Genomic DNA, 56,877 nt, shown 5'->3' on the forward strand with positions numbered 1-56,877 from the left:
GGGTGACGTCGGTGGGAGGGGTGACATCGACGGGAGCCGTCTTTCGGGCTGCGGCGTCGTCCGCAAGCGTCTTAAGTTTCACGACGTTGAGCTGGTACTGCTTGGTGGTGCCGGGCGCACCACCATTGGCATTCCCGACTACCTTGAGGTATCCCGTTTTTTCAAAGGTGTGGATGATCCGACGAGCCTGCTTTTCCGAAACACGGATCTTCTCCGCAACAGCTTTCATCGACGGGTGGAGACTTCCGCCCTCGTCGTTGCACCAGTCGGCGAGAGCGAGCATTGCCAGCATCTCGCTTCCAGACGCAGGGAATCCTTCCCACACGAGCGACATGACCTTGATGCTCATGACGCCGCTACCTCACGGGTAGGTCGAGGCGCACGGCGGCACCTCTTTGTTCATGTGGCAGGGGAATTTTTTCGTCATGCGAGTCCTGACCGACGCCGATCAAGCCGTCGATTCGGCGCCGGGGACATGCTGCCCGAGATTCATTCATGTGCTTCCTCGCTGGCGTTCGTGGTCCGGATGGTTGATGCATGCCATGCCGCGGCTGATGGCAGTTGCATCAGCCGCGGGGCGGGGAATCAGGACGAGTCGACGTCAGAACGGCGAGAAGCGCCGGTTGACGAGCAAGGGATTGAGCGAGTGTCGCGCGAAGCGAGAGAGCGAGGGCGTCCCCGCCGGGTCTCGAGAGACGGCAGGGTGCCGTCGAGACAAGACAAAAATAGCGGCCAAATCGCGGTTTGGCAAGAACGCAGGACTACAGGAGCCCTCGCTGGGCAAAGGACACGTCCGCAGCGCCGGCGATGACGAAGTGGTCGAGCACCTTCACGTCGACCATGGCGAGAGTTTCCTTCAGTTGTCGGGTCAGGCACTCGTCGGCGATCGAAGGCTCACAAGCGCCCGACGGGTGCTGGTGCGAGAAGATCACTGCGGCCGCACGAAGCTCGAGTGCTCGGCGCACGATTTCGCGCGGGTAGACGCTGGTCTGCGTCAAGGTGCCACGGAAGGCTTCCTCCGCGTGGAGGAGGCGGTTGCGGGCGTCCAGGTACAACACGACGAAGATCTCATAGGGGCGACCCATGAAAAAGGTACGGAGAAACGCGCGCACGGTCTCGGGGGCATCGAGCGCATCGCGCTCCGCCAAGTCTTCGGTTAAGCCTCGCTGCAGAATCTCCAGTGCATTCGCGAGGGCGTGCCAGGGCTCCGTGCGCGGATCCCGCGCGATCTCGAGAACCTTGGCCCAGGAGCCGCAACGCTCCCACACGTCTTCGGCCTCCTGGCCGAAGAAGCGCTCCAGCAGTGCTGCGTCAGACAATGTCGTCGAATGGAAGTGGAACATTGGCATCTCCTTTGAAAGACATGGAGAGCCGTCTCCGCGTGGGGGAACGACTCCCCACGGGAAAAATGAAACTGAACAGAACCCCGGGCTCGAAAGCCGTTCCGGTGTCAGGGGCTAACCGGATTCAATAGAGCCGCGAACGGCCCTGCAGCGTCACCTATCCTATGCGCAGCTGGTCGTGTCCGCAATGGCTCGATTCGATGCTCACACCCTGATCGATTAAGGATGCGAGTGGAGTCGAGGCGAGGGCTGGCTTCGAACGTGTCTCAAACGTATCCCCGCCCGTTACATCCCGTGCAAAGCTGGAACTCGGATACGGATTCCATCCCGCGGCCGCCGCAGGCGCGGCAAGGCTCGTCGTCGTACGAGCGGCGTTCACGACCGCTGCCGCCGCAGCTGCGGCAAGGGCGTTCGACCTGGGCGCGGACTTCGCGCGCGCCGCGGCAGTGCGGGCAGGGGCGTTCGTCGTCGAGCATTGGTGATCCCGGGGGCTAGAAGGTGTTGTTGAGGCTTTTGAGTACCTGGTCCGGCAAATCGCGCCAGCCGGCGGGGTCGTCGGTGGTCACGCAGTACTGGCCGGTGACGCGGGTGCCGGGGCCGTCGCGGGCGAGGTCGAGCTGCAGCTTGTACTGGCGCCGGCCGTTGGCCACGTCGGGCGAATGGACCACTTGTTCGAGGCGGTAGAGGGCGCCGGGTGAGGTCTCATGAAGATAGCCCGCGATGTAAAGTCCCGCCTCGCCGGTTCCTGATTGAAGCTTGGCTTGGTTCGGGGTAACGAAGCTGTACCGGTTCATTACCCGCGCATAAGTTGAATCGACGTCGCGTACGGAGCGTGTAGAGAATGGATGGCATTCCACGTTCTTGCGCCAGTTCCGATAGATCTTCTTGCCGAGCGTATCGTCGGGCGAGTCGAGATTCGTCGGGGTCGGTGCGTTCTGGGGCGGCTGCTGGCGCATCCGCTCCCGCGTCTCGTCGGCATCGCGTTTGGCTTGCTCCTCGCAGGCCTTGCGATCAGCCGCGCCCATGCACTTGGCGCCGAAGATCAGGCCGTCGAGCACGTCAGCGCGGGCGGACTGCAGGGATGCCGCCAGAAGGAGGGCGGCCAGGTATGGCGTCCGTTTCATCATCGCCTCCATGGAAGTCGCCAGATCTACATCATGATGAGCAGCACGATCCATGTCAGAACGATAGCCCGAGCAACGTTGACCGCAAGCTCCCGCTTTGTATCAAATCCCTCCGACAAGCCCCGCCACTTGGCGACGATGACCCATGCGATCCAGGTAACGAGGGTCATCGCGGCAATTCCGACCAGGAACTGCCGGACCTGCCCCATGTGATAGCCGGTGGCACCGAAGAAACCCTGTGCAGCAGACGTGTAGCCGAAGCCGCTGCCATTGAGCAAGGCGGCGGAGCCCGTCCCGGCTGACGGCCTTAAGGGGGAAGGGGTAGGGACATGGCCGCCAGGCGAACCGCCCGACGGGGTGCCCGCGAGGACCTCGGCGTAGCTCGGAGGCGCGAAGGCCAGCGTATAGCCGGCAAACTGCCCCAGGTAGGAGACGAGCCTGGTGCCGTTGCCGTCGGCCGGATCCGTCGCTCCTCCGGATTTGAGCCACTCCCCAACGGTGCCGGCGCCCACAAGGTGTGCTGCGGCGACGAGACCCGAAGCAGTGATCGGGACGCTGTTGATCGTCGTCCCCAGGTAGCTTTCGGCACCATAGACCTTCGTGAGGGTGTTCCACATCTGCCGGTGGTAAGCGGATACCGCCTGGACCTGGGCATCGGGATTTGCAAGCAGATCGGCCAGCGAACTGACGCCGTACTTGCCGGTGAAGGTGCCGGTCCAGTCGTTGGTTTTCGGTGTGCCGTCGCCCGAGTAGAGGCCTACGTCCTGGAGGGCGGCCTCGCTGAACTGGAAGAGGCCGACGTGACCGAACTGGTTGGTGACCCGTGGGTTCATCGTGCTCTCCCGCTGCCCCAGGGCTTTGAGGAAATCGGTGTACGTCACGCCTGCCCAGACGAGGCTGGCCAGCAGAAACAGGACGAAAGCGAGACGGGCTTTCATGCCAGACCTCCTATTGGCTTGGGCACTGAGTTCCGTCGGGCCTGATGGAGCGCGCGTACTGGTACACACCGTCCGCGGCGAGGTGCCACACCCCGTGGCACATCCCACGGCGGCCCACGACCAGGTCGCGCCACCCTTGGGTCGTTGTTGGCAGCACGCGGTAGGCGGCCGCCGCGACGTCGAGGCGCCGGCTCCAGCGCCCGTCGGGGAGCCTGGCGAACAGCCAGATGCTGCTGCCCGTCATCCCCGACGTGCAGGTGTTGCCGGCGACAACGAATACCTCCGGGAGCCCGTCGCCGTTCAGGTCTTCGAGGGACACCTCGGGGTGCATCGCCGTTTCGCAGGCCGGAAGGCTGCTCACGACGACGCCGTCGCGCAGGGCAAGAGGCGTGACGGCAGCGATCTCGCGCCGTTCCGTCTGAGATAACGCGGCAGGCGGCACGGTGGCGAAGAGCGCGGCTGCGAGGGCTCCGAGTTCGGCATGCGACGGATCCGTGGCGGGCGATGCCCCCGAGTAGGCGAGGGCAAGTGCGATCACAAGCCGATGCGGGCGGATGCTTCTCTGGCTCATCACGTGCCTCCTACTGCGAAATCGCCCCATCGGCGCCGATGAGGACGGGCCAAACGTGGATCCCGGCCGCTTCGAGGAGCGCATCGGGCGACATGGGCGTCATGTGCAGGTCGACCAAGCCCCGCAGACGCAGAAAATCCTCGGGGGTGCGCACCGATGCGACGATTCCCCGGGCGCCCATCCGATGCAATGCGTCCGCGTTGCGTTGCATCCAGTCGACGGAGGCCGCATCGTCGCCGACGATGAAGATGGGTTGTCCCGGCCCGCCCGGCAACTTGCTTGGCATGGGGTTCTGCAGCAGCCGGCCGGGCCCCCCGCGGGCTGAGACGACCGGGAAGAGCTGCGGAGAGGGTGGTTGCCACGGCGGCTGGGATACCGGCTCGCGGGCCTCCTCGCTGGCGTCGTCGGCGAACGGCTCGAAGTAAGGCGCGAGCGGTACGCCACCAGCGTCGTGGATGACGGTCGGCGGCCGGCTGGCAAGGGGGGGCGCCGACCAGGATGGCGCAGCGATGAAGACGGCCAGTAGAGGCACGAAACGGACAGGACTCATCGCAATCACCACAAGCCGAACTGGATGCTGCCGAGGAAGATCTGGCCACGCACCCTGCAGCAGGCGTAGGGACGCCAGAGGGTGTAGGCATAGCTGCCGGAATGGGTGGCCATGGCGTCGCCGTAGGAGACCGGGCTCGCGGTGTCATTGAGTCCGAAGACGTGGCAGGGAGTGGGGACCGCGACATTCATCTGCCACAGGCCGCCCATGGGATCGTTTTCGCGCGCTGGCGGCGGATCCCACACGAGCTGACCTCGCCGTCGTCGCGTGCCGCCCGAGGTGACGTAGGCGTAGACGTGCGGCTGCGCGGGCCGGGTGATGAAATCGGCGATGCGCTGCGACAGGACCGCGGCGGCCTTGACCTCGTGTTGCTGGACGACCTCACCGGTACGCGGATAGACGTTGCCCCAGGTATTGAGCGGCGGGGTGCCGACCTCGCGCATTCCCGGCACCCAGGAGGCTGGAAGGAGAAGCTCCGCCGGTAGATAGGAACGCCACACGGCCGCGTCGAGTTTCGACTGGTAGTAGGGGGCGAAGGGAATGATGGCCGAGGGGCAGGTGACGAGGTCGGGCAGCCCGGCCGCGGGATGGCCGACGGCATCGGCGTCGCGGAAGCGCCGCTGCTTGTCTGTGCGATCGGCCTGCGAGTGTGTGCCGGCGCTGTCGGCCAGGTCGACGCCGAGCAGTGTCCCGAGGAGCCCGCGGCTCGCTGCTGAGATTGGGATGCCAATTTCCGGCCACGGGTGGGTCGCGACGTCGTGGTAGGTGCTCACCACCAGATCGGGGGCGAAATGGCTGATGCGGGTCGATGTGCGGATGGAGCATCCGACCGGTGTGCAGCGCAGCCAGAAGCAGATCCCCGAAACATGCCACGCGCTGCAGGCCGGGTAGGTCGCGACCGCCTGGGCGAGGAGGGCAGCGGTAGTGGTGGACTCCGCCGCGCCGGTTAGAGGCGCGCAGGTTATGGCACAGGCGGCCACGATCGCGCGCAGACGCGGCGCCTTGGCTGACCGGGTGACGGAACACGCGCGCATGCCGCTTTCCCCTACCGACCGCCTTGGGCACGCCACGTCCGGTAGATGGCGCGGGCCTGATCCACGTTCTCCACGCCATAAACGACGGCCGCCCCATCGAATACGATTGCCGGGACTTTGGTGAGCCGGTAATTCATGGCGGCGGTCAGGCCCCGTGCGCTGGCCCCGATCGCCTGGCGGTCTGTGTCGGTGAGTGCCTCGAAGCGGCGCCTGGCGACCGCTTCGGCCTGGACGGGGTCGGAGGGCAGCCCGGCGGACAGGGTGGCGTTGATCCGCTCCATGCCATCCACGTGATACACCGTTGCCGTCCCCGTTCCGCGCAGCAGTTGCGTGCTGAGCTGGAAGATCTCGACCCGTTCCTGGGCCTGGACGGACGGAAGGGCGGTGGCGCAGGTCACAGAGGCGACCAATCGGCGCATTGTCGCGTTCACCTGCCTGCTCCCTGGGCAGCACGCGTCAGGGCTTCTTCGAGCTCGGGGCCGGAGATCGCTCCGACTACCCGGCGCCCGTCGTCCAGTACGAGGGTAGGTGTGTTGCGGATTCCATGGCTACGTCCGAATTCGACGATCCGCCGGACATGGTCCATGGCCGGTTCGCAGTGAGGCTCGATCTGCCGTGGCGCGGGCGCACCTTCCATGTAGGCCCGCCATTGATCGGCCGGGCGATCGCTACCGCACCAGGTGCCCACGGCTGCGGGAATCGAGTCGGAGGAGACGACCGGGTAGGTGAATGTATAGATCGTGACGTCGTCGAGCGCGGTGAGCGTCGGCTGGAGTGACCGGCACGCGGGGCACGCCGGGTCCTCGAACACGGCGAGCCGCCTCGAGCCGTTCCCGCGCACAGTCTTGATCGCCACGTCGAGCGGCAGATCTGCGAAGGGGATTGCCGTGAGCGCCTCGAGCCTCGCCTGAGTGAGATCGCGACGCTCAACCATGTCCACCAGGCGACCTTCCACGAAGGCATAGCGACCGGTCGCGTCCACATAGAACACGTCCATCCCGTTGACGACCTCGTAGACGCCGGAAACGGGCGTGGGGGCCACCGAGACGGGCCGGACCTGCCCGGAGGTGTTGCGCATGATGGAGGCCTTGATGTCGTCAGCTGCCTTTGACGAATCGGCCGTGGCGATGCCGACGGAGAACGGCAGGAGGAATATGCCTGCCACCACGTGGCTTACAGCGCGGTACATCTTCGAGGTGTACGTACCGGGTCGGGCGGCGTATTTTTCAATATGGGTTATTGTCATTGGTAGATTCCTCACGGGCGTAGGAGGCACGTATGAAGCCGATTGCGAACCTGATCCGCGCGACGTTCGTTGGCGCGTTTGCCCTCATGGCGGGGACGGCGAAACTGTTGGCTTTCTTCCTGACGACTGGGCGTGACGACGAAGTGGAGAACCCTGAGCGTGGCGCCGACGCGTTCGGGCGTAACGCCATCGCACCGTTCGACTACGGACCTCTTGGTGGCCTGGACGTCGCCGAGGGGGGGTACACGGGTTATACGGTGCATGGTCGCGAACCGATTTCTGTCGGTCGGAACGGGGAAAGAGTCGGCGCATTCTCCGGCGACCCGATCGTCCATTTCTGAGCCAGGCGCGCTCATCCTCGACCCCGCCGGAGTGTGTGCCCGACGCCCCCGACGAAACGGGCGGCGATGTTCGCCCCGGATTGCCCAGCGGCCATGCCTGCGGTGATTGCACTGTGTTTCATGGCGTCGATGCCGTGGACCACGTGCAGGCCCGCCCACCCCATCATTCCGCTCCAGATCAGGGGTAACCCGAGGTAAAGGCCGATCAGGAGCGTATTCAAGGTGCTGCGCTTGAGCGCCGTGTCGAACTCCAGGTGCAGGACGTTGAACAGCAGATGTCCGCTGTCGGGGTACATCGCGACCCACAGGTGTTCGTCGACCCACATCGCGATGTACCAGAGGACCGCCCACAGCTTGACGGTGAAGATGGCGAGCGCGCCCAGGAACATGATCTGAAGGCTGTAGCGCCCGAAGACCAGGATCAGGGGCATGAACATATAGATGCCCATGAGGATCAGGGGCTGGGCGAGGGTTGCAAATTGAATGATGGGGAAGCGGGACGCCTGGGCGTGAAGTGCCTTGTTCACCATTCCGGCCATCCCGGCGACGTCGGGGCCAGCCCCGAGGAGGGCTTGGTACCAGCTGCGGTTGTCGTCGGGGAGCATCGTTTCGGGTGCGATCGCAGGGTTCGACCGCCCCATCGCCAGCCGCGCAAGACCATCTTCGCGCTTCTCGGCGGCCACCGAGCTGAAGACCAGTGCCACCTTCTCGGTCAGCGACGTGGATGCCGCCGCGAGATTGCCGATGCCTTTGACCAGCTTGGCGCGTACCCCGAGCGCGGGGTCTGCCCACCATTCGTGACAGGTGGGGCGTCCAAAGTCCGGGACGGCGGCGTTGGTGTCCATGTCCGCATCCTGGTGGGCCACGTCCAGGGCGAAGCCCGGCACGCCGGCCCGTGCATGGAGGGCCGGGTAGAGGTTCGGGTCGGCCTGAAAGGCGTGGCTTCCCATCCAGTCGGGATCGCCGTCGCCGTAGGTCTCCAGTGAGGCTGCTGCGGACGGGGACGGGGGAGCTTCGAGGTAGCGCGACCGCGCCGGCAAGTAGCATTCGTTGAAGAAGCGCTGCACCTCCGCGCGCAGGGTGGGATCTTCCACTGCGGCGGAACGGGCGAACTCCTCTACCTCCCGGAGGCCGCCAAGACCGCCGGAAATACCGCCGCGCACCGCATCGTTGAACCCGCCTGACAGGCTCATGACGGCAAACCACCAGGGCGGCAGTTCGAGGTGTTGCGGCACCAAGCTGAAGGCATCGTCGTAGGTGCTGTCCGAGTTCGTTCCGGTTGCAGTGGCGGGGGCCGGATTGAGCGCGGTTGTTGCCGGGGTGTGGTGGAGGTTGACGTTCTCGAGACTGGTGCCGACCGGCGTGAAGCAGAAGGCCATGACGAAGATGGCGGTCCAGAACTCGACCTCCATCTTCCGGACCATCCAGGCCGCATCGGCGCCCTCGACTGCGTTGATTTCATGAGCGCGCAACCAGGTGCCGATGATGATGAAGAGGAAGGGAAGGAAGATGATGCCGGTGTCCACGAGGATGTCGCGAAAGACGCCCGCGAACGCCCAGCCGTACATGGTGGTGAAGAGCTCCAGGTAACTGTCGACGCTCACGGCGGGCTCCTTCTACATGCTGCCGAACGGAATGCCGAGCACCACGAGGAGTTCGATGGCGAGCAGGGCGATGCAAAACCGATGGCGCGCGCCCAGAAATGCCGCACGAGCCTCTTCTGGCCATCGTGCCGGCAGGCGGTGAGCGAGCCGCGGCCAGGCGAGCCACAGCGCGGCGATCGCGAGGAGGTGCACGCCGACCAGATACGGCTTGATCCGCCCCACGACGTGGTGCAGGACGTCCAGATTGTCGCGGAATCCGAGCGCGGCCAGCGCTACCACGACGAAGGCGGCGAGACCGATCACCGCCAGAAGGGCGACAACGGCGGAGCGCGCGAGCGGACGGGTGATGGGGCGCCGGCGTCCCGACGGCAATGGGTGAACCGTCATTTCTTGACCCGCCCGCCGATCATGGGTTGCTGGTCGACTGGTTGTTGGACGGCGTTTGCGCCCGAAGCAGCACGCGCCGCGTGATAACTGTCCAGCAGGACCGTCGCTGTCTCGGAGATGACGCGCTTACGGACGTTGGCCTCGTAGAGCACGTCGTCGATGTGGCGGTTCAGCTCCGCGAGCTTGGATTCGATCTGTGTATTGGCGGTCTTGTACACCTCCGGGATCATTCGTCCCGTCAGGAGCAGGTTCCGGATGATCAGTGCCTTGTCGACAGTCCTCGCCAGTGCTAAGTCCTGGACGAGGCGCTGGCGCGCAATGCCTTGCTCGATGGCAGGGAGCTCGCGAATGGCGTCGACGAGCTCGCGGGTCACGACGACCCCAGGGGCGGAGGCCGCCGCCAGATCCGTCCCGCGTGGCACGGCGTTGGCGAATACGGCGTCGATTTGCCCTTGCACAACCGGGATTTCAAGCTCGAATTTCTGTATCAGGCCAAGGCCGGTTTTCGACTGCGGGACGGGACAGCCATTCTCCTTGCAGGTAGTGACCTCGACATCGCCAAGTACGTCCGTTCCGTACGTGGCGGCGCTTCCCGGAGAGGGGAAGGTGCCGGTCAATTTGACCGCGGGATAGGTGGCAGACGACGTCTTGGGCGCCTGGCCCATTGTGACGTTGAAACCTCCGAATACCGTGTCATATACGATCCGGACCGGTTCCTGGTCGACTCCCCCAGCCTTTCCTCCTCCCACCCAAGTGATGCCGTCATTCCCTGCACTGACGCCCACACTGTCCTTCGCCGCTACCACATCCCTGGTGACGGTCGCCTGCTGCTTCCAGGCCTCGCCCCGGGCCATGCGAATGAAATCCTCGTAGGGATCCTCGCCGGCCTTGATCTGGGCCTCCATCTCCTCGCAGCTCTTGGTGGCGATCTGGATCGCCACCTCGGCCTTCTTGGCGTAGGTCTGAAACAGTTCATACAGCCCGGGCGATGCGCGCTGGAACAAATACAGCGGAAGCGCCGTGATGCCCGCCTTGACGCCATTGGTGACCTGGGTCCCAAGCGCTGCGAACTGGTTCATCAAGGTCTGAAAGGACAGCCCGAAGTCGTAGGCCCCGCATGAGTAGTGAAGGCGTGCCACCCCCGACAGGGCGAGCTTGTAGGGCACGCCGCGGGGGTTGGCTGCACGCGAGGCGGGATCGCCGCCTCCGAGCCGGTAATAGAGGCTGGAGCGGGTGCTCGGGATATCTGCGGCCACGAGGGCCGTCGCGCTGAGGCCAAGGAGGACGGCGGCGGCCATGTTGCGCATCGTCTTCATGGATTTTCCCGCGAGTACTTGATGGCGCGGCCCACGAGCTCGGCAGCCGTGCCCGAGAATTGGCCGTTGAGGATCTGGTCGACGGCGACGGGGTGGCGTCCCAGATGACGCACGAACGGCATCGCGTCCGCGGTGCTGGCGACCGTGAGCGGTAGCGTGGTGGCGGCCCAGTCCAGCCACTGGAACAGGCGCCCGCCCAGATGCTGACGGGCCTTGTCGAGGCCGGCCACGAGGACCAGAGCCCGCCCGAAGAGCACGGTGCTGAGGTCGTCGTCAAGGTCGTCGCCGTCCACCTCGAGGCCGACGATGACCCCGGAAACGATCCCTCGGCCGTTCGCCAGGAGCTGGATGTAGGCCACGTCGTCCGGCTCCGTGATCGCCTTGGCGCGGGCCCACAGGGCGAACGCGTCGTCGGGCAGGTACTCCAGGAAGAGCAGGCGGTGATGCCCGCGGGCTTCGGCGGCGACGCGGTCGAGCTGTGCGCTCAGGGCGAGGTCGCCGGCAAGGGGTACGCGAGGGTCCGGGGCGTCCATCACGCCGCCCTCTTCGCCGCGATCTCGCGGGAAATCGCGTAGGCCGCCTCGAGCTCCGTGCAGCCGGTGGCCTTCATGATGTCGAGGCGCCAGGCCTTCTCGTGCTTCTCCGTCATCGCGAGCGCGATGGCGAGCGGCGGGGGCACGTTCCTGAAGAGGGCCTGCATCTGCGGATTGAGGATCACCCCCTCGGTGTACTTCGGCGGCTCCTTGCGGGCGGACTCCATCAGCGCGCGCTGCTCGGGAGTCAAGGAGCGGAAGCGGGCGACCTGTTCGATCTCGTCGCGATCCATGGTAAGCAGCACCCAGTGCTCGCACATGTTCAGGATGCGGGAGGCCGAGGCCGGGAAGTCCTGCATGTTCTGGGTGCCAAGCCAGTACCACGCCCCGAGCTTCCGCCACATCTTGGTGATCTTGACCGAGTAGACGTTCAGCAGATCGTTGGCGGTGATGATGTGCCCTTCATCGGTGAGGTTGATGATGGGGCGGTGGTCATACTGGGTCGCCTCGGCCAGTGCCTGGACGTGGGTGATCAGGGACGTATACGCGACCGCGAGGGCATCCTCGTAGCCCTCCTGTGCCAGCGTGCCCATCTCGACGATCGTGACGTCCGCATCCGGCCAGGTCGCGCCGTACCGGTTGAAGAGCCGTCCGCGCAGGCCTTCGCAGAAGACCATCATGGCCTGGCCCATCTCCTCCGCCCGGTCGCGTCGCGCGGGGCCCAGCTCCTCGTCGCTACGCATGGCCATCAGGGCGTGGGCGACGTCCTGTACCCGCGGATGCGGCTGGCCGCGGTCGCGGCCCTGGCGCGCCGCGGCCAGGATTCCCCGAGCGATCAGGTAGCGGTCCGCACGACTCATCTTGCGCATCTCGCGGTCCTCGCCGCCGGTAATCATCAGCGTGGCCGCAATCACCATCTCGCCCAGGATGTCGCGCTTGCCGGGGTCGGCAGCTTCGTCATCATCCTCAAGAGCCGCGGGGACTTCGGCAGCGTCGGAATCCGGGAGCTCGTCTTCATCCGGCGTCCCGAACGTCTTGTCGAAGGCCTTAATGCCGTCCTGATCGAAGAGACGCGGTGCCATGGCGAAGGGCGGAAGGCTGACCTCCGTGTCGGGGGTGAGCTCGACCTGATTGACGGTGAGCCCATGGCGACGCATGTGCTCGCCGAGGAGGCCGAAAGATTTCCCTGCGTCGATGATGAAAAAGCGCGGACGGTAGATCGCCATCATCTGCATCGCGAGATAGCACAGCGTCGCGGACTTGCCGGCACCGGTCGGACCCAAGGTCAGGAGGTGGGCGTTCTTGTTGCGATCGCGGGGATTCAAAGGATCGAACAGGAGGGGCTCGCCGCCGCGGTTCCACAACCAGAAGCCGGGATTGCCCGTGCCGCGGGCGCGCCCATAGAGGGGAAGCAGGGCGGCGATCTGGGAGGCGAAGGCGAGGCGCGAGCGGCGCAGGTGGCGGGCGTCGAACCGGGGATCGAAGCACATCGGGAGCGCACGCAGGAAGACGTCGCAGCCCTGCAGTTCGTCCATCGGCCGAATGAACCTGAGCCCCGATGTATGCAGGGCGGCGGTGAGGTCCGCCACCGTGCGCCCCAGTTGGGTGGCGTCCTCGCCCCGCACGAAGAGCGTGAGATACATCGGGTAGAGCTTGTCGGTACGCATGTTGTCGAGGACCGCCACCGCCTCGTCATAGGTGTGGGCGGCTTCGAGGGTGTTTGCGCGCGAGGCGCTCTTGATCGCTTCGACGCGACCGACCATCGTGTCCTGTGGGCAGATCACGATGGTGGCCGACAGCATCGTGCCTTCGGGAAAGCGGTCGAAGCGTGCGAAGAGCTTGCCGGCATGATCGCGCTCGGCGGTGAAGTGGCCGATCTCGGGGAGCTTGCGCATCGACTGCAACGCCAGCGCCCGCACTGGATGGCCGTCGAAAAACCACAGACCCGCCTCGGGATCCGACTTCGGTGCAGCGAGGAAGAGCTGTTCGCCAAGATCCAGATCGTCGGGCGCCTCGTCGGGTCCGGGGTACGGACACAGCCGGAGGAGCTCGCCGACGGTTTCGGCGAAGTCGGGCTTTGGGTTGAAGAACGGCAAGAGCCACGCATAGAAGTCCGCGGCGTTCATCGGCCGGGCATGGATGCCGGTCTGCGCCAGGCCGGTGACGAGCCCGCGCGCCGCCTGCTGCAGCGTCTCCGCAGGGTCGAGGAGTTCTCGGGAGAAGTCGAAGTCCGGCGGGAAACGACGGTAGATCGCGCAACGCACACGACGGATCTGGCCGCGCCACCGGTTGCCCGATACCCCCTCATCGAGGAAGAGGCCCTCGGACCGAGCCACGAGCGACAGATGCTCAGCCATCTCGGCGAGGAAGTGGCGCGTGAACTCGCTCGCGAGAATCTGCCGCGCCCGCTCGGGGGCCTTGGCATGCACCGAGACGATGTAGTCGCGTATGCGCTCGATCTGCCACGACAGGTCCGTGTCGTCGTTGCAGAAGAACTGGACGACCCACGGCGCCTCGTCGTACTCGGGCAGGGCTTGGAGCGCCGCCTGAATCTCGGCACAGCGTTCCTTGAGGTACTGATCGGCGCAGGCCTCGCTTGGCATCGGATCGAGCTCATAGAGTAGGGCACGCGAGATGCCGTCCTCGAGGAGGAAGGTGCCGGTGTTCTCGTCGAAGTCCCGCCAGGGCAGCAGGTCGGTGATGCTGGGCGGGCGGGCGGCGAGCCGCCGGCGCTCGCGGACGGTGAGGGGTTTCCTCGACATGGCGGGCTCGCGGCGCGAGGCCTCGGCGTGATCGGAGGCGGAGCCGGCGTTTGGTGCGAGTCCCAGCATGCGAATCAGTCCGAGCATGGCAGTCGCTCCGTCAGGGATGGGCCACCCGGGTGGCGGCAGGATCGCGCGCCGGCGTGATGCTCAGGGCGGGAGTGGACGCAGACGTGGGCGCGCGCGACGGCCGCATCGCGTCGGCCTCGCCGGGGAGCAAGTACTCGACGCGCTCGTACATCGGAAAGGCCGTCACGTAGCCCGGCGCCGGATACTTCCCGCGGGACAGGTGGGGAAACACGACCATGATGAGATCCGGGTTCGGTAGCCGGGCGAAGCGGCGCTCGAGCTGGAGCATCGCCGGCTCCAAAACCGAGCCGGGCAAGACTTCGGTGGCGGGCCGCAGCGGGAGGGCTTCGCGAGCGCGCATGCGTTGGTACTCGGAGGTGCGTTCGCGGTAGATCTCCTCGACGCTGGGCCCGTCGTCCGGCAAGGGCGACTTGCGGGGCCCGGCGACGCTGCAGGCGCCGAGGGCGAGGACTGCCACCGTAGTGGCTGTGAAGAGGCGCACAAGTCTCGGAAGATCAGTCGAGTCCATAGTAGCTACCTCGCAGATGGGAAGTCCCGGTCGCCGACGTGTCGAGACGCCCGTAGTCGATGCGCCGTGCGTCGGGCGCCTTGTCGATCTGGATCTCGGCGTCGATATGCACGTCAACCTCGCCGCCGGCGCGTACGACGACCGCATCGAAACTGTCGGTGAGCCGGCGCATCAGCCAGTTCGTCACCTCGTCGGTGCCGGCGCTCGCCATCTGCCCGAGGATGTAGGTGCCCTTGCTCCCCGTGACCCGGCTGCTGGTGGTCCCGAAGACGTTCTCTGTGGTGGTCGTCTGGGCCGCGGCCGCTGCCTGGCCCGCGATCGACAGGCTCCGCAGGCCGATGGTGTCGGTGAGGACGGCCGGGGCGTTGGTGACGAACTGCCCGGGGATGCAAGGGTTGCCGTGGCGGTCGGAGATCCAGCCGAGCTTCGGCGCTGCGGCGAGCGAAGGCTTGCCACCGGCCGCAGTACCGCTCGCACCGTACAACGGGGTCGTCCCGTCGCGGCGACGGCTGACCGTCTGGATGCTTCCGTCGTTGAAGACGAAGGTCATGGACTGGATGAGACCCTCGGCGCAGGAGAGCGTCATGTCCCCGATGGCGATTCCCGACACCACGACGCCCGCGAGGTTACGGGGAAGGTAATGACCGTTGGCGGCCAGGTTCTCGGGCCCCAGCAGGAGCTTGAACTGCATCGGATCGGTCACCTTGCCGTCCACCGGTACTCGGCCGACGATCGTGGTCATGTTGGCGACGCCTGTCAGGGTCGCGTTCTCCGGGATCGTGTAGAACGGCGTGGGGGCAGGGGGCGCCGTTCGAGCCTGGGCACCCTTCGTCCGGCTGGCGGGCGGCGCGGCTTCGGCGAGGGTGACTTTGCGCACGATGCCTTGCCGTCCATCGGCGCCCTTGCCCATCTCGTAACCCAGCGGCAGGACGCGGGTCGGCGCGCCGGTTCCGGCGAGCGTCGCCGCATCCGGTTTCCCCTTGTCGAAGCCGAAGCCGGCAGGAAGGTTTGCCGCGCCGACCGCTGATCCGAGCAGACCGCCCGACGACTGGGTGTCTGGCGCGGGGGGCTGCTGGCGCTTGAGGGCGTCCATCTCGGCGGTCATCTCGGTGCGCAGCTCGCGGCGAAGCTGTTCGCGGATGCGGTCCTCGCTGCGCTGGCGTCGATCGTTCTGCTCCTGCAGGCGGCGGTTTTCGGCGATCAGCGACTGCACTCGATCGTTCAGCTCGGTGTAGCCCGCGACCACGGTGTTGAGGGTTTCCTGCGGCGTATCGGCGTCGGCCCCCTTGGCGGTGGGCGGCAAGGGGGTCTCCGGCACTTTGGTCAGCGGCGGGCCCGGCTCGACGCCCGGCGACTCGCTCTGCTTGTAGAGGATGAAGCCCGTCACGATGAGGGCAATCACGGCGAGGACGGGGACGAGCCTGTTCTGGGCGATCTGCATGGCCGCCTCCTAGCGCCACAGCGGCACGGCCGCGAACGGCCGGTCGGAGACGAGGTAGACGGCGGTGGTGTCGGCGTCGGAGCCACGGGGCGAGAGATGCCAGTGCTGGGGCGTGGCGGCGATCCACTGCCCCCGTAGCCACCGCATGTCCAGCTCAAGCTCGATGGCGCGCCCGGTGCGGTTCGTGAAGCGCACCGCCGTGACGTGCAGCGGCCCACTCGACCATGCCCCGAGAGGCGCGGTTTCGATCTCTCCACCTCGGTAGAGGCCGACCATGGGCGACTGATCGACCGGCTCCTGACGCACGCCCGGCAGTGCGGGAAGCAGGCGGGCCGGCGCATACAGCATCTGCGCGACGTAGCGCGTGAGCTGGATCATATCGACCGCCGGCTCGTCGTTCCGCCGGCTTTCGGCGCGTTCGTCACGCTCTCCGGCCGCATCTCCAGGCAGATGGACGCGGAGTATCGGCGGGACCTGGCCTCCTTCGATCGACTCGATATCGAGCGGAACCGTTGCGCTGCCGTCGATCGCCTGGGCATACAGGCGTGTGCGTGGGAAGGGGGCGTTCGCAGTCAGATACGCGGTGTCTTCGATGATCTGGACCTCAAGCAGACTCTGCAGGCCGGCGGGCACATCGATTGACGCGACGAACGGGAATTGCACCAAGCGCTCCCGCTCCGGGCTCAGGAGCACCTGGACGGGGAGGCGCTCGAAGAGCACATGCTGGGTACGGCCGCCGTCGGGCCGGCCATCGACAGAGCGAGCGGGCGGGGGCGCTGCCGACTGCGATTCGCGGGGTGATGGTGCATGTGCGGATTTCCCGGTGGTAGGGCCGTCGGCATGGGGCGCGGGCGCCGGAGCGGGCGAGGGAACCGGTTGCGCGGGAAGGGCGCCGAGATCCAGGGTCGTCGTGCCCGCGGGATGCCAGGTTGGCACCGCCCCTTGGCCGACAGTACCCGGCGAGAGGTTTGCCGGGACAGTGACTGTGGCTTCGGGCTGCTGCGCAGAGGCGGAGGCAAGCACACCGAGGCAAACAAGCGCTGGGGCGGCGCGCGTGGCGATCATGACGACTTCTCCTGGGTTTCCGGGACTCGCAGCGGCACGGCCTGCGGCAGGTCCGAATCGGGATCGGCGGTCGAGGGTGCTGCGGCCGGAGGCAGTGGCGCCGCCGGCGCCGGCTGGGTGGCGATCGGCGCCTCGAGCGCCCGCGGGTCGATCCGTTCGGGATATCGGCCGGCAAAGCAGTTGAGGGCGAGCCCCCAGGGGTTGCGCTCACGGTCCACGTCGTAGCGCACGACGTGCAGGGGATAGCGGATGAAGGTGTCCTTCACGGGCATTCCCCTGGAGGTCTCGAGAATCTGGGCATCGAGGAGCACGGTCCATCCGCCGTTGCCGTGCGCCGTCACCCGGTTCGCGGTATAGCCGTAACCGGGAATCTCCAGTAGGGCGCGAGTGCGCTGGATCAGCTCCGCATCGCCGGCCTTGGTGCTGACGTCCTTGAGGAGCTGCTCGCGGCAGGAAGGCGTCAGGTAGTTCTGGAGCGCGTAGATCTGCGCGACGTAGTCCTTGGAGCCATCCTTGGCCCAGCGGTTGACCTGCTGCCAGATTAGATACCCGAAGGCATAGACGTTCGGAGGCGGAACCGCCGGCGTATGTCCCGCGCGAACGGTGGCTCCGTGGGAGAGGTCCGGCGGAATATGCACGGTGAAGTCCGTCTGCCTCATGAACCGGTCGGCCACCGCGAGCAGCACGATGACCAGCGCAACGAGGATGGCCCAGGACTGGAGGCGAATCGTCGCGCGGGCGTTTGCGAGGTTGTCGGTGTAGGCGGGCATGGCAACGCTCCGGGTCTCAGCACAACGGATTGCGGCGTTTCGCCACCGGAGGGGGCTCGAGTGTGCGGCCGAGCTCCCAGGCGCCCGCGTGCGTGACGAAATGGGAACGGATGAGGCCGAGGCGCGCCGCGCGTCGCTTGAGCAACTGCACGTAGTAGTGATCGGGGCGATTGCGCTTCATCGTGGCGAGGTACCCGGCCGCGAGCCAGACCGTGGCGATGGGACCGGTGGCGATGATGAGGACGGCCACCGGAAAGTGCCGCAGGGCGAGGCCCACCACACTGCCCACCGGGAACCACAGCAGGAAAGCCAGCGAGATGGTCCACTTCGACTCGGTGTACGAGAGCCCCTTGATGATCGCGGGCTCCGCGTTCACACGATCCGGCAGTGGCGCTGGGCCCGATCCGACGGAGATCTCCGGCTGCGGCGCCAGGAGGCTGGAGGAGTCCATGACCGTCCCTAAGTGATGATGACGGCCGCCTCGTTGAGGAGGTACACCATGAGCACCAGCACGACGGCACCGACCACGGCCAGCACGCCCAAGTCGCCGAGTTCCGCGCGACCGATGCGGTATTCGTTGAACTTCGCGATGCCGCCCGCGGCAACCGCGATAAAGCCCAGCGTGGCGATGATGAGCCCGAGGACGATCAGGCCGTTCTTGAAGTACTCCTTGCCGATCGCGATGTAGTCCCCGGACGCGGCGCCGTCTGCGGTGACGGCCGTCGGCAGCTCGGCCAGGGCCGGCTCGACGATGAAGACCGAGCCGAGGACGGTGAGGCCCAGCAACACGGCGCGGGCAGCACGGTTCGCCCGGTGCTGCAGACCAGGCGCCGGCGCTTGTGCCAGATGACGATTGATTGCGTTCGCGGTGCCCGAAGGTGGAATGAGGAGCTTCATGGTTTCCTCCGTGAAATGGTGAGGCGCCGCACTGTGGAATCCTTGCAAGCTTGCGGCTCGGCCTGCGAAGGTGGTCGCGATCTAGGTGAGGAGATAGATCAGCATCAGGACGATGATCAGTACGCGCAGCTTGTAGAACAGGAGCATCGGTAGGCGGCGCGGGTCGTCGAGGCCTTCGATCCCGAGTCTGCGCACCATGTCGGCGGCCCAGAGCACGATCACGGCGCCCACGAGCAGGGCAAAGAAGAGCGCGATATAGCCGGGCTGGTAGCCTGCGGCTGCCGCGAAAGCTTCGGACTGTTGGGGCGACATGTCAGTGCTTCCGGATTCAACGCCGGTAATCACCCTTCAGCGGTTCGATCGGGCGGGGATGGCGCGGCGCGTCGAGGTGATCGGCAATCCCGGCGCGGATGAGATCGAGGTCGCGCGCGAGGTTGTCGTACTGAAAATGGATGCGGGCGATGGAGGGCGCATCGGCCTTCGCCGCGCGAACCTCGGAGGCAAGAAGCGCGAGCTCGTGCTCGAGGCGCGCGAGGTTCTCGCGCTCGCGGTCGGCGTCGGCCGCCACCGGCAAGGCGGCAGCGGCGACAAGGGCGGCGATGGTGGAGCGGAGCGGCAATGACATGGCTGACTCCTTCGTTGCTACAGGTACTTCTTGAACGTGCTGGCGGTGGTCCAGACGGCGGCGGCCACCAGGGTTGCGAAGATCAGGACGAGATATGCCGGATTGAATCCGTCGAACGGCCACGCGAGATAGGCGGTGAAGCCGGCAGTGAGGAACCACCAGGCGAAGCGCTTCGAGTGGTGGTAGACGTAGGAGGACTCCCGTCCACCGGTCCACTTGCGCAGGTCGCGGCGGACCAGTCCATCGATCAGGCCGATGAGGATGGCCATCGCGAAGGCCGGCAGCGCAAAGAAGGCGATCGCCAGGCGGATGGCGGTGTCCTGGGCGACGTAGATAGCGGTCTCGACGACGCGCCCGGCTTCCTTGACGATGCGGCGAATGGCGCGCGCATGGGGATTCGCCTCCACGTCGGGCTCGATGGCAGCCGTACGGGCGATGAAGGCGGGGGCACCCAGCCAATGGAACGGACGTGCGACGCGTTCGGCGAAGTCGCGCGCAAGGGCGACGGTGTCGTCGACCATCAGCGATCGGGGATAGCCTTGGAGGTAACCGAAGTCCTCCTCCACGGCGGCCATGGCGCGCTCGACGCCGCGGCCCTTCCAGAACGTGTGATCGCCCAGGACGGTGAGCGCCGTCCCGAAGATCCATGAGCTGAGGGTGGAGAAGGCGAGGCCGACTACAACGCTCGCCAGGGAGGCAATGGGCCCGCGGGACCGGCCCGCCGCTGCGGTCGATGCGTGGGGTGCCGGGTGGTGGGCGGGGGTCGAGGTCGAAGCGGTCGTACTCATGAGGCCTCCCCGATGTCATCGCCCGATGTATCGAAACCCAGTGGGGTGACGAGCCCGATCGGCATGTCCTTCAGCCAATCGGTCTGCGCGGCCCAGTCCTCGGCCGTTCGATACTTGGCCCGCATCTGGATCGCCACGTCGCGGAGCGACGCCGGAATGAAGCGATCGTTTGTGGCATCGGGCAGCGGAAAGCGCAGCTTGAAGAGGCGGTTGCCCTCGAGCAGCGCGAAGGCCTGGCCTTGGGGCAGGGCCATGATGTCGGCGGGGGAGATCATCGGCATCCGTTGGGTGGTGAGGCGGTCCTCGTTGCGCGAGGTGAAGTCCGTCTCGGTCGCCCCGTCCGTGTCGCTCACGCCGGTCACCACCATCAGATGCTGGACGTCGACCTCGGGCAACTGGTTGCAGAAGAACTCCGCGGTGCCCGGATCCTTCACGCGCAGCATGATGAGGTTGTTGAAGTTGCCCAGTACCTGGCGGGCCTTGGCTGCATCGCCAAGCTTCGCCTCGATGTCGGGAATGGTCTGGGTGTACGCGGTGATGCTGAAACCCGACCCGCCGAGCTTGTTCACCATCGGCACGAACTCGGGGCCCGCGATCTCGTTGACCTCGTCGAAGTGGCAGGCCACGTCGGGCAGGATGATCTTGCCCTCGGGGTGGTGAGGATCGAGGCCGGTCTTGTAGAGCTTGCCGCCGACGCTCACGAGATCGGCGAGCATCGAGTTGCCGACGGCCGCCGCGACCGTGGCATCGGAGAGCGCGTCGAGGCCCACATAGACGATGCCTTCCTGGCGGATGACCTGCATCCAGTCGAAGATCGGCCGCGTGTCGACCGGATCGAAATAATCGGGCGAGATCAGCTTGCCGACGGGGCCGGTAGTGAGCTTCTCCAGGAAGGGGCCGAGAGAGGCCACGATCTTCTCGAAGAAGCTCCGTTCGTAGCGCACTGCGGTGGCGAGGCCCTGGAGGACGGCGTCGGGAAGCTGGAGGTCCTTCAGCACGTGCACGAGGGCGATCAGGCGGTCGCTGCGATCCTGCAGGGCGCGCGGAACGGTGATCTGGCGCTTCTCGATGCGGGTCTGTACTTCCTCGACCAGGGTCTCCCAGTTCTCGGGCCCCTCCGTGCGCAACGCGTGGGTCGCGTAGCGCAGGAAGAGGGGCTCGATGTCGGTGATGTCGCGAAGCAGCAGGCCGTAGGTGGGGACCTGCCCGAGGGCGACCTGGGCCTGGGCGACGAGATTCGTGAAGCGCCACGCGAATTCCTTGAACGCCGCGGAGTTGCCACTGGAAGGCAGCGGATTCGTCGTGCGGTTCGCGACTTCGGTGATGCGGGCGAAGTTGCCGATGCCGTTGTAGCGGGCGGAGATGTCGGGGTAGCCCAGATGGAAGAGGTAGAGCTGGTCCAGGCGCCCGGCACGAGCGGCCTCGGCATGGACGCGCAGCATGAGGTCCGCGTCGCCCTTCGGGTCGATGACGATGACGACCTTCCCATCGCGGATGTCCTGAGTGACGAAGAGCTCCATTGCGCGGGTCTTGCCGACGCGCGTCGTGCCGAGGATGGCCAGGTGACCGGGACGGTGTTTCTGCCCGAGGGCGACGTGGACCTCGTCGGGCTCGACCCCATGCAGGACCGGCGTCCCGCCGAGATCGGGAGGCTCGGAGAGCGGGTTCCACCAACGCGGGAGGAGGAGCGCTGCGGCAAGCGGCTTGAGCGGGGTCGGGCCCATCGCGCGGAGTAGCGCGCGCATTGCGCGAAGGCTGGCGCCCTCGACAAGATAGGGGTGGGCTTGTGGCCGCGTGGCGTCGATGCGGCGCTGGGTGTGTTGCTGCCCCCATGCGAAGCCTTCGCCCAGATACAGCTTTCCGGGAACGCGCGGCAGTTGGTGCGGCGCGATGGTCGTCACCTTGTACCGGGTGAGCCCGTACTGATAACGGCATACCCGCCATGCCTGGCGCGCGCGCAGGCCGGCGAAGCCGAAGGCGAGGGTCGCGGTGCCACGGCCGAGGTCAGGCGGCATCATCAGTGCCCACGGAGCGACGAGTGCGACGAGCCCGCAACTCGCCGCGGTCAGGGCGCTCCAGATCTCGATCGGGGGGCGCAGCCACGCCTCGATGGTGCCCTGGCTCATGTGCGATTCTGCAAGAAGAGCGCACAACCATGATCCATAGCCCGAGAGGAGGCCATTGAAGCGGACCATGGTTGTGCTGAAACCGCCGTTGCAGCGGTGGAGGAGTCGCAAGAACTGCGGAGGGAGGGAGACAGCGCGACGCGAATGGGATAGCGCGCCCGAGTCGTCCCGGCGCGATCACCTCCGACAAGAGCAGTGGAAAACGCAGCGGAGAGTCGCGCGCAGTCGGCTCCGATGGGGGAGGCAGCCAGAGGCGTCCGATGCAGCAGTTCAGGCATGATCGGGAATCCTCTCGAGTCGGTTGAAGACGGAATGCGCGTAACGGTTGGCTCGCACGAGGTCGGCGGGGTTGTGATAGGCGCCGGTGGCGTCGAACCAATTGGATGCGGAGCGGCGGCGGTCGAGGAGGATCGCGCCGGCCACTCGCAGGTTGTGCCAGGGGTCGAGCGCGAGCTCGGGGGTACGCAATTTGTCGGCGTGGTAGTGCCAGTTCACCTGCATCGGGCCGCAATCCACATTGCGTACCCCCTGCGCGAGCGCGCGCTTGAGCTCGGTGACGGCTTCCGGATAGCGTTGGTAACGACGGGGGCTACGGCGGACGTTGAGCGTCCAGGGCCAAGGCAGCGCCAGCGCCCCCCACTGCATGACGGATTCCTGGATCGCGATGGCAAAAAGGAGCTTCGGCGGAAGCGTGAGCGACCGGGCCACGCTGAGGTAGGCGGGCGGGACTGGCGGATAGACCGTCCGGCTGCGCTCGCTGCCGAAGGCGAGCGCCGGCACTGCAACAAACAGCCCGCCCTGGCAGAGGCGGGCGAGGAAGGCGCGACGTGCGCCGGACGCGCTCATGGCGCCGCCCCTCCCGGCGCGAAGTACCAGTTGGGGAGGGAGAGGGCGTTCGGGGCGCGCCCGAAGTCGATCGCCTTGTCTTGCGGGTAGAGACGCCGCATCGCCGCATCCCCGGCTCGTTGCCACGCGAGGACGCGCTGAGCATCGTCGTGCAACAGTTTGGTGAAGAGCTCCGCATAGCGGTCCCGCTCCGCGTCGGAGCGGGCGTGGATGCCAAGTACTTCGACCGGGCTGATGTTGGAGACGCTGAAGGCGCCGCGTGGGCCGCGCATCAGGTGTCGCGCGCGTTGCAGCTCCTCGACGGTGATGGCCCAGTAGCCAGCCTCGACGCGATCGATGGCGGCAACTTCAGTGGCCTCGGCCGCCGAGGGGGCCGTCGTGGTGGTACCGGGTTGGACGCCGCGCAGCCGCGTGTGGCCGGTTTCGACTGCCGCGGCCGGGTGCAGCGCGGCGACGAGGAGGAACAGGACCGTCTTGCGCATGTGCGGCGCCTCAGTGCTGCACGCCGATGGCAGTCAGGGTGCCGTCGGGCGACCGTAGGTGGACCCGACGGGTCTGCGGGTCGATGCGCTCGATGCGTGCAACACCCACGACATCGCCCTCGCGATAGAACGCCATCTCGCCTTGCAGGCCGCGAATCGCGACAGAAGGCTCACTGCCCCAGGTGTCGATCGACAGGACCGTGGGCATTCGCGGCTTGGGCGGCTTGGTGGCCACGGGCCGGCGTGCCGGCGCCGGACGGGGCGGATTGGCGAGCGTTTCCAGTTGCGCACGGAGGTCGTTGTTGTGCTCGTCAGACGCGACAAGGCGGGTCTCGATGGTGGCGAACCGGGCCTCGAGCGCCTCGAAGGAGCGGGAAAGTTCGACGATGCGCTCGTCAAGCCCGTCAATACGCGGCGAATCTGGAGGTGCCGGCTGGAGCTCGGGCGCCGCGATCGGTGGGAGCGGCTGCCGCACCGGCTCGGCACGCTCCGGTTCCGGAACCGGTTCCGACGATCGTGAGCCGAGGAGAAACAAGACCGTGCCAGTGACGAGCAGGGCAGTGATCAGGTGCAGCACGAGCGCGCGGTGGCCCGGCGAGCGCAGCGAAAATCGCGGAGCGGGACCGGAGGATGCGTCGACCAGCGGGGTTTGCGGCGCGTTCATTGGATCGCCTCCAGCGGCGTGGCGGGGGCGACGGGACGGATGTCGACCTCTTCAACCGTCGCCACCGTGCCGAGGGGCGCGGAGCCGGGATCCCGCAAGGCGATCCCCAGAGTGCGATCGACGGGCGACGGCTTCACGTCATAGGCGTCTCCGAGGAGAACCTGAAGAATGGCGCGGGCCGGGTAGGGCCCGAGGACGCGATGCGATTCGGGCAAGGGCAAGGCCAGGAGGGTTGTGGCAGCGGGGTCGGCGGATGCCACGCGGTAGCCGGTCCGCAGGAGGAGATAGTCGACTGCATCGCCCACGGTTCGCACCTGCTCACGCGGGAAGTGGACGGTCGCGACGACGATGAGAGGATCGACGGCGGCTGCAGCCGGGGCAGGCTCGGCGTCGGTGTAACGGGCAAGGCGGACGTGGTCGGGCGGGGTCGCCGACGTACCGGTGACAACCAGCAGTAGCGCAAGCGCAAGAAGGCGAGGCATGGCGGTCTGCTCCGTGATGGGAGGCGTCCTCACCGGGAGGCGGTGAGGACGCCGGGCTGCTGAGGTCAGCGGCCAGTCACGGGGCGCAGTGTGGCGAGCGCGTCGCGGTCTTGCAGCCCGAAATTCGAAAAAGATTTTTTGAGTTTCGCCTTGCATCGCGATGAAGAAAATGGCGGGCGAAAGGATTGAAGGGTGGGCGGCCCGCGGCGGTCCGCCTTCTACCGGGCTACGGGCCCAACCCGAAAGGGCGCCCAGCTCAAATTCCGCAGGGCGAAGGATTTACCGGTACGGGGCGCCGTGCGGCAAAGGCCGACGGGAGACGGGGCCTCCAGGCCGCCTGGAGCGACCTGGAGGCAAATGCGCCAAAGGCGCCGGCGTAACCGCTGCGGCATGTCAAGCGGAAAGTCGAAAAACCTGGCGCGAATTTGCGGCGGACGGAAAGGGCGAAATGCGGCACGCTCTCGTCGCGATCCGGCAATCGTGGGTGCCATCGAGTCCTCACCAAGTCCTCTGTCCTATGCCGAAAGTAAGCGGGGCCATGCGCGGCCGCAGCTGGCCGTCCAAGGCGCGGGCCACGACGTGAAGAAGAACAACTCGCACCTTTCCGGAGGTGTCTTCGTGATGAACGACCTACCGCCGCCGATTTCCCCGCTCCAGCAGGAGGCCCGTACCCAGGCCGTTGTGACCATCGGTCATTTCCTCGAGGGCCTCGGTGAGCCGGGATGGCGCAGCGTGCTGCTGGGCTGGCTCGGGCGATACGACGGCCTGGAGGTGTACCTCTACCCGGAGGACGATCCGGTGCTGACGGTCCGGGATCTGCTGGCGCGCTACGTGGAGGCGCTGCGACCGGCCGATCCGGTCCGGCTGGCGGCGGATCTGGCCGCGCTGCCGTTCTGTCGGTACCGCGCGCAACGCGGCGATGAGAAGTGGAGGCCGTTGGCGGAGACCTTCTCCTCGTTCTGCAGAGGTACGACGGTCGAAGTGTGGGAGTCGGAGCGGCCGGCGCCACCACAACAAGTGCTGGAGAACTGGCTGCTGGCGCAGTTCTGTGCAGCCCAGATCTGCAATCGCCGGAGCTGATCCACATGATCGAGCTGGCTGGTGCCTGTTTCCTGGCTGCGGCAGCACTGGGCGGCTGGCTCGGCTGGTCGATCCGCTGCGAACGGGGCGTGCGGCAACGTCGGGCCGATATCGACGCAAAGCAGGCGAGCGCGGGGACGCCGGCCACGGGTGCCGCCCCGGAACTGGCGGCAAACCGAACGGGCTGGCTCAGAGTGCTCGACGCGCCGGTGCTGGTCCAGGTGTGCAAGCTTTCGAACGCGCTGCAACAAATCCATCGTGAATCGAAGCTGAGCCAAGCCGCGTGGGATCGCGACATCGGGCCGGCGATCCTCGGCTACCTGCAGTTCGTCCAGCTTCTGCCGGGGAGCGAGGCGCACCACCACGCCCACGTTGGCGGACTCGCGGCCCACACGATTGAAGTCATCCATGCGGCGGTCGGCTTGCGCAATGGCTACCTGCTGCCGAAAGGCGGTGGCGCAGAGGTGATCGACGCCCAGCGCGATCACTGGACATACGCCGTCATCCTCGCCGCGCTGCTCCACGACATCGGCAAGACGATGACCGACTTGCGGATCAGCATCGCTGAACGGCCAGACGGCCCGGGACGACCCTGGCTGCCGGTATGCGGCGACATGCCGACCGCCGCCGCGGTCGAATATGAGGTGCGATTCGCGCCGAAAGCCGAGCGCAACTACGGTGCGCACCGCCGCCTGCCGCTGGTGCTGGCACCAAGGATCGTCCCTGCAACAGCCCTGGCCTTTGTGGCGCGCGAACCGTCGGTCATGCGCGAGCTCGAGGCGGCGTGGTCGGGGGATGATGCAAACGGAGTGTTGGCCGAGATCGTGCGCCAGGCGGATCGCCAATCGGCCGCGAGCAACCTGCAGCAGGGGCCGCGCAACCAGTTCGCGACTGCGACAGCTGTCCCGCTGGTCGACCAGCTGATGGACGCCATGCGCCGGCTGCTGCGCCAAGGGGCGCTGCCGCTCAACCGGGATGGTGCGGCAGGCTGGATCGGTGCTGGCGCAGCCTGGTTCGTGGCGAAGCGGCTCGCTGACACCGTGCGGGAAGAGATCGCGCGCGCCCATCCGGACGACGGCGCGAGCATCCCCGGGCCGGCCAAGAACGACCGGCTATTCGACAGCTGGCAGGACTACGGCCTGCTCGAGCGCAACCCCGATACCGGTCAGGCGATCTGGTACGTGGAAGTCCGCGGCGAGGGGTATGTGCACGAGTTCGCAATGCTGAAGTTCCCCTTGGGGAAGCTTTTTGAATCGGTGGACGACTACCCGTCGGACTTCGACGGCGAGCTCGTCGTCATACCACCGCGCAAGACACGGAACACGCGACCCGACGAGCCCCCGGGCGACCGCTTGGGCGGCGCACCAAGGACGGGTGATGCGCACCCCGAGCGGCAACGCGCCTCGGGTCTCCTGACGCCGCCATCTCCCGTTCCGCCCCCGAAGCCCGCCCATGCGGCCGTCAAGCGATCCCCGAGTCATGAACAGCCGACGAGCGAGGAGAAGAACAGCGAAGCCGAGGGGCACGAAGCGCCTCCCCGGAACGCAGGGCCCAGCCGAAACGACGAATTCCTCGCGAATGACGAGTCGGCGACGGCCGCCGCTACCGCACCCGGAAAACGCGGCCGCCTGCCACCGGCCACCCAACCCGTCACCCCGTTCGTGTCGGTGCCGACGACGGATGCCGACGGCGACAAGTCGGGTCACGAGGCGCCCGGCGATGCAGCCTGCCGCTTCATGGCGTGGCTGCAACAGGGCATCGCAGACGGTTCGATCCGCTACAACGAAGCGGGCGCGCCGGTCCATTTCGTGCCCGAAGGGATGGCGCTGGTCTCCCCGCGCACTTTCCGCGAGTTTGCAGCGCTCTGCGGCGACGACGGCAATGGGTTGGCCCCTGGCGCAAGCGCATCCGACAGGCAGGGGATCGGCGTCCAGCGCCAGGTCATCAAGGCGCATTGGCATCTGGTCGGGCCCGGGAACTCGAACGTTCATCACTTCGGCGTCATCGGCCGCGGCGGCAAACGCGTCGGAAAGCTCGCGGCCGTCGTGATCCAGCACCCCGAGCGCTGGTTCAATCCAGTTCCGCCGTCGAATCCGAGCGTGGTGCCGTTCCTCGACCCCGAGTCCTCCGAGCAGCCTGGGGCGGCTTCGTGATCCATCCGTCCGCGGTCGCGAGACTGATTCGACCGGGAATCCAGTCCTCATGCAAGTGGCGTGTTTCATTGTGTTTCCGCGTTGACAACCACCAAATGATGATCAATTCTGAATACGTACAAGCTCCATTCCATCCGGGACGCCCTTGTCGCTTCATGCGCGTGTGTCGCAGCTTCGCCTTGCCGACACTCAAGCTTTCCCCTCGCTATCGTCCCCTGCTCGCCGCTGATTCACCGGAGGTGATCGCATGATCGTCTACGCCACCGTGTCGACCAAAGGCGGTGTCGGGAAGTCCACCCTGACCGCCAACCTCGGCGCACTGCTCGCCGACATCGGCATGCGTGTCCTGCTGGTCGATGCCGATGTCCAGCCGAGTCTCAGTCGCTATTACCCCATTGCCAAGCGGGCGCGGCACGGACTGACGCAAATGATCAAGCAGGGGGCGCTCACCGACGACTGCATTTCAACGATCGACTTCGCGCTCGCGCCCGCGCCGTTGCGTCGCCAGCCGCAGCTCAACCCGAACGGCTGCCTCGACATCGTCATCTCCGATGCGCCACAGGGGACGCTGCAGGACTGGCTGGCGCCGCGCATGGACAGCGCGCTGCGCATCAAGCTCGCCTTGCGCAGTCCGCTGCTGCAGGAGCACTACGACGTCGTGCTCATCGATACCCAGGGCGCGGTGGGCCACCTTCAGGATGCCGCAGTGCTGGCAGCCGATGTGCTGCTTTCTCCAATCTCGCCTGACATCCTCTCCGCGCGCGAGTTCCTGTCGGGCACCCAGGAACTGCTGAACCGCGTAGAAACGGCTGCGGCGTTCGGCATCTCCGTGCCGCAAATGCTGGCGATCATCTACCGCCACGAAAACACCCGCGACGCACGCGAGATCGGCCTGGCGATTCGCGAGAGCTATCAGCAACTCAAGTGCAAGGTTCTGCTCCTGAAAACGGTCATCCCGCACGCCGTTGCATACCGCAATGCAGCCACCGCCCAAGTCCCGGTGCATTGGATCGACCCGGTCAAGGCGAGTCCTGCCATGCATGCGCTCCTGTGGGAGCTCATTCCGAGCCTCGACGGCACCCGCGCCGGTGTGCCGCCGGAAGCTCTCAGCGAGGTCGTCGACGGCCATGACGTCCAGAACGCGATTGCCTGACTCCATCTCCGTCAAGGAACTGGCCCAGCACATGGAAAAGCGAGGAAAGCTGCAGGTGCCCGCGTCCCATGCCACAACCGGCGAGCGTCGTGCGCTGCTCGTTCAACACAGCCTGGCCGTCAAGGAAGCGGCCAACGCTGCGGCCGACCTCCAGCCGGGTGAGGATGTCGACGGCTGGATGCTCCTGCGGTGCATGGATATCGATTGCTATGACCGCAACCCGCGCGTGCGAACCAACAAGCGGTATGCCGACATCCGCGCCTCCATCGAAGCCCGGGGCGGGCTGAAGGATGCGCTGAGCGTGACCCGCAGGCCGGGCGCCAGCCGCTACATGTGCTACTTCGGCGGCAATACGCGCCTGCAGATCGTCCAGGAACTGTGGCTCGAGACGCACGATGCCCGCTACGAGTGGATTCGCGTCGTCGTGCATCGGTGGCTGAGCGAAGCCGATGTCATCGCGGCCCACTTGGCCGAGAACGAGAATCGCGCCGAAACCCTGTTCTGGGAGAAGGCCCGCGGTACCGCACTGCTCAAGAGCGAGCTCGAATCCGAGCTCCACCGACCGCTCAGCCTGCGCGAATTGTCCGAGCACGCCCAACGCTGCGGCCTGAAGCTCCACAGCGTGACCGCCTCCAACTACCTCTTCGCCATCGATTACCTGGCCCCGATCGGCTTGCACCTTAGCCACGAGAGCACAGCCGCCATTCGCTCCCGCTTCGGCTGCCTCGATAAGCTCGCAAACGCACTCAATCTGGATCCCCTGGTGCGCCAGACTGCATTCGAGGAGCTCGTGGCTGACCTCGCCACCGAGATCAACGCGGTCCGGGAGATGGACGATCCGCCGCGACTCGGCAAGGACGAGGTGGAGACGATCCTCTCCCGGATGACCTCGCAATTCGCAACGCTCGCACAGTGCACGCCGGCTGCCGCGGAGCGCGCCGCGCTGGTGGTCGCCGGTGCCGACCGGCAGTTGCCGGATTCGGAGATCCGACGTCTCCTGTGCGAGCCCCCGCCATGCGACGCGCCGTCCATTGCGACCGACGTGGCGGTGGGCGGGGCGGCAGCAGTCCCGCTGCCGACGAGAAAGGGCTGGCACGCGCGGACAGGGGTACGCCTTTCGAAGCGGATCGCGGACTTCGCCCGTGTGTTCCGATTGTCCGACTGCGTCCGCGTGGACCCCGGCCAACCGCAAGGATTCCGTGTCGAGCCCTTGCCCGCGGCGGGCGGTGAACCCAGCGACCCGGAAGAGACGGGCCCGCTCGGGCGCGCGGCCGCACATCGGCTGCTGGCACAGCTGTCCAACTCAGCCGGCGGGCGCGATGCCGAGCCCGACCCCATCGTGGCCTTGCTGCGTGATCCATCCTCGTGGGCGGCAACACGATCGCTCCTCGACGCGTACCACCGCGCATGCGAGGAGAAGCCGCCCAGCGTCGAGGAGAAGTAGGAGGAGCACGATGATTCCGATCAGAAGCGAGCAACTGCGGTACGCCCTGCTGTCGCATCTCATTCACCTGCTCGACACCGGCGAGCTGCAGACGCTGCTCGAGGCCGGGCTCAGCCCCGACATCCTCGACACCCTGCGTGCCGCGTCCGCCCGCGACCTCGCCTCCATCGCCGGCATGCCTCAGCTCGATGTCCGCATTCACTTCGATCCCGCAACGCTCGAGGCCGCCTATCGACGGCATTGCGCGATCGCCGAAATGCGGCAGCTGATGGAGTATCACGTCATGCACGGCGCCCAGCCCCCGCTGCTGGTGCACCTCTTCAAGATGACGCTGGCCGAGATTCAGCAGCAACGTGCACTCCTATGCCCCGATCCGCCGCCGCGCGGACGGCCGGCGCTTCCCGACCCGAGCGTACGCGAAGCGGTCCACAACGCCTGGTCCAGCATTCGATGCATGTGCCCGCCGCAACGTCAGTTCGTGGAACTGCATCGGGCCTTCCCCAACCATTCCATCGCCACGCTGTGGCACGTCGTGCACGAATTCGATGCGGACACCGAGGGCATCGAGCATCTGGATTCTTCCAACCCAGCGTCAACGCCATAAGCGCTGGATTCATCCGACCCAGCGTACACGCCATTGCCGCTGGATTCATTCGACCCAGTGCAAGGCGCTTCTTGCGGGGACTCTCTCAACCAGCCGTGCGTCATCGATGTCAGGACACAGCCTTTCCGAGCCGCAGATCACCCTCGAGGTGCTCATTCGCCTGAACGGTGACTATGCCGCCACCGCGGTGCTCCTTGCCCTGCTGTGGCGGGGCGCAGAGCGTGCGCCGGTGCGCATCTCCAGCCGCACACTGGCCGAGTACACGCGGCTGGGACACCAGGTCGTCCAGCGCGCCTTGCTGCGCCTGGAAGAGCGTTGCCTGATCCGCAGTCGCAAGCTCAGCCGTACCACCGGCGCGTACACCGTCGATATGGCGGCACTGCGGTACCTCTTGCGCGCTCCGTTTCCAGAAGGCGAGTTCCTGCCCGGCTTCACGCCTATCCCGGCGCTGGCCCAACTGCAACCCGTCGAGTCGCCCGCGGACGACCTCTCCCACGCCACCTAGAGGAAGACCATGCCCTCCGATCCGATCGCCCCACCGCTTCCTCGATCCTCCCAGGCACTGGCCGACGATCAGCCCGGGCTGCTCGATCCCGTTTTTCCGGGTGGCACCCCGATCCTGTTCGAGACCGACGACCGGTCCCCGTTTCCCGATCGCTACAGCATTGCCAGGGAGCGCGAGAAGCTGGCCGATCTCATCGACGCCGACGACCCCGATCCCCATGATCCACGCTGGGCGCGCTACGAGCTTTACCTCCAGCGCTGCGACACGCTCAAGCAAATGGAGGCGGAATACCGCGTCACCGCGGGTGCCGACGCCACGGTCGAACCCGTGGTCGCGACCCAGCTGCGCGATCTCGGCTCGCTGGTCGACGACGGCGTCGACACCATGACCCTCCATACCAAAGAGGGCTTTCGGATGTTCATGGGTCGCCGACGCGACCCCGCCGGGCACTACAACGCGATACCCGGCGGCAAGCGGGTCGCCTCGAGCCTGAAAGCATTGTGGGCGCTCACGCGCAATAACAACCCGTACGCGGACTGGGCGCTCCTTCGCGCCGATCACCGCATCCCGGAACTCAGGCGCGCGCTCGACCATCAGGCCCAACTGCTCAGCGCCGAACTCAAGAAGCGCGCCGACAAGGGGCTCGGCTTCGGCATCCTCAAGTCGCGCGAGCCGAAGGTCCTGGAGCTCGGCTTCCGCAGCCCCTACGGCTACGTCATCGCCGAGCTGATCGTGGAGTTCGACTACTACGTCCGGGTGGTCAAGACGCTCGGCCGCAAGGCCTTGTTCTCCGACAAGGAGGCGCATGACGCCATCCGGCAATTCACTCGGCCGATGCGTGCCGCATTCGAGGAATTCATCCGGTTCGAGACCTGGCTCACCAAGCCGGACCTGCTCGCGCTCAGTCGTGCCGACTTCCTGCCCGGTGCGGACGCCCATGCGCAGAAGCGTGTCGCAGCCGTCACCGGCATCTTCGGTGCTGTGCCAGCCGGCATCTACGCTGGTCACCCGATCTCGCGCCACTCCCAGCGCCGCATCGCAATTTCGTACACCGAGAAGGCCATGCTCGAGCGCGTGGCCGCCGACATCGCGGCCATCGATTCGGAACGCGGCGCGGCTGGCGATGAGGCAACCGATGATGGGCTGGTCGACTGAGGCGATCGTGAGCGATCTGGCACAACCCGAACCCCGGGGTGCTGCCGACGTCGTCGACCAGCGCTGCGGCAGTCCGCCTTGTCAACAGGATGCTGACACAAAGGCCTTTACGGGTAGGGGCGGCGCCCCGGCCGAGGTGCGGCAGGCGCAGGCCCATGTTGCAAGCATTCACCGGCAACAGGAGGAGCTGTCGCGGCTGACACGCCGGGTGAGGGGGCGGACCTTCTATCTGTCGGTGCATCGGCGCAAAACCACGGGTCAGGTTCACCTGCGTTGGCGTGCGGCAGGCACTGGGACCCACGCGGGTCACATCCCATGGGGCACGATCGACGCCTACTTCGCCCAACTCCCCGGGGCGCTGCGAGAGTGGTATGAGCGCATCCACCGGCGGGCCATCGAGCTCAACCGGCGCGAAATTGAAGCGCGGCTCGCCCTGCGGCATGCCCGTGAACGCTATCCGTAAGGTTTCACGCGGTGGTGGTGCCGGCGTCGCCGACTGCCGTGTTTATTCCTGACGCCCAAGGAGAGCATCATGCCAAATGTATTTCGCGGGAAGGGAAATCTGGCCGATACGCCCATTCTCAAGCACGTCCCCGTCAACGGCGCGGATGAGGTGGTCGCCGAGATGCGCGTGTTTTTCGACGACTACGCCTACGACCAGGCCAACGACGCGTATCTGCAGGTCGGCGGCTTCTGGATGGGCGTGTCGCTGTGGGGCCAGCGCGGGGAAGACGCCGCGCGCGTGCTGCGCCGAGGCGCGCGGGTTCAGGTCGAAGGCGTCCTCAAGCAGTTCCTGTACTCGCTGGAGGGCGCCCCGGACAAGGTTCCGGGGTTCCAGGTCACGGCCGACGACGTCACGCTGTGCCTCGGCCGGGTTGCAGGCGTCGATTACAAGCCCAAGCGTGAGTTCGCGGGATCACCCAGCACGGCGGCGTCTGACGCTACCTAGCCATTCCTGCCGTCTCATCCCGTTCGCGCTGAGGATGGCCAGTTACTGTTGACGGCACCCTAGGGAAGTAATACAGCACCTGCTCGGGACCAATCACGTGAGCGTTTCGTGGGCATCTCCGATGGCAGGCAGCACCAACGGTAGGAGACAAGTTCCGCCCGACTCGAATGGGTGACGCCGAAAAGAGCGATCAACCGATCGGCTGCCGGACGTATGCGGCTGGGCCAAGTGATCATTCAGGCACTCATCGCGAAAGCGTCGATTGAAGCTTTCAATGAAAGCATTCTGCGCGGGCTTGTCCGTCTCGATAAGTTTCAAGACGACTGCGTTCTCGATTGACCACTGATCGAGCGACCCACCCCCGCACCCGCTTGCCCAACGCAGCCTGGATGACGCGAAGTATTGGGCCATCAGATTCGTCAAAGCTTTCTCGGCAGCGACCCGACTTATGGTGCTCATCGAGTCCCGCAGGATGTTCTGGCGGCTATCGCCGTGGTTTCCACCGCATCGAACGGCGCGTGCGCTAGAAGGCATTACCGTCCTTGCCGGCGCGGGTTACCACAAGACCGCGAAGCCCGCGCGCCATCGCTGACAATATGCTGAACGGTGAATTTCAGGCAGAAGGGCCGAACCAGAAATGGGTCGCAGACTTCACCTACTTGTGGACGGCTGAGGGCTGGCTCTATGTCGCCGCGGTGCTCGACCTGTATTCCCGCCGGATTGTCGGTTGGTCGATGCAGGCGAGCATGACTTCTCAGCTCGGCGCCGACGCGCTCATGATGGCGGTGTGGCGCCGCGCCAAGCTGGTCGAATTGCTCCACCACTCGCACCTGGGGAGCCAATACACCAGCGAGCACTTCTGGGAATTGCTCAAGGAACAGAGCATCGCTTGCAGCATGAGCCGTGCAGGCGAGGTCTGGGACAATTCGGCGATGGAAAGCTTCTTCAGTTCGTTCAAAACTGAGCGCACGGCGCGAAAGGTCTATCGCACCCGCGAGCAAGCACGCGCCGACGTGTTCGACTATATCGAGTGCTTGTACAATCCGAGGCGACGTCACACAACACTCGGAGTGAATCGCACCGGGTTTCGCGGAGGCTCCAACTCTTGAGAAGATGGAGCCATGAAGAAGACAACCAAGTTCTCCCCTGAAGTGCGCGAGCGGGCCGCGCGTATGGTGTTCGAGCAGCGCAGCGAGCATGGATCACAGTGGGCGGCGATTGAGTCGATCGCCGGCAAGATCGGCTGCAGCGCGCAGACGCTGTCGAACTGGGTTCGCCGGTACGAGCGCGACACCGGGCAGCGTGACGGGGTCACCACAGCGGAGGCGGCTCGCGTTAAGGAGCTCGAGCGCGAGGTGCGCGAGTTGAAGAAAGCCAACGAGATCCTGCGCCTAGCCAGCGCGTATTTCGCGCAGGCGGAGCTCGACCGCCGCAACAAGTGATGAACGGTTTCATCGACACGCACCGCCAGCGCTTCGGGGCGAGCCGATCTGCAGAGTTCTGCAGGTCGCCCCGTCCGCTTATCGACGCGCCGTGGCTCGCCGCCGCGATCCGGCCTTGCGCTGTGCGCGGGCTCGTGCGACGAGGTGCTGGCTGGCCACGTCGAGCGGATCTGGCAGGCGAATTTGCAGGTGTATGGAGCGCGCAAGGTGTGGCGGCAGTTGCAGCGCGAGGGCATCGAGGTCGCCCGCTGTACGGTCGAGCGGCTGATGCGGACCCAAGGGCTGCGTGGTGCGATGCGAGGCAAGGCGGTGCGGACTACTCGGCCCGATCCTGCAGCCCCCTGTCCGCTCGATCGCGTCAATCGCCAGTTCGCCGCGCAGCGCCCGAACCAGCTCTGGGTTTCCGACTTCACGTATGTCTCGACGTGGCAGGGCTTCGTGTACGTGGCCTTCGTCGTCGACGTCTTCGCCCGCTACATCGTAGGCTGGCGCGTGAGCCGATCCATGCACACCGAGTTCGTCCTCGACGCGTTGGAGCAGGCCCTGTGGGCGCGCCAGCCCGAACGCAACGCCTTGATCCACCACAGTGACCGTGGCTCGCAGTACGTGTCGATCCGCTACAGCGAACGACTGGCCGAAGCCGGCATCGAGCCATCGGTCGGCAGCCGCGGCGACAGCTACGACAACGCGCTGGCCGAGACCATCAACGGACTGTACAAGGCGGAAGTCATCCACCGGCGAGGCCCCTGGAAGAGCGTTGAAGCGGTCGAGCTGGCCACCCTCGAATGGGTCTCATGGTTCAATCACCACCGCTTGCTTGAGCCGATCGGGTACATTCCGCCAGCCGAAGCCGAGGCAAACTACTACCGCAGTCGAACTGAGCAGGCGGTTGCTGCCTGACTCAAAAAAACGGCCTCCGCGAAACCCGGTGCGATTCAGAGACGTCAGCCCGGTAGAGTTTGAGAACGCTCGAAAAGCTTAGATCGGTGTCCACGAAACCGGCTGCAGCCCACCTACCCCGAAACCCGGTGTGATTCACGGCAGGCGATTGACTTCATTCGTTTCCGACTTAAGTCCAATCCGAACAAATCTTCTTCGATATTGCCGTCGGCTGTATTTGATCACAAAATTGTGCTCGTTATCGGTTACTCAGAGCGTCAATACTGAAACAGCGCTTTCAGAACACCGTTTGTCGCTTTTCGCAAAACTAGGATTGGAGGTAGCCTCTAAGATTTGCTCGCCAACCTGACGAGACAATCCGTAATTGGCACGAAGATCCCAGTTCGTGTCGATTGAAGGATGTGACATCTCGTCGGCGCACCTCCACTCTCCCTGGTCGGATTCGATCGTATGCAACCCTCCGGAGGCACTTCTTCGGAGGGATTTTTTTGAGTCGAAATCCCGTAATGGGTGACGAAATAGGCGGAGTGCAGACACCGATAAGGCGTCTAGTGATCGATGGTTGGGAATGAATGTCCTGGCGATTATCTGATCGCTGATAGCCGACTCTTGCAGCTTCTTAGGGATAGGCTATCGAACGTTCTTGGTGATCGCTCAGGTGGTTTCGTGCAAGGTCTATGGAGCTTTCGTGAGCCTACGGATAAGGCGGCTGTCAAATGCATGTCGGTGATGGTCTACGAAGTGGCGGTGCCCGGCTAGTAGGCGCGAGTCACGGTCTATATGCTGTAAAAATGTGACCGCTTGAGAGTCACTCCATTACCCCCAGCCTCAATAGAGATACATTGGTATGAAATCAATCGCGCGCTCGCTTACGGCGATGCATTCTGATTCGCCAGAGGTGATTTCCTCGAGATTTATATTTGCATCGGGCCGGGTTGCCGCTGCCCCAAACGACGCGTACCTCGTGGACGACATAGCGATTCAGGCGCGACAAGCTTTCAGTAATATAACAACAACCCTCGCCGCTGCGGGCGCTCAACTCAGCCATGTGGAAATGGTGACCTTGTATATTAAGGATTTAAGTGACCTGGGTGCAGTAGATAAAATTTATTGTGAGCAGTTTGGGCGGCACCGGGCAGCACGTTCAACAGTGAAGGTTCCTAATCTGCCGGGTGGGTCTCGTGTCGAGATTGAAGTTCTCGCACTCTTGCCTTTATGATCTCGTTGTCTTAAGAGACCTAACAAAGACTCCAGCTATACGTGCTTACCATATTCGTTGCGGACGCGTTTCGATATTTTGATGGGGCCGACATTGGAGTAACTAATGACAGCTACGCCCTCATAATTAAGCTGTTGGCGCGGCCTCGAAAAATGTCTATTGGATGAGTTGCCGAAGACATGATGTGATATCACAACGATCTTGTACTCGATGCTCGCCATGTTAAGGGCGAGCCTGGCAACCATTAAGCGATAGTCAATTTCTGGAAAGGTGCCGGTAGGCACGTGAAGGTGATCTCCTTCCTCTCCCTCTTCCTCATGTGTGGCACCTTTCCTTTTTTATACACTATTGACCTGCCTCCCCGAGTTGACGCGCACCGACATTCACGACGAGCCAGAATCGACCACCTGCGGCTGCGGTTGTGCGATGTCGCGTCGACGAGGACATCGACGAGAAGCTCGATTACACGCCGGGTCAGTTCACCGTCGAGCGCCAAATCCGCGGCAAGTGGGTGTGTGCCGCGTGCGAGACGCTGGTTGAGGCTCACGTACCGGCCCAGATCATCGACAAGGGCATCCCAACCGCGGGACTTCTCGGCTGTTGCAGCGTCGGGGTAGGTTCCCAATGGCTCGGCCATCGCCCGCGCGATCGATTACAGCCTCAAGCGCTGGGCTGCGCTCACGCACTAGGTTCACGACGGGCGCGTGCCCATCGACGACAACTGGATCGAGAACCAGATCCGGTCGATCGCCATCGGTCGCAAGAACTGGCTCTTCCGGCTCCCTTCGCGCCGGCCAGCGCGCCGCGGCGATCATGAGCCTCATCCACTCTGCGCACCTGAACGGCCACGAGCCCTTTGCCAATCTGAAGGACGTCCTCGCTCTCCTACCCAGCCAGCCTTATAGTCGCATTGCCCCGGATGTTGAGCGTTACGGCGTGGTGCAGGAGGCGGTCGAGGATCGCGGTCGGCAATCACCCGATCGCCGGACACCTCGCCCAAGGCACCGAAGCTCTGGTTGCTGGTGAGAATCATCGGACCACTCTCATAGCGGCGGCTGATGAGCTGGAAGAAGAGGTTTGCGCCGACACGATCGATCGGCAGGTAGCCGATTTCGTCGATGATGAGCAGCCGCGGCGTCGTGTAGAGCTTGAGCGAGCTTCTCGTCGAACCGACCTTCGGCGAGCGCCTAGGTCAAGGTCGCGATCAGCTGGGCGGCCGAGGTGAAGAGCACCCGGTAGCCGGCCTCGATCGCCTTGAGGCCGAGCGAGACCGCGAGAGGGGTCTTGCCGACCCCGGGTGGGCCCAATAAGATCACCTTATCGCCATGCTCGATGTAGTGGCAGCTCGCCAGCGTCAGCACTTGCCGCTTGTCGATCTGGGCTGGTAAGTGAAATCGAAGGTTTCCAACGGCTTCACGAAGGGGAAGCGCGCCATCGCGGTGCGCATCGAGATGTTTTTGGCGGTCTTGGCCGCCACTTCTTCGCCGAGCACCTGTCCGAGGAAGTCCGTATACGGCAGTTCGTCGGTGGCAGCCTGTTGCAGCAAGGCTTCCAAGCGTTCGGCACTCTTCTGCAGCCGCAGTTTGTGCAGGCGTTCGCCGAGGCGCTCCAGTTGCGCCGGCGTCACCATCGCGCCGGCAGCCGAAGGGGGTGAGGTCTTGGTCATCCTGCGACCTCCTGCACGCCGCGGCCGAGGATGCCGGCCTCGAGCAGGTGCTCGTAGATCGCCAGATCTCGCACCTCCACCGCGAGGGCATCGGGGGCGCGGCGCAGGGAATGCCCTGGCGTACTCGCTGATGTGGGGCCAGCATGGCGCCGGCGCGCATTGCGCATCGGGGCACCCGCCCCGTGCTGTGGGCACACCGACAGCTGCGCTCGCCCGGCGAGCACCGGCTGCTCGGCGACCAGGCGTCCGCGATGACGTATCAACCAGTTGCCGCCGGCGCGCACGATCTCGACGGTCTGACCGATCAGGGTCTGCGCCCGGTAGGGCTGGCATAGGCGCGGCAGAAGCCCCTGTGACCGGCGAAGGCGGCGAAGGTCGCATTGAGCCGGCGGCGCCGCTCACCATCGCCGTCGCTCTCGGTGCCGAGCACAACGGTGCGCATACGGTCGTAGAGCAGGCACTCGCAGCGCCCGCCGAAATGGGCGACGGCGTGTTCATGCACAGCGAGCAGATCGCCCATGCGTTCGTGCAGGAAGCCCTCGGCATAGGCGCGCCGGCTGTAGCTGAGAGTCATCACGAAGATGTGCACCTTCGTGCGCTGATCGCCGAACCCGACGGTGATCTGGCCCCAGCCGACCTGCGCTTGTTCGCCGGGGTCGTTTCAAAGCGGCACTGCGTCAACGCGGCGAAGTTGGCCTGCGCCCGCAGGGGCGCACGGCGAGCTTGACGGTCTCGCAGCTGCCGGCGAAGCCGTGCTGGGCGCGCAACTCCTGGTAAAGGATGCGCGCCGAGTACCGCACCTGGGGCGCCCGCTCGACGAGCTATGCCCGATACGCATCGAGCACCGTCGCCGCGCTCTTCTCGCGCCGGTACGGAAGCCACGCGTCCTGTCGCAGACAGCCCCGCACCGTGTTCCGATCGAGCTCGAACTCGTGGGCGATGGCCGACACGCTCGCCCCCTCCCGTCCGCCGCGCATGGATCGCGTTCCATTATTCGCGTCCGATCACGTCGCCCTCCGTGCCCGGTTTCAACCCGGACACGGTAACGCCGATGGTCCAGGACCCGCGGGCCCTGGACCGCATCCACACCAGACACCACTGCTTCCCTTTCCATCTCGCACTCCTTCAGGTCGATGGGTGGGGAAGATTCGAATACCGTAGGTGGGGATTATTGGATTACCGCTGACACTCCGCCACCGGTGGGAGAGCACAATGAGTGATCGAGCTGCTCCGCACAGTACTCAGTGAGGAAGGGGGCTCCGGGCTGGTTCAGCAAGCTGTGTCAGCACCTGAGGGAGCGTGACCGTTACAATCCTGTTGACGAAATCGGTGGCCAAGGTACAGGAGCGGTTTGTCGAACTGAACAACGCGCTGCTAGTGGAGCATCCGTTGTTCGGGTACCGCAAGGTGCCCCAATTGGTAGCCTTCAAGAAGAACACGGTGTAGCGAATCTTCCAATTGATGCATTGGCAGGTGGAGAAGCGCCCGATCTGATTGCACTTAAGAGTTCCGGGGTTTGCCGTTTGAGGGGTGGCCACGAAAACTGCGATGCACCAAGCTAGTGCGTTGCACCTGCGACGCTTTCGTCGTTACATTGGCCCCCGGAACGTCCCAAAGAACGGACGCGTTTTGACAATTCATGGCGTACATCTACAACTGGATGCCGATTTCAGTCAATACCCCTTAGGGGCACTGGCCTATTCTCTTTTCAAACGGATTGCAGATTGTTTCCACGGCCGGGAGCAACGACCCACCTTGCCGCAACCTTCTGTAGTGCATGGGCGCCCACCGGACTGGCCCTGCGCCGTTAATACAATGCAAAAAAAGCTTCAAGGAGACGACAAGTGAAGCAACTTCTTAGGCGCCGTAGCCTGACGGGCGCGACTATCGCACTTACACTTTTGAACTCCCTGATCGCGTTCGCCGACGAGCGTGTACAGGGGTATGTCGACTCCGCCAGAATGAGCAGTTTAGATTCTGAGCCTCAAAACTGGGTAGCGCCGGGTCGAGATCAAAAAGGCACGTATTTCTCCCCGTTGGAGACGATTAACGAGAAGAACGTCAGTCGTCTTGGCCATGCGTGGTCCTACAAACTTGGTACCTATCGCGGTCAAGAAGCTACGCCCATTGTGATTGATGGCGTGATGTACGCAGCGGGCATTTGGGGGCGTGTTTATGCCCTCGAAGCTGCAACTGGCAATGAACTATGGACATACGATCCGCAGGTCAATGGTCAAGTTGCAAGGAACACCTGTTGCGACGTCGTAAACCGCGGATTAGTGGTATGGCAGGGGATGGTGTACGTGGCGTCTACCGACGGTCGGTTGCATGCCCTTGATGCGGCGACGGGGAAGAGGATATGGGTTGTAGACACAATCGAAGATAAGAAGCTGCCGTACGCGAGTACCGGGAGTCCTCAAATTGCTAAAGATGTTGTCGTAATTGGCAACGCGGGTGCTGATCTTGGGCAGGGCGGTGTTCGGGGCTACGTTACGGCCTATGACCTGAAAACTGGCGCCCAGAAGTGGAGGTTCTATACAGTACCCGGTGCCCCTGGTTCCGCTCCGGAGCATCCAGAAATGGAGGTTGCTCAGAAGACATGGGATCCCCAACGGGCTGCCTTCGTAAAAGGAGGTGGCACAGTTTGGGACGGCATGGCCTACGATCCAGAACTTAACCTGCTATACGTCGGCACCGGGAATGGCGCCCCGTACGACCAGCGAAAGCGTAGTCCCGCAGGCGGGGATAATCTCTACCTTTCATCAATACTAGCCATTAATCCAGATACTGGAAGACTGGTGTGGCACTACCAGACGACTCCAGGAGATATCTGGGACTTTACCGCTGTACAAAAGATGATCCAGGCTGACTTGGTCATCAATGGAAGGCAACGTAAGGTGCTGATGCAGGCGCCGAAAAACGGCTTCTTCTATGTGCTGGACCGTGCGACCGGCGAATTGCTTTCGGCCAAGAACTATTCCTACGTAAACTGGGCTAGTCATGTCGACATGAAGACGGGTCGGCCGGCGGTGACCAAACAAGGGGACTACTACACGGGGCCAAAGCTGCTGTATCCGTCATGGTCTGGCGCTCATAGTTGGCAGCCAATGGCGTTCAATCCAAAGACAAATCTTGTTTATATCCCGGTAATCGACATCCCGAATTTCTGGGTCGACATGCCTAACTCGGGGGGTAAACTCAAGTTTGTCAATGGATTCTTCACTACTGCCGGCATTACCCCTGACGGCGCTTTTGACGCGAAAACCCTAAAGCCGCTCTTTGGAACATTGCCAGACTTGAAGCAAATCAAGGCTCCGCGTCCCGGGGCTCTTGTCCGAGAAGTGCTTCGCGCGTGGGATCCGGTCAAGCAGAAAGTGGTCTGGGAGCAGGAAACTTCAAATGGATACCGCTCCTACGACGGTGGTGTCCTGACTACCGCGGGCAATCTAGTGTTCCAAGGGCGGGGAGATGGCGACTTCGTTGTGTATGCGGCTGATACGGGGAAACAGCTCAAGCGCATAAACACCGGTAGTACCATCATGGCGGCACCGATGACCTATTCGGTGAACGGAACGCAATATGTCGCGGTTCAGACTGGCTATGGCGGTACCGCGATCGTTACGCCGATTTCCCCAAAGAGCGCCGCGGCCACCCGCGTCAACGAGAACCGCATCCTCGTATTCAAGCTTGATGGCGACGAGGTTCCAAAGCCTCCGCTGCGCAACGATGAGCCCTTTCCGTCGCCCCCGAAGAGCGATGCTACGCCAGAGCAGATTAAATCCGGTGAGATAAAGTTCAACCAGCATTGCGCCCAGTGTCACGTCTTTTCGCCGAATGTCACTCCGGATTTGCGCCGGATCTCGGAAGGAGTCCATCAGAATTTCAAGGAAATCGTTCTGCGTGGCCAAAGAGCATTCATGGGAATGGGCAGGTTTGACGACGTGCTTACCGAAAATGACGCAGATGAGATTCATGCCTATCTAATCAGCGAACAGGCCAATGCATATAACCTTGAACATAAACAGGAGGAAAAGCTGAAACAGCGAGCGTCAAAGCATTAGCCATCCTGAGTGCGAGGACGCGACTGCGAGAGGCGTCAGCAAGAACGCAGACATAAGTTGCCCGCCCACATTCGGCTTATTTCAGTTTATTTAGACCAATTAGATCAAAATTGCCGGACTAGATAACACTTCCACACCTTGGAGACAGTAATGAATACGGTTCGTTATCACGAGATCGCGGGTAGCTTGTCGTTTGATACCCAAGCATTTATCGGTGGCAAATTTCTATCGTCCATTTCGGAAAAACAGTTTGAAACGTTTAATCCAGCTAACGGCAGGGTCATCACCCGGGTCTCCGAATGCAATAGCGCAGACGTCGATCGAGCAGTAGCCGCAGCTCGAGCTGCGTTCGAGAGTGGAGTTTGGTCGCGAATGGCGCCTCGCCAACGTAAGAAAGTACTTCTGAGGTTCGCTGACCTTATCGAGAAGAATACTGAAGAGCTGGCAGTGATGGAGTCGGTGGATTCCGGCAAGACCATCGCCGACGCGGTTGGGTTTGACGTACCTGAAACCGTTGAGACGCTGCGCTGGCACGCGGAGGCACTGGACAAACTCTATGATCAAGTGGCACCTACGGCCGACAATATTGTTGCGATGGTCGTGCGCGAACCGATTGGTGTCGTGGGCCTGGTGCTTCCTTGGAACTTCCCCCTGTACGTGACAATGTGGAAGTTGGCCCCCGCGCTCGCCGGCGGCAATTCCGTGATTATCAAACCTTCAGAATTGACGTCGTTGACTACGCTTCGCCTCGCTAAGCTCGCGGCAGAAGCCGGTCTACCGGAAGGGGTATTGAGTGTCGTTCCCGGTTTTGGCGAGACGGCCGGTCAGGCGCTTGGACGTCACGCCGATGTGGATTGTCTGAGCTTTACGGGATCCGGGGAAGTCGGGCGATATTTTCTTCAATATTCGGCGGAAACCAATCTCAAACGCGTGGTGCTTGAACTCGGTGGCAAGAGCCCCGCTGTGGTGCTGGATGACGTTCGAGATTTGAAGGCTGTAGCCGAGCAGGTGGCGATCGGATGTCTGTTCCATCAAGGCCAGAATTGTAGCGCTGGTTCTCGCCTCATCGTACAGCAAGGCGTTAAGAATGCTCTCCTGGACGAACTCGTGTCAGTGTTCAAGTCCTGGACCGTTGGGGATCCGCTCGATCCGGCCAGTCGCCTTGGGGCGCTGGTCGAAGAAAAGCACATGAATCGAATCCTTTCATATATTGACACCGGCAAGAAGGAAGGCGCTCGCCTGATTTTGGGAGGTGGCCAAGTCCTCCAGTCGAGCGGTGGCTTCTTCCTGGAGCCCACGATCTTTGACGAAGTCACTAATTCAATGACTATCGCGCGCGAGGAAATCTTCGGTCCGGTCCTCTCCATAATCGCCTGCACCGATACGCAGGATGCGATTAGAAAGGCCAACGAGACTAATTATGGTCTCGCAGCGTCGCTTTATACCGACAGTGTCGACAACGCGCATCAAGTTGCCAAGTCTCTTCGCGCGGGACAGGTCTCAGTTAATTGCTTCTCGGAAGGAGATCAGACAGTTCCGTTCGGTGGATATAAGCAATCGGGCTTCGGGGGGCGCGACAAGGGTCTTCAGGCTCACGAACAGTATCTCGAAACTAAAGCAATTTGGATGCAACTCGCTCCGCGAGATTGAAGAGTGCCCGGGAAGTGGAAGTAGGGTGATCATCGACTGATCGCCACAATTGCGGTCCGCGTCCATGTCCCCTACGGCGCTCCTGACGCGAGCAGGGGCGTCGTTCACCACACTGGTAAATCAAATAGCAACAGGTTTGGGTCCGTTGCTGGGGCAGCTCAACCCCAAATTCTGAATTTCTGGAGAAGTGAAATGAGTTCGCATAAGCTCTCAATGCTGTTGGCTGCTGTGATCGGATGCAGCCAAATAAGCGTGGCAGTCGCGGCGGGCGATGCAGATCGTCTGGGAAAGGAACTAACCCCTCTTGGTGGAGAAAAGAAGGGGAATGCCGACGGGTCTATCCCGGCTTGGGAGGGACTAGAATCCGCTCCCAACGGATGGGTAGCCGGGAAATATCGCGGTGATTATGCAAAGACGAAGGACGAGAAGGCGCTCTTTTCGATTGACGCGTCCAACGTCGATAAATATGCCAGCAAGCTCACCCCGGGCCAAATTGCTCTAATCAAGCAATCGAAGGGGTACCGGATGGATGTGTACCCCACACATCGAAACTGTGGTGTTCCCGCTTGGGTTGAGGAGCGTACGAAGGAAAACGCCACTGAGGCGAAGATGGCGCCCGACGGATTCAGTCTCGAGCATGCTCGAGCGGGCGGTGTACCATTCCCGATTCCAAAGAGCGGCGTGGAGGCCATGTGGAACCACAAGTTGCGTTCCACCGGCGTTGGTTTCGACTATAAGCAGGGCGTCGCAGCGCTGAGTCCATCCCGCGGTACCAACGACTTCGTATTCTCGACATTCGAGATTACTCAGTACTATCCGCACGGCACAAAGGAAGCTAAGAACGTCGAGGATGCTGGTAAGGTCGAATTTTACACTTATTACAAGTACAAGTCGCCGGTATCTCTTGCTGGCCAGGCACTGGTATCGACCAGCTATCTTGACCGTCCAGCTGAGGTGTCCTATTACTTTCCGGGCCAGCGTCGAGTGCGTCGCCTTCCGACGTACGCATATGATGCTCCACTACTCGGCTTCGAAAATGAATACATGGTCGATATACAGAACATGTTCTGGAGTCAGCTCGACAGGTTCGATTACAAGCTAGCCGGAAAGAAGGAAATCTACATCGCTCACAACGCGTTCAAGATGTATGACTTCAACGCCAAACTTGAAGACGTGTTTAAGCGCGATTTCATCAATCCAGACGTTACAAGATACGAACTGCATCGCGTATGGGTGGTCGAGGCAACCGTGAAGCAAGGTCAGCGGCATACCACACCTAAGCGCACCTATTATCTTGATGAAGACAGCTGGAATCTGGTTGCTGCTGAAGACTACGACGCAAACGGGAACATTTGGAACGTGCGCCAGACTTTCCAAATCCCGGTCTGGGAACTTGGAGGAACATGCACCTATGGTCCGTGGATGCAGTACAGCCTCCAATCAGGGCGCTACGTAGCAGACAACCAGGTGATCGGACAGGGTTCTGATGTGAAGTTCCTAACCAGTCCTGACGGTGGGCGCTTCAAGGCGAATTTCTATACTCCCGACACCCTGCGCGCGACGAGCGAACGCTAATCGGTTTGCTGGAGCCCAATCGCACGGGTTCCAGCAAAAGATTTCTCCTGATTTGCTTATTACACGGAGTGAAATATGTTCAGGATCACACGTCTGTCAATGGCTACTGCGTCGGCGCTTGCTGTGATGACCGGGCCGGCCAGCGCATTTCAGTTTGCGACAGGGTCGATCGAAGGTTCTTTCGACTCGACTTTGACCGCCGGATTTGGGGTTCGAGCCTCCAAGCAAAGCTGCGCCCTTATCGGTGACGGAAATACATCTTGCGGAGCAAGCGCAAACACCGCCCAGTACTCGAATGGCGACAACGGAAATCTAAACTATAAGCGCGGCGATTTTTTTGCGGCCAATATCAAGGGAACCCATGAGCTCTTGCTAAAAATGCCTGACGGCTACAAGTTCATGGCGCGGGGCACCTGGCTATATGACGCTGGCGCGCCTGAAACACGTCGTACTGACCTGGATGACGACGCAAAGCGTCAAGTGGCGCGTGACGTACGCTTGCTCGATTTTTGGGCCAGCAAGGATTTTACTATCGGGGAGCAAAACGCGCGCGTTCGCTTGGGAAATCAAGTGCTCAATTGGGGTGAGAGTTACTACATCTCCGGGGGTATCAACGCCACCAACGCTTTGGACCTTCAGAAGCTCGCCGTGCCGGGGACCCAATTGAAGGAGGCGGTAATTCCTGCTCCGATGGTGTCGTTCGCAACCGGCCTAGGGCATGGGGTTAACCTTGAAACGTACTATCAATTTCGATGGAATCGAAATCGTGTGCCTCCGGTTGGCGCCTACTTTTCGGCCAACGACCTTTACGACAAGGGACGACAACCGCTCTTTCTTAACCCCTCCAATTTTAACGTAGGTGGATTTGACCCACGGGGGACTCCTCAAGGGGCCGCTGCTTCATTTGCGTCACCGGTGTCCGGAGACGACATTGAGGCCAGGAAGACTGGGCAGTATGGACTTTCGCTGCACTACAAGCCTGAGGGTTCCGATCTCGATCTCGGTTTCTATTATCTCAATTACCACGACAAAAGCCCTGTTTTGCAATATAACTCGGCCGGAATCTACAATTGGCGATTTCTTGAGGATCGCGAACTGTATGGCCTGAGCGCGAATTTCCCGCTTGGGGATTGGGCTATTGGAACTGAGTTGTCATATCGACCACGAGACGCTGTAGCCCTTACCGGCTGCTACAACGCCGGCGGACCGCTTGATTTCAATACCAACGGCGCAGTCGTCGATACCTGTAGCCAGTGGATAGACAAGGAAAAGTATCAGTTTCATGTGACTGCGCAACTGAGCATCTCTCCGAGTAACTATCCCGGAGTCCTTAAAGCGCTCGGTGGTGCCACGAATGCGACCTTCACGACCGAGGCGGTTGTTATTCGATATCCGGATCTCAGGAGTCGATTCGTGCGGTCTGCTAACGGAGTGCCTGTCCAGCAGGCGCCTGCTGCTGGCTATGCCTTCTGGACTGAGAATTCGCCTAGCCTCGGTACGATCGCCTCGGCCGGCGGCACTGGTACGTCTTGGGGCTACGTCGCAGACTTCAATGCGGCCTATGACGGGAAAATCATTGATGGTTGGCAGGTTATTCCAGGCGTGACCTACTTCCAGGCGGTTCGTGGCGACACCCCGACGCTTACTGCTACCTTCCTTGAGGGCGCTAAGTCTGCCACTTACTATGTACTGTTCAATAAGAATGACGGGAAATGGAACGCAGGTATCAATTACACGGCGTATTGGGGCGGTAATGCGTTAAGGCAAGCTTACGGCGATCGTGATTTCGTCGGAGGCTTCCTTTCCTACAACTTCTAATCGCGTGTTTGCCAGCCGCAATTGATCAACTCGACTGCGGCTGGATCTTGTTCTCTCCATTTCGCCGGGTCCGTTTCCCAACGGTCAAAGCCGAGACTTTGGACTAGGTCAGGACTGTGAATTGGATGTATACATCGATCTGTAGTGACGGCTGCCATGATAAATATTCTCAAAGTCAACGACGTTGACAAATTGCTGACTCGGATGCTAGCCGGGCTGGAAAATTTTTGCTTTAGGTTCCGGACTCCATTCCTGCTGTGGCTAGCCATATTTACTGCAGGGATGGGGTATTTCGCTCTGCAGTTGCGAATGGAAGCTGGTTTTGAAAAGCAACTTCCAATTGGTCACGAGTACGTCAAGACATTCAATGAGTATCGCGGCGACCTTCTGGGCGCAAACCGGCTGAACATAGTAGTTAAGGCGCGCAATGAGTCAATCTGGACACAAGCTAGCCTGACTCGCCTTTACGAAGTCACCCAAGCTGTAATCTACCTCCCCAGCGTTGACCGGCTAGGCGTCCAGTCGTTATGGACTCCTAATAGTCTCGTCAACGAAATTACAGAGGAGGGCTTTCGGGCGGATCCTATTATTCCCGGAACTGTAACGCCAGACAGCCTGACCGCCGAAAAAATCGCCGAAATCCAGCGTTCAACGAGCCTTGGTGGATTTGTCGGAACTCTTGTATCGAGGGACCAGACTAGTGCGATGATCGTCGCAGAGTTGGGCGAGGTCGATAAGGATGGTAATAAAATCGATTACGTCGAGTACAACAAGAGTCTAAATGAGTTAAGGAAGCGCTTCGAAGACGAGAACTACGAGATACAAATAATCGGGTTTGCAAAACAAATCGGTGACATTGCGGACGGAGCTTCGTCAGTTCTTGAGTTCTGCGGTGCCGCGCTTGTTCTTACGGCAATGGCGGTCTACTGGTACTGCCGTTCTATTCGCTTTACGCTACTACCGATCATTTGCTCTTTCACCTCGCTGGTGTGGCAATTTGGCGCGTTGCGCCTTCTAGGATTTGGTCTGGATCCGCTCGGAGTACTCGTGCCGTTTCTGGTTTTCGCTATTGGCGTTTCCCACGGCGTTCAACAGATTAACTTCATTGTTCATGAACTGGCGCATGGCAAGTCAGCCGAAGACGCTGCGCGCACCAGTTTTCGCGGTTTGCTGATTCCCGGTGTTTTGGCCCTCGTTACGGCCTTCGTGTCGTTCGTAACGTTAGTCATCATTCCGATCCCGATGGTCAGGGAACTGGCGATTACGGCATCGTTGGGCGTGTTCTTCAAGATTACTACCAACTTGGCGATGCTGCCGATTGCAGCGTCCTACTTCACGTTAGACCGTAAATACGCCGAAGAGGCGATGGACCGTCGAGAGAGCCGTGCACGTTGGCTCCGGCCACTTGCGCGAGTGGCTGAACCCGGGCGGGCATTGGTGGTCATTGGCATCGCGGCGTGCGTCTTTGGTGCCGCTGTCTGGCAAAGCAGAGATCGAGTTATCGGTACGTTGCAGCCAGGTGCCCCGGAATTACGGCAAGAGGCGCGATTTAATCGGGACGCAGTGGCTATCGCGCAAAACTACGACACGGGATTGGACTGGCTGACGGTGGTTTTCGAAGCGAGTCCGGAATCCTGCAACAACGTGGCAATTGGGGATTTTCAAGATAAGTTTGTTTGGGATATGCAGAACACGCCTGGAGTACTGTCAGTGGCGTCTTACGCCGGGCAACTGCGTACATACAACGAGGGTTACAACGAAGGGCATCCAAAAATGGCGGTCGTTCCGTTGGACGAGGCTAATTATGCCTCACTGAGTACAGAAATTGGTCGGATGCGCGGGTACATGCGTAAAGATTGCAGCATGACCGCAGTCCATCTCTTCCTCTCAGACCATAAAGCGACGACTATTGGCGGAGTAATAGATAAGGTAAAGACTTTCCGCAACGATCATCAGCTTGAAGGCGTGACTATTCGGCTTGCAGCAGGCAATTCGGGTGTTCTTGCCGCGGTGAATGACGAAGTGGAACATGCTGAGACCCCGATGATGGTTTATGTGTTTGCTACTATCATTGCCCTAGTCGCCCTTGTCTATCGCGACTTCCGAGCGGTTGTCGCGTGCTGCTTGCCACTGTTGATCGGGACGTTCATCGGTTACTGGTTTATGAAGGAACTGCAAATTGGTCTAACCGTCGCGACGCTCCCCGTAATGGTTCTGGCGGTGGGTATCGGTGTGGACTACGCGTTTTACATCTACAATCGCCTTCAACTGCACTTGGCGAACGGCCTGAACATTGTCAGGGCGCTTGAGCATTCGATCCTGGAGGTAGGAACGGCGACGATCTTCACTGCTATTACGCTTGCAGTGGGGGTGGCAACATGGGCGTTTTCAGAGCTTAAGTTTCAAGCTGACATGGGGATGCTTTTGGCGTTCATGTTTATTGTGAACATGATTATGGCCATGACCGTGCTTCCGGCGTGCGCTGTGTGGCTCGAAAAGATCTTCCCGAGACGTTCGCCAGTTAGGGCGCCAGGGATTTTGGCGCATTGAGGAGAATGATCATGAAATATTTTGCTGCTATGAGCGTAAAGCGCCTTGGTGCAACAATCTGCCTTGCCACGGGAATATGTGCACTTTATGCGGTGCAAGCCAGCGCTGCGGTGGAGCAAAGTGAAGTACGAATTTCACCGGCCGTGATATCTCAGTTTGCTACTAGGGCGGCGATTTTGGGGGCTGCAACTGCTGGTCAGCGCGTTGTCGCTGTCGGATCGTACGGAACAGTGTTGTTGTCTGATGACGGGGGACAATCGTTTCGTCAGGCGAGGTCGGTACCAGTCTCGTCGACTTTGACTTCTGTATCCTTTGTCGACGAAAAGCATGGATGGGCGGTTGGTCATTGGGGGATGATCCTCGCTACTGAGGACGGGGGGGACACGTGGGCAGTGCAGCGAACTGACCTGAAGGAGGACCGTCCCCTTTTTTCGGTACACTTCTTCGATCAGAACGAGGGTGTTGCCGTGGGATTGTGGTCGCTGATACTACGGACCGGTGACGGCGGAAAGACGTGGGATCGTATTTCGGTTCAGGATCCCGATACCGGTGGGGAAAGCGATAGGAACTTGTTCAAGTTGTTTGCAGCTCCTAGTGGGACTCTATTTGTATCTGCGGAGCGGGGTTCGGTTCTGCGTAGCGACGATCGGGGACGAACGTGGAGTCGCCTTGATACCCCGTACAAGGGGTCACTATGGTCGGGGCTCGTTATGAAGGATGGTACTTTGCTGGTCGGTGGTCTGCGCGGTAGCCTTTATCGTAGCCGCAACGGCGGCAGTAGTTGGGATCAGGTGAGAAACGACGCGCATAACTCGATCACAGATATGGTTGAAACTTCGGATCGGGTCGTCGCGGTCGGACTGAACGGGGTACGCCTCGAAAGTCGCGACGGGGGAATGACGTTTGTTGCCTCGCAAAGAGATGATCGTTTGTCGTTGACTGCTGCGGTCATCGCACCTAGCGGTGACGTCGTTACATTTTCCAAGACGGGGATTGTGGGGACAGGAACAAGTTCTGCAGTGTCAAGCAAGTAGGTGCCGTTGGTAGGGTAGGCGGGGGCCTGGTGATAGGCTGATTTTTGCCGGTTGTGCTCGCACTTGCATAAGCAGCCATCGCCGATCGTTCGACGTATTTCGTGGATGATCGGCTGGCGCTATTTAGGTCGGGTCGTGGATGTAGTCTTGACGCCAGCGAATGGATAGACACCATTTGCTTGCTGGCGAAATTGCACAGTTGTTAGCTGTGCTGATGCGCGCATTCTTCCTCACGCACCTGACTGGGCTTCTTCCCAAAGGTCTGCTTGAAAGATCGAGAAAAGTGGGAATTACTCAGAAAGCCGCATTCGAGGGCGATGTCAAGGATTGGTGCCTGCGTTGTGACTAGAAGATTGTAGGCAGTTGCCATTCTCAGTTTGACTGCAAATGCCACGGGAGTCATGCCTACTTCTGCCAAGAATAGACGCTCCAGGTGACGGACGCTAATGTTCACATGCTGTGCGATGAATTCCGCTGAGACCGGGGTGCTAATGTGGCGCTCGATGAGCAGAATCGCCTTGCGTACGCGAGTGTCAGACGTCTGCTGCATCAGGGGGGGCAGTGGTTGCGGTGTCTGCGCCGGAAGCTGAGTATGCTCGATCATGATGCGCAATGCTTTTGCGGCTCGTGCCTTGTCGCAGTGACGTTCTATAAGGTGCGCTGCCAGATGGACGACGCTGGTCCCTCCAGCACAACTTAGACGGTCTCCTTCGTCAATAAAGAGCTCCTCGGAGCTGAAAGGAAGCCCGGGAAATTCTTCCGCAAAATCCGAGGCAACATACCAGCTCACGCAACTGCGGCGGTTTTCCATCAAGCCTAGTCTGGCGAGGATGAACGGAGCTGTGCAGATCCCTATCAGTGGGACGCGTCGCGCGGCTGCGTGTTGGATAAAGTTAGAAAGCTCGGGGTCGAGCTTGAGGTGCGGCAGCAGGCCCCCGACAACTACGATGTAGTCGAACTGGGTGGGATCAACGAGCGGGCTGGTAGGGCTAACCTTTAGGCCACAGCTCGCCGTAATCGGTTGCATATCCTGACTGAGCACCTGCCAGTCACAGTCTATCGGCCGACTCGAGTCGCCTTCGTCAGCCGCCAGTCTGAGGGCATCGACGAAGGCCGAAAAGGCCACCAGCGTAAAGCGCGGCGCAAGCAAAAATGCAACGGACAGGCGCCTCGTTCTTGGGGGGGCAGATACGTTGCTGCCTCGCGGGGCGGCTTTTGGATACATCATGATTTTCTAGTTAAGTACTCGACTAAGTTCCTCGGAACGTGGGAGCACGACAGCTTCCGTGCGACGCTGCCTAGTGCTTTCACCCACGTCAACAACTCGGGACTCCTTTTGGGCCAAGCTTATTGCAGGACAGGTGCCGTTCAGGTTCCTTGATCGGCTCGCTGGGCGTTGTTTCGGTAGTTTGGAGCTACACACTCCTCGATACTCCTCGGATTGATCGACCGTCAGATATGTTGAGGTTTGTCGAGTTTAGATGAGCGAAGGCACTTATTGGTACATCAAGGTCGCGTTTAAGCAAAAGTGCGTCGTCTCAAGGATAGATTATCGGCGCACATAGGGGTAGGTAGATCGTTCTCGGTCCCGATTTCGCCATTGAAAGTGTTCCTGAAGTGTGGTTCAGCGTGTCCACCAAGCCGTAGGAACGATCCGTCTGGTGGCGGTACGGGGCCGGAGTCGGGGCGATACACATGACTCCTTGCGTTCACGCCTGATCGGCTGTCCTCCCGGTCGCCAATTCGAACACTTTGCCGTGCCGGAGGAATCTGTACCTAAGGAACCCCTGGATAACCGAGCGGCCTCCTGGCAAGGCGCACGGACCGCAGGATGCGAGACATATCAGTGAGATAGGCGAGCATCCGAGCACCGCGCAAGTGGGCGGCAGCTTTGCGGTCCGCTTCCGTTTATTGCTTCCTGGTGGCGGAATTTGCACACCGTCGGTCGCTTCCATGCGCGGGCCTGCTGGGCCCCTTGGCTATGCTGTTTTCCACGGAACAGCGACACCGGAGGAGACAGGAATGAATTTTAAACAGGTCCACGACGATTCCATCATCATAGATGGACTGATCATTGCGAAATGGAGCCGCGCGCTCTTTGAAGACATGCGCCGAGGCGGCCTGACGGCGGCGAACTGCACCGTTTCGGTGTGGGAAGGATTCCAGGCGACGATCGACAATATCGTGATGGTCAATCGCCTGATGGCGGAAAGCACGGACCTCGTGCTGCCGGTGCGCACCACGGCTGACATCGCTGCGGCCAAGGAAGCGAACAAGACCGGCATCATCCTCGGCTTCCAGAACGCGCATGCGTTCGAGGACAAGCTGGGCTACGTCGAGATCTTCAAGAAGCTCGGCGTGGGCATCGTGCAGATGTGCTACAACACGCAGAACCTCGTCGGCACCGGCTGCTACGAGCGTGACGGCGGACTGTCGGGCTTCGGCCGCGAGGTCGTCGCCGAAATGAACCGCGTCGGCATCATGTGCGATCTCTCGCACGTCGGCGCGAAGACCTCCGAGGAAGTCATCCTCGAATCGAAGAAGCCGGTCTGCTATTCGCACTGCCTGCCGTCCGGCCTCAAGGAACATCCGCGCAACAAGTCTGACGCCGAGCTGAAGTTCATCGCCGATCACGGCGGTTTCGTCGGCGTGACCATGTTCGCCCCCTTCCTCAAGAAGGGCATCGACTCGACGATCGACGACTACGCCGAAGCGATCGAATACGTCATGAACCTCGTCGGCGAGGATGCGATCGGCATCGGCACCGATTTCACGCAGGGCCACGACAAGGACTTCTTCGAGTGGCTCACGCACGACAAGGGCTACGCCCGCCGCCTCACCAACTTCGGAAAGATCGTCAATCCCCTTGGCATCCGCACCGTTGGTGAGTTCCCCAACCTGACCGAAACGCTGCTCAAGCGCGGCATGCCCGAGCGTGTCGTGCGCAAGGTGATGGGCGAGAACTGGGTGCGCGTGCTGCGCGACGTCTGGGGCGAGTGAGCCCGACGCGATCCCCCTGCTGCCCCGACAACATACCGGAGACAAACCGAACATGAAGACCGCCCCGCAACTGCCGATCGAAGTCGATTCCGAAACCGGCGTCTGGACCACCGATGCGCTGCCGATGCTGTATGTGCCGCGCCACTTCTTCATCAACAACCACAAGGGCATCGAGGAAGAGATCGGCGCCGAGCGCTACGCCCAGATCCTCTACAAGGCGGGCTACAAGTCGGCGTGGCACTGGTGCGAGAAGGAAGCTGCGCGGCACAAGCTTTCCGGCGTCGCGGTGTTCGAGCACTACATGAAGCGCCTGTCGCAGCGCGGCTGGGGCCTCTTCTCGATCGAGGCGATCGATCTCGACGCGGGTACCTGCCGCGTGCGTCTGGACCATTCGGCCTTCGTCTATGAGTACGGCAAGGTCGGCCGCAAGATCGAATACATGTTCACCGGCTGGTTCGCTGGCGCGATGGACCAGATCCTCGCCGCCGCCGGCAGCCCGCTGCGCACCCTTGCCGAGCAGACCCAGAGCGGCGCCGAGGAAGGCTGCGACTACGGCGTGTTCGTCACCCGCCCGCGCTGAAAGGAGTAAAAGGCAATGGCACAGTTCGACGCCCTTTTCCAGCCGATCCAGATCGGCAAGCTGACGATCCGCAACCGCATCATCAGCACCGCGCACGCCGAGGTCTATGCGACCGACGGCGGCATGACCACCGAGCGCTACGTCAAGTACTACGAGGAAAAGGCCAAGGGCGGCATCGGCCTGTGCATCTGCGGCGGCTCCTCGGTGGTCGCGATCGACAGCCCGCAGGGCTGGTGGAAGTCGGTGAATCTGTCGACCGACAAGATCATCCCGCACTTCCAGAACCTCGCCGACGCGATGCACAAGCACGGCGCGAAGATCATGATCCAGATCACGCACATGGGCCGGCGCTCGCGCTGGGATGGCGAGAACTGGCCGCATCTGGTGTCGCCGTCGGGCATCCGTGAGCCGGTTCACCGCGCCACGTGCAAGACGATCGAGCCCGAGGAGATCCAGCGCATCATCGGCAACTACGCGCAGGCGGCACGCCGCGCGAAGGAAGGCGGGCTGGACGGGGTGGAGCTGTCGGCGGTGCACCAGCACCTCATCGACCAGTTCTGGAGTCCGCGCGTCAATCAGCGCACGGACGAGTGGGGCGGCTCCTTCGAGAACCGCATGCGTTTCGGCATGGAAGTGCTGAAGGCGGTGCGGGCCGAGGTCGGGCGCGACTTCGTCGTCGGCATGCGCATCTGCGGCGACGAGTTCCACCCGGATGGCCTCACCCATGCCGACATGAAGCAGATCGCCAAGTACTACAGCGACACGGGCCTGCTCGACTTCATCGGGGTCGTCGGTTCGGGCTGTGACACGCACAACACGCTTGCGAACGTGATTCCGAACATGAGCTATCCGCCGGAGCCCTTCCTGCATCTCGCGGCCGGGATCAAGGAAGTGGTGTCGGTGCCGGTGATCCACGCGCAGAACATCAAGGATCCCAACCAGGCGCAGCGCATCCTGGAAGGCGGTTATGTCGACCTCGTGGGCATGACGCGTGCGCACATCGCCGATCCGCACTTCGTGAACAAGATCAAGATGGGCCAGGTCGACCAGATCCGCCAGTGTGTCGGCGCGAACTACTGCATCGACCGCCAGTACCAGGGTCTGGACGTGCTGTGCATCCAGAACGCGGCGACCTCGCGCGAGCACCGGGGGCTGCCGCACATCATCGAGAAATCGACGGGCCCGAAGCGCAAGGTCGTCGTCGTGGGCGGCGGGCCGGCGGGCATGGAGGCCGCACGCGTCGCAGCCGAGCGCGGCCATGACGTGACGCTGTTCGAGAAGAAGGATGCGCTCGGCGGCCAGATCTCGATCGCCGCACGGGCGCCGCAACGCGACCAGATGGCGGGCATCACGCGCTGGTACCAGCTCGAGCTCGCGCGCCTGAAGATCGACCTGCGCCTGGGCGTCGGGGCGGATGCGGCAACGATCATGGATCTGAAGCCCGACGTCGTCGTGCTGGCGGTCGGTGCGCACCCCTTCCTCGAGCAGAACCCGCACTGGGGTGCGGCCGAAGGGCTGGTCGTGAGCAGCTGGGACATTCTCGAAGGCAAGGTCGCGCCGGGCAAGAACGTGCTGGTGTACGACACGATCTGCGAATTCTCCGGCATGTCGGTCGCGGATTACCTCGCCGACAAGGGCGCCAAGGTCGAGATCGTCACCGACGACATCAAGCCGGGTGTGGCGATCGGCGGCACGACCTTCCCGACCTACTACCGCAGCCTGTACCCCAAGGAAGTGATCATGACCGGGGACCTGATGCTGGAGAAGGTGTATCGCGAGGGCGACAAGCTCGTCGCGGTGCTGGAG

At 62.7% G+C, this 56,877-nt stretch carries 52 protein-coding genes, 6 pseudogenes and 1 other annotated feature (1 of these 59 only partly in view); of the genes and pseudogenes, 24 read left to right on the plus strand and 34 right to left on the minus strand.

The window, feature by feature from the left end; translation table 11 throughout:
* The 9 genes from GO615_RS14710 to GO615_RS14750 all read right to left on the minus strand — a co-directional run.
* The coding region (locus GO615_RS14710) for a helix-turn-helix domain-containing protein (RefSeq protein ID WP_211167129.1) at positions 1-349 on the minus strand (349 nt) is incomplete at its 3' end.
* Positions 350-761: 412 nt separating this feature from the next.
* The gene (gene radC, locus GO615_RS14715; RefSeq protein ID WP_246262299.1) at positions 762-1,343 is read right to left on the minus strand and encodes a RadC family protein; all 582 of its coding nucleotides are present in this window, start codon (positions 1,341-1,343) and stop codon (positions 762-764) included.
* Between the two features lie 491 nt (positions 1,344-1,834).
* Positions 1,835-2,479: a hypothetical protein gene (locus tag GO615_RS14720; protein WP_169129336.1), complete on the minus strand. Its 645-nt coding sequence runs from the start codon at positions 2,477-2,479 to the stop codon at positions 1,835-1,837.
* Between the two features lie 14 nt (positions 2,480-2,493).
* Complete coding sequence (locus tag GO615_RS14725; RefSeq protein ID WP_169129338.1) at positions 2,494-3,405, minus strand: transglycosylase SLT domain-containing protein; 912 nt, start codon at positions 3,403-3,405, stop codon at positions 2,494-2,496.
* A gap of 10 nt (positions 3,406-3,415) precedes the next feature.
* Positions 3,416-3,976: a hypothetical protein gene (locus GO615_RS14730; RefSeq protein ID WP_169129340.1), complete on the minus strand. Its 561-nt coding sequence runs from the start codon at positions 3,974-3,976 to the stop codon at positions 3,416-3,418.
* 10 nt (positions 3,977-3,986) lie between these two features.
* Entirely contained in the window at positions 3,987-4,526 is a 540-nt protein-coding gene (locus GO615_RS14735) for a PFL_4695 family integrating conjugative element protein (protein WP_169129342.1), read from the minus strand.
* Between the two features lie 5 nt (positions 4,527-4,531).
* Positions 4,532-5,560 carry a TIGR03756 family integrating conjugative element protein gene (locus GO615_RS14740; RefSeq protein WP_169129344.1) on the minus strand — a complete coding sequence of 343 codons (1,029 nt, stop codon included), beginning with the start codon at positions 5,558-5,560 and terminating at the stop codon, positions 4,532-4,534.
* Positions 5,561-5,571: 11 nt separating this feature from the next.
* A complete protein-coding gene (locus tag GO615_RS14745; protein WP_169129346.1) occupies positions 5,572-5,991 on the minus strand; it encodes a TIGR03757 family integrating conjugative element protein in 420 nt (139 codons plus the stop codon).
* Positions 5,988-6,806 carry a DsbC family protein gene (locus GO615_RS14750; protein WP_169129348.1) on the minus strand — a complete coding sequence of 273 codons (819 nt, stop codon included), beginning with the start codon at positions 6,804-6,806 and terminating at the stop codon, positions 5,988-5,990. The genes GO615_RS14745 and GO615_RS14750 overlap by 4 nt, the downstream gene beginning before the upstream one ends.
* Positions 6,807-6,838: 32 nt before the next feature.
* On the opposite strand from GO615_RS14750, the gene GO615_RS14755 reads away from it, so the two are divergent.
* Positions 6,839-7,147 (plus strand): hypothetical protein, encoded by a 309-nt coding sequence (locus tag GO615_RS14755; protein ID WP_169129350.1) that lies wholly within the window; start codon positions 6,839-6,841, stop codon positions 7,145-7,147.
* An 11-nt stretch (positions 7,148-7,158) separates the two neighbouring features.
* Here GO615_RS14755 and GO615_RS14760 read toward each other — a convergent pair whose 3' ends face one another.
* The 19 genes from GO615_RS14760 to pilL2 all read right to left on the minus strand — a co-directional run bounded on the left by GO615_RS14760 (position 7,159) and on the right by pilL2 (position 24,533).
* A complete protein-coding gene (locus GO615_RS14760) occupies positions 7,159-8,751 on the minus strand; it encodes a conjugal transfer protein TraG N-terminal domain-containing protein (RefSeq protein WP_169129352.1) in 1,593 nt (530 codons plus the stop codon).
* A gap of 12 nt (positions 8,752-8,763) precedes the next feature.
* Positions 8,764-9,138 carry a hypothetical protein gene (locus GO615_RS14765; RefSeq protein WP_169129354.1) on the minus strand — a complete coding sequence of 125 codons (375 nt, stop codon included), beginning with the start codon at positions 9,136-9,138 and terminating at the stop codon, positions 8,764-8,766.
* Positions 9,135-10,454 (minus strand): integrating conjugative element protein, encoded by a 1,320-nt coding sequence (locus tag GO615_RS14770; RefSeq protein WP_169129356.1) that lies wholly within the window; start codon positions 10,452-10,454, stop codon positions 9,135-9,137. The genes GO615_RS14765 and GO615_RS14770 overlap by 4 nt, the downstream gene beginning before the upstream one ends.
* On the minus strand, positions 10,451-10,987 hold the full coding sequence (locus GO615_RS14775) for a hypothetical protein (RefSeq protein WP_169129358.1): 537 nt from the start codon (positions 10,985-10,987) through the stop codon (positions 10,451-10,453). The genes GO615_RS14770 and GO615_RS14775 overlap by 4 nt, the downstream gene beginning before the upstream one ends.
* A complete protein-coding gene (locus GO615_RS14780) occupies positions 10,987-13,836 on the minus strand; it encodes a conjugative transfer ATPase (RefSeq protein ID WP_169129360.1) in 2,850 nt (949 codons plus the stop codon). The genes GO615_RS14775 and GO615_RS14780 overlap by 1 nt, the downstream gene beginning before the upstream one ends.
* A 13-nt stretch (positions 13,837-13,849) precedes the next feature.
* Complete coding sequence (locus GO615_RS14785) at positions 13,850-14,320, minus strand: TIGR03751 family conjugal transfer lipoprotein (RefSeq protein ID WP_211167130.1); 471 nt, start codon at positions 14,318-14,320, stop codon at positions 13,850-13,852.
* 13 nt (positions 14,321-14,333) lie between these two features.
* Positions 14,334-15,788 carry a TIGR03752 family integrating conjugative element protein gene (locus GO615_RS14790; RefSeq protein WP_169129364.1) on the minus strand — a complete coding sequence of 485 codons (1,455 nt, stop codon included), beginning with the start codon at positions 15,786-15,788 and terminating at the stop codon, positions 14,334-14,336.
* A 9-nt stretch (positions 15,789-15,797) separates the two neighbouring features.
* Entirely contained in the window at positions 15,798-16,853 is a 1,056-nt protein-coding gene (locus GO615_RS14795) for a TIGR03749 family integrating conjugative element protein (RefSeq protein WP_169129366.1), read from the minus strand.
* Complete coding sequence (locus GO615_RS14800) at positions 16,850-17,623, minus strand: PFL_4703 family integrating conjugative element protein (protein WP_169129368.1); 774 nt, start codon at positions 17,621-17,623, stop codon at positions 16,850-16,852. The genes GO615_RS14795 and GO615_RS14800 overlap by 4 nt, the downstream gene beginning before the upstream one ends.
* Positions 17,624-17,639: 16 nt before the next feature.
* Positions 17,640-18,074, minus strand: coding sequence for a TIGR03750 family conjugal transfer protein (locus GO615_RS14805; protein ID WP_169129370.1), 435 nt, complete (start codon positions 18,072-18,074; stop codon positions 17,640-17,642).
* An 8-nt stretch (positions 18,075-18,082) separates the two neighbouring features.
* Positions 18,083-18,520, minus strand: a complete 438-nt coding sequence (locus GO615_RS14810) for a TIGR03745 family integrating conjugative element membrane protein (RefSeq protein ID WP_169129372.1) — start codon at positions 18,518-18,520, stop codon at positions 18,083-18,085.
* 81 nt (positions 18,521-18,601) lie between these two features.
* Positions 18,602-18,832, minus strand: coding sequence for a DUF3262 family protein (locus GO615_RS14815; RefSeq protein WP_169129374.1), 231 nt, complete (start codon positions 18,830-18,832; stop codon positions 18,602-18,604).
* A gap of 16 nt (positions 18,833-18,848) precedes the next feature.
* Positions 18,849-19,145, minus strand: coding sequence for an integrative conjugative element protein, RAQPRD family (locus GO615_RS14820; RefSeq protein WP_169129376.1), 297 nt, complete (start codon positions 19,143-19,145; stop codon positions 18,849-18,851).
* 17 nt (positions 19,146-19,162) lie between these two features.
* A complete protein-coding gene (locus GO615_RS14825; RefSeq protein ID WP_169129378.1) occupies positions 19,163-19,933 on the minus strand; it encodes a TIGR03747 family integrating conjugative element membrane protein in 771 nt (256 codons plus the stop codon).
* Positions 19,930-22,059 carry a type IV conjugative transfer system coupling protein TraD gene (gene traD / locus GO615_RS14830; protein WP_169129380.1) on the minus strand — a complete coding sequence of 710 codons (2,130 nt, stop codon included), beginning with the start codon at positions 22,057-22,059 and terminating at the stop codon, positions 19,930-19,932. The genes GO615_RS14825 and traD overlap by 4 nt, the downstream gene beginning before the upstream one ends.
* 270 nt (positions 22,060-22,329) lie before the next feature.
* Positions 22,330-22,905 (minus strand): transglycosylase SLT domain-containing protein, encoded by a 576-nt coding sequence (locus GO615_RS14835; protein WP_169129382.1) that lies wholly within the window; start codon positions 22,903-22,905, stop codon positions 22,330-22,332.
* Positions 22,902-23,387: an integrating conjugative element protein gene (locus GO615_RS14840; protein WP_169129384.1), complete on the minus strand. Its 486-nt coding sequence runs from the start codon at positions 23,385-23,387 to the stop codon at positions 22,902-22,904. The genes GO615_RS14835 and GO615_RS14840 overlap by 4 nt, the downstream gene beginning before the upstream one ends.
* A 10-nt stretch (positions 23,388-23,397) precedes the next feature.
* Positions 23,398-24,051 (minus strand): hypothetical protein, encoded by a 654-nt coding sequence (locus GO615_RS14845; protein ID WP_169129386.1) that lies wholly within the window; start codon positions 24,049-24,051, stop codon positions 23,398-23,400.
* Positions 24,048-24,533, minus strand: coding sequence for a PFGI-1 class ICE element type IV pilus protein PilL2 (gene pilL2 / locus GO615_RS14850; protein ID WP_169129388.1), 486 nt, complete (start codon positions 24,531-24,533; stop codon positions 24,048-24,050). The genes GO615_RS14845 and pilL2 overlap by 4 nt, the downstream gene beginning before the upstream one ends.
* Positions 24,534-25,112: 579 nt before the next feature.
* On the opposite strand from pilL2, the gene GO615_RS14855 reads away from it, so the two are divergent.
* The 9 genes from GO615_RS14855 (at position 25,113) to GO615_RS14895 (ending at position 33,576) form a co-directional block, all read left to right on the plus strand.
* Positions 25,113-25,613: a hypothetical protein gene (locus GO615_RS14855; RefSeq protein WP_169129390.1), complete on the plus strand. Its 501-nt coding sequence runs from the start codon at positions 25,113-25,115 to the stop codon at positions 25,611-25,613.
* A gap of 5 nt (positions 25,614-25,618) precedes the next feature.
* Entirely contained in the window at positions 25,619-27,766 is a 2,148-nt protein-coding gene (gene mobH / locus GO615_RS14860; RefSeq protein ID WP_169129392.1) for a MobH family relaxase, read from the plus strand.
* A gap of 247 nt (positions 27,767-28,013) precedes the next feature.
* Positions 28,014-28,919 (plus strand): ParA family protein, encoded by a 906-nt coding sequence (locus tag GO615_RS14865; protein WP_169129394.1) that lies wholly within the window; start codon positions 28,014-28,016, stop codon positions 28,917-28,919.
* The gene (locus GO615_RS14870) at positions 28,912-30,363 is read left to right on the plus strand and encodes a hypothetical protein (RefSeq protein ID WP_246262300.1); all 1,452 of its coding nucleotides are present in this window, start codon (positions 28,912-28,914) and stop codon (positions 30,361-30,363) included. The genes GO615_RS14865 and GO615_RS14870 overlap by 8 nt, the downstream gene beginning before the upstream one ends.
* Positions 30,364-30,373: 10 nt before the next feature.
* Positions 30,374-30,967, plus strand: a complete 594-nt coding sequence (locus tag GO615_RS14875) for an STY4526/YPO1902 family pathogenicity island replication protein (protein WP_169129396.1) — start codon at positions 30,374-30,376, stop codon at positions 30,965-30,967.
* Positions 30,968-31,073: 106 nt separating this feature from the next.
* Positions 31,074-31,472 carry a hypothetical protein gene (locus GO615_RS14880; RefSeq protein ID WP_169129398.1) on the plus strand — a complete coding sequence of 133 codons (399 nt, stop codon included), beginning with the start codon at positions 31,074-31,076 and terminating at the stop codon, positions 31,470-31,472.
* 9 nt (positions 31,473-31,481) lie between these two features.
* On the plus strand, positions 31,482-32,627 hold the full coding sequence (locus GO615_RS14885) for a PFL_4669 family integrating conjugative element protein (protein WP_169129400.1): 1,146 nt from the start codon (positions 31,482-31,484) through the stop codon (positions 32,625-32,627).
* Complete coding sequence (locus GO615_RS14890; protein WP_169129402.1) at positions 32,608-33,090, plus strand: hypothetical protein; 483 nt, start codon at positions 32,608-32,610, stop codon at positions 33,088-33,090. Before GO615_RS14885 ends, GO615_RS14890 begins: the two co-directional genes overlap by 20 nt.
* 69 nt (positions 33,091-33,159) lie before the next feature.
* Positions 33,160-33,576: a single stranded DNA-binding domain-containing protein gene (locus tag GO615_RS14895; RefSeq protein ID WP_169129404.1), complete on the plus strand. Its 417-nt coding sequence runs from the start codon at positions 33,160-33,162 to the stop codon at positions 33,574-33,576.
* 228 nt (positions 33,577-33,804) lie between these two features.
* On the opposite strand, the pseudogene GO615_RS14900 reads toward GO615_RS14895, so the two are convergent.
* Positions 33,805-33,930, minus strand: a pseudogene (locus tag GO615_RS14900) (integrase core domain-containing protein); the annotation flags it as partial.
* A 42-nt stretch (positions 33,931-33,972) separates the two neighbouring features.
* On the opposite strand from GO615_RS14900, the pseudogene GO615_RS14905 reads away from it, so the two are divergent.
* From GO615_RS14905 to GO615_RS29670, 5 genes and pseudogenes are all read left to right on the plus strand, one after another.
* Positions 33,973-34,685: pseudogene (locus GO615_RS14905) on the plus strand (IS3 family transposase); the annotation flags it as partial.
* Positions 34,686-34,697: 12 nt separating this feature from the next.
* Positions 34,698-35,918: pseudogene (locus tag GO615_RS14910) on the plus strand (IS3 family transposase).
* Positions 34,976-35,091: a sequence feature (AL1L pseudoknot), on the plus strand. (Overlaps the previous pseudogene by 116 nt.)
* Before the next feature lie 847 nt (positions 35,919-36,765).
* Complete coding sequence (locus tag GO615_RS14915) at positions 36,766-37,137, plus strand: RidA family protein (protein ID WP_169129408.1); 372 nt, start codon at positions 36,766-36,768, stop codon at positions 37,135-37,137.
* A gap of 360 nt (positions 37,138-37,497) precedes the next feature.
* A pseudogene (locus GO615_RS29665) lies at positions 37,498-37,732 on the plus strand (IS66 family transposase zinc-finger binding domain-containing protein); the annotation flags it as partial.
* Positions 37,733-37,754: 22 nt separating this feature from the next.
* A pseudogene (locus GO615_RS29670) lies at positions 37,755-38,049 on the plus strand (IS66 family transposase); the annotation flags it as partial.
* On the opposite strand, the gene GO615_RS29520 reads toward GO615_RS29670, so the two are convergent.
* The 4 genes and pseudogenes from GO615_RS29520 to GO615_RS28660 all read right to left on the minus strand — a co-directional run bounded on the left by GO615_RS29520 (position 37,958) and on the right by GO615_RS28660 (position 39,380).
* Positions 37,958-38,266 carry an ATP-binding protein gene (locus tag GO615_RS29520; RefSeq protein WP_211167136.1) on the minus strand — a complete coding sequence of 103 codons (309 nt, stop codon included), beginning with the start codon at positions 38,264-38,266 and terminating at the stop codon, positions 37,958-37,960. The pseudogene GO615_RS29670 and the gene GO615_RS29520 overlap by 92 nt on opposite strands.
* Before the next feature lie 58 nt (positions 38,267-38,324).
* Positions 38,325-38,803 (minus strand): annotated as a pseudogene (locus GO615_RS28920) (ATP-binding protein).
* Complete coding sequence (locus GO615_RS28925; protein WP_246262301.1) at positions 38,800-39,066, minus strand: hypothetical protein; 267 nt, start codon at positions 39,064-39,066, stop codon at positions 38,800-38,802. Before GO615_RS28925 ends, GO615_RS28920 begins: the two are co-directional and overlap by 4 nt.
* Before the next feature lie 41 nt (positions 39,067-39,107).
* A complete protein-coding gene (locus tag GO615_RS28660) occupies positions 39,108-39,380 on the minus strand; it encodes a hypothetical protein (RefSeq protein WP_339380039.1) in 273 nt (90 codons plus the stop codon).
* Positions 39,381-40,647: 1,267 nt separating this feature from the next.
* On the opposite strand from GO615_RS28660, the gene GO615_RS14935 reads away from it, so the two are divergent.
* The 6 genes from GO615_RS14935 to GO615_RS14960 all read left to right on the plus strand — a co-directional run bounded on the left by GO615_RS14935 (position 40,648) and on the right by GO615_RS14960 (position 51,491).
* Entirely contained in the window at positions 40,648-42,864 is a 2,217-nt protein-coding gene (locus GO615_RS14935) for a PQQ-dependent dehydrogenase, methanol/ethanol family (RefSeq protein WP_169129410.1), read from the plus strand.
* Positions 42,865-43,014: 150 nt separating this feature from the next.
* Positions 43,015-44,514 carry an aldehyde dehydrogenase gene (locus GO615_RS14940; RefSeq protein WP_169129412.1) on the plus strand — a complete coding sequence of 500 codons (1,500 nt, stop codon included), beginning with the start codon at positions 43,015-43,017 and terminating at the stop codon, positions 44,512-44,514.
* 192 nt (positions 44,515-44,706) lie between these two features.
* The gene (locus GO615_RS14945; RefSeq protein ID WP_169129414.1) at positions 44,707-46,089 is read left to right on the plus strand and encodes a DUF1329 domain-containing protein; all 1,383 of its coding nucleotides are present in this window, start codon (positions 44,707-44,709) and stop codon (positions 46,087-46,089) included.
* Between the two features lie 75 nt (positions 46,090-46,164).
* Positions 46,165-47,907 carry a DUF1302 domain-containing protein gene (locus GO615_RS14950; protein ID WP_169129416.1) on the plus strand — a complete coding sequence of 581 codons (1,743 nt, stop codon included), beginning with the start codon at positions 46,165-46,167 and terminating at the stop codon, positions 47,905-47,907.
* A 144-nt stretch (positions 47,908-48,051) separates the two neighbouring features.
* Positions 48,052-50,457 (plus strand): efflux RND transporter permease subunit, encoded by a 2,406-nt coding sequence (locus tag GO615_RS14955; protein WP_339380040.1) that lies wholly within the window; start codon positions 48,052-48,054, stop codon positions 50,455-50,457.
* Between the two features lie 11 nt (positions 50,458-50,468).
* On the plus strand, positions 50,469-51,491 hold the full coding sequence (locus tag GO615_RS14960) for a WD40/YVTN/BNR-like repeat-containing protein (protein WP_246262302.1): 1,023 nt from the start codon (positions 50,469-50,471) through the stop codon (positions 51,489-51,491).
* 202 nt (positions 51,492-51,693) lie between these two features.
* On the opposite strand, the gene GO615_RS14965 is transcribed toward GO615_RS14960, so the two are convergent.
* Positions 51,694-52,719 (minus strand): GlxA family transcriptional regulator, encoded by a 1,026-nt coding sequence (locus GO615_RS14965; RefSeq protein ID WP_211167133.1) that lies wholly within the window; start codon positions 52,717-52,719, stop codon positions 51,694-51,696.
* Positions 52,720-53,513: 794 nt separating this feature from the next.
* On the opposite strand from GO615_RS14965, the gene GO615_RS14970 reads away from it, so the two are divergent.
* The 3 genes in view from GO615_RS14970 to dgcA are tightly spaced (at most 52 nt apart) and all read left to right on the plus strand, a layout consistent with a single transcriptional unit that may run on beyond the window.
* A complete protein-coding gene (locus GO615_RS14970) occupies positions 53,514-54,491 on the plus strand; it encodes a dipeptidase (RefSeq protein WP_169129418.1) in 978 nt (325 codons plus the stop codon).
* Positions 54,492-54,543: 52 nt separating this feature from the next.
* Entirely contained in the window at positions 54,544-55,071 is a 528-nt protein-coding gene (locus GO615_RS14975) for a 4-vinyl reductase (protein WP_169129420.1), read from the plus strand.
* Positions 55,072-55,086: 15 nt separating this feature from the next.
* Positions 55,087-56,877: the 5' portion of a dimethylglycine demethylation protein DgcA gene (gene dgcA, locus GO615_RS14980; protein WP_169129422.1), read on the plus strand. Its footprint extends 273 nt past the window's final position; 1,791 of the gene's 2,064 nt are visible here — the first part of the coding sequence; its start codon is at positions 55,087-55,089; its stop codon lies off the right edge, out of view.

The sequence above is a fragment of the Aromatoleum evansii genome, assembly GCF_012910805.1.
GTDB classification, from domain to species: domain Bacteria; phylum Pseudomonadota; class Gammaproteobacteria; order Burkholderiales; family Rhodocyclaceae; genus Aromatoleum; species Aromatoleum evansii.

Excerpts from the sequence above, each read along its gene's own strand:
- GO615_RS14965 (WP_211167133.1), bottom strand. The coding sequence starts at position 52,719 with ATGATGTATCCAAAAGCCGCCCCGCGAGGCAGCAACGTATCTGCCCCC.
- GO615_RS14820 (WP_169129376.1), bottom strand. The coding sequence starts at position 19,145 with ATGTCATTGCCGCTCCGCTCCACCATCGCCGCCCTTGTCGCCGCTGCC.
- GO615_RS14885 (WP_169129400.1), top strand. The coding sequence starts at position 31,482 with ATGCCCTCCGATCCGATCGCCCCACCGCTTCCTCGATCCTCCCAGGCA.
- GO615_RS14815 (WP_169129374.1), bottom strand. The coding sequence starts at position 18,832 with ATGTCGCCCCAACAGTCCGAAGCTTTCGCGGCAGCCGCAGGCTACCAG.
- GO615_RS14735 (WP_169129342.1), bottom strand. The coding sequence starts at position 4,526 with ATGAGTCCTGTCCGTTTCGTGCCTCTACTGGCCGTCTTCATCGCTGCG.
- GO615_RS14940 (WP_169129412.1), top strand. The coding sequence starts at position 43,015 with ATGAATACGGTTCGTTATCACGAGATCGCGGGTAGCTTGTCGTTTGAT.
- GO615_RS14845 (WP_169129386.1), bottom strand. The coding sequence starts at position 24,051 with ATGAACGCGCCGCAAACCCCGCTGGTCGACGCATCCTCCGGTCCCGCT.
- GO615_RS14740 (WP_169129344.1), bottom strand. The coding sequence starts at position 5,560 with ATGCGCGCGTGTTCCGTCACCCGGTCAGCCAAGGCGCCGCGTCTGCGC.
- GO615_RS14750 (WP_169129348.1), bottom strand. The coding sequence starts at position 6,806 with ATGACAATAACCCATATTGAAAAATACGCCGCCCGACCCGGTACGTAC.
- pilL2 (WP_169129388.1), bottom strand. The coding sequence starts at position 24,533 with ATGCCTCGCCTTCTTGCGCTTGCGCTACTGCTGGTTGTCACCGGTACG.
- mobH (WP_169129392.1), top strand. The coding sequence starts at position 25,619 with ATGATCGAGCTGGCTGGTGCCTGTTTCCTGGCTGCGGCAGCACTGGGC.
- GO615_RS14765 (WP_169129354.1), bottom strand. The coding sequence starts at position 9,138 with ATGACGGTTCACCCATTGCCGTCGGGACGCCGGCGCCCCATCACCCGT.
- GO615_RS14970 (WP_169129418.1), top strand. The coding sequence starts at position 53,514 with ATGAATTTTAAACAGGTCCACGACGATTCCATCATCATAGATGGACTG.
- GO615_RS14840 (WP_169129384.1), bottom strand. The coding sequence starts at position 23,387 with ATGCGCAAGACGGTCCTGTTCCTCCTCGTCGCCGCGCTGCACCCGGCC.
- GO615_RS14945 (WP_169129414.1), top strand. The coding sequence starts at position 44,707 with ATGAGTTCGCATAAGCTCTCAATGCTGTTGGCTGCTGTGATCGGATGC.
- GO615_RS14950 (WP_169129416.1), top strand. The coding sequence starts at position 46,165 with ATGTTCAGGATCACACGTCTGTCAATGGCTACTGCGTCGGCGCTTGCT.
- GO615_RS14720 (WP_169129336.1), bottom strand. The coding sequence starts at position 2,479 with ATGGAGGCGATGATGAAACGGACGCCATACCTGGCCGCCCTCCTTCTG.
- GO615_RS14755 (WP_169129350.1), top strand. The coding sequence starts at position 6,839 with ATGAAGCCGATTGCGAACCTGATCCGCGCGACGTTCGTTGGCGCGTTT.
- GO615_RS14835 (WP_169129382.1), bottom strand. The coding sequence starts at position 22,905 with ATGAGCGCGTCCGGCGCACGTCGCGCCTTCCTCGCCCGCCTCTGCCAG.
- GO615_RS14915 (WP_169129408.1), top strand. The coding sequence starts at position 36,766 with ATGAAATCAATCGCGCGCTCGCTTACGGCGATGCATTCTGATTCGCCA.
- GO615_RS14795 (WP_169129366.1), bottom strand. The coding sequence starts at position 16,853 with ATGATCGCCACGCGCGCCGCCCCAGCGCTTGTTTGCCTCGGTGTGCTT.
- GO615_RS14975 (WP_169129420.1), top strand. The coding sequence starts at position 54,544 with ATGAAGACCGCCCCGCAACTGCCGATCGAAGTCGATTCCGAAACCGGC.
- GO615_RS14780 (WP_169129360.1), bottom strand. The coding sequence starts at position 13,836 with ATGCTCGGACTGATTCGCATGCTGGGACTCGCACCAAACGCCGGCTCC.
- radC (WP_246262299.1), bottom strand. The coding sequence starts at position 1,343 with ATGTTCCACTTCCATTCGACGACATTGTCTGACGCAGCACTGCTGGAG.
- GO615_RS14775 (WP_169129358.1), bottom strand. The coding sequence starts at position 10,987 with ATGGACGCCCCGGACCCTCGCGTACCCCTTGCCGGCGACCTCGCCCTG.
- GO615_RS14875 (WP_169129396.1), top strand. The coding sequence starts at position 30,374 with ATGATTCCGATCAGAAGCGAGCAACTGCGGTACGCCCTGCTGTCGCAT.
- GO615_RS14895 (WP_169129404.1), top strand. The coding sequence starts at position 33,160 with ATGCCAAATGTATTTCGCGGGAAGGGAAATCTGGCCGATACGCCCATT.
- GO615_RS14790 (WP_169129364.1), bottom strand. The coding sequence starts at position 15,788 with ATGCAGATCGCCCAGAACAGGCTCGTCCCCGTCCTCGCCGTGATTGCC.
- GO615_RS14960 (WP_246262302.1), top strand. The coding sequence starts at position 50,469 with ATGAAATATTTTGCTGCTATGAGCGTAAAGCGCCTTGGTGCAACAATC.
- GO615_RS14825 (WP_169129378.1), bottom strand. The coding sequence starts at position 19,933 with ATGAGTACGACCGCTTCGACCTCGACCCCCGCCCACCACCCGGCACCC.
- traD (WP_169129380.1), bottom strand. The coding sequence starts at position 22,059 with ATGAGCCAGGGCACCATCGAGGCGTGGCTGCGCCCCCCGATCGAGATC.
- GO615_RS14730 (WP_169129340.1), bottom strand. The coding sequence starts at position 3,976 with ATGAGCCAGAGAAGCATCCGCCCGCATCGGCTTGTGATCGCACTTGCC.
- GO615_RS14805 (WP_169129370.1), bottom strand. The coding sequence starts at position 18,074 with ATGGACTCCTCCAGCCTCCTGGCGCCGCAGCCGGAGATCTCCGTCGGA.
- GO615_RS14800 (WP_169129368.1), bottom strand. The coding sequence starts at position 17,623 with ATGCCCGCCTACACCGACAACCTCGCAAACGCCCGCGCGACGATTCGC.
- GO615_RS14725 (WP_169129338.1), bottom strand. The coding sequence starts at position 3,405 with ATGAAAGCCCGTCTCGCTTTCGTCCTGTTTCTGCTGGCCAGCCTCGTC.
- GO615_RS14770 (WP_169129356.1), bottom strand. The coding sequence starts at position 10,454 with ATGAAGACGATGCGCAACATGGCCGCCGCCGTCCTCCTTGGCCTCAGC.
- GO615_RS14890 (WP_169129402.1), top strand. The coding sequence starts at position 32,608 with ATGATGGGCTGGTCGACTGAGGCGATCGTGAGCGATCTGGCACAACCC.
- GO615_RS14810 (WP_169129372.1), bottom strand. The coding sequence starts at position 18,520 with ATGAAGCTCCTCATTCCACCTTCGGGCACCGCGAACGCAATCAATCGT.
- GO615_RS14865 (WP_169129394.1), top strand. The coding sequence starts at position 28,014 with ATGATCGTCTACGCCACCGTGTCGACCAAAGGCGGTGTCGGGAAGTCC.
- GO615_RS14880 (WP_169129398.1), top strand. The coding sequence starts at position 31,074 with ATGTCAGGACACAGCCTTTCCGAGCCGCAGATCACCCTCGAGGTGCTC.